The sequence below is a fragment of the Arsukibacterium perlucidum DSM 18276 genome, from assembly GCF_000382165.1.
GTDB lineage: Bacteria > Pseudomonadota > Gammaproteobacteria > Enterobacterales > Alteromonadaceae > Alishewanella > Alishewanella perlucidum.
The window spans coordinates 1-57,519 of the sequence record NZ_KB907718.1 but is presented as its reverse complement, the minus strand read 5'-3'; the positions used below and the strand labels follow the sequence as shown (position 1 = coordinate 57,519).

At 47.1% G+C, this 57,519-nt stretch carries 56 protein-coding genes, 1 tRNA gene and 1 riboswitch (1 of these 58 only partly in view); of the genes, 31 read left to right on the top strand and 26 right to left on the bottom strand.

The window, feature by feature from the left end; all coding sequences use genetic code 11:
• Together H141_RS0113255 and H141_RS0113250 are read right to left on the bottom strand one after the other, a co-directional pair.
• On the bottom strand, positions 1-955 hold the 5' portion of the coding sequence (locus H141_RS0113255) for a M28 family metallopeptidase (protein WP_019676763.1). Its footprint begins 743 nt before the window's first position; only the first 955 of its 1,698 coding nucleotides appear in the window; its start codon is at positions 953-955; the stop codon falls past the left edge of the window.
• Positions 956-1,006: 51 nt separating this feature from the next.
• Complete coding sequence (locus tag H141_RS0113250) at positions 1,007-1,603, bottom strand: hypothetical protein (protein WP_019676762.1); 597 nt, start codon at positions 1,601-1,603, stop codon at positions 1,007-1,009.
• A gap of 119 nt (positions 1,604-1,722) precedes the next feature.
• On the opposite strand from H141_RS0113250, the gene H141_RS0113245 reads away from it, so the two are divergent.
• A complete protein-coding gene (locus H141_RS0113245) occupies positions 1,723-1,995 on the top strand; it encodes a DUF3081 family protein (RefSeq protein WP_019676761.1) in 273 nt (90 codons plus the stop codon).
• A gap of 168 nt (positions 1,996-2,163) precedes the next feature.
• Positions 2,164-2,333: riboswitch (Lysine riboswitch) on the top strand.
• A 93-nt stretch (positions 2,334-2,426) separates the two neighbouring features.
• Positions 2,427-3,776 (top strand): lysine-sensitive aspartokinase 3, encoded by a 1,350-nt coding sequence (gene lysC, locus H141_RS0113240; RefSeq protein ID WP_019676760.1) that lies wholly within the window; start codon positions 2,427-2,429, stop codon positions 3,774-3,776.
• A 67-nt stretch (positions 3,777-3,843) separates the two neighbouring features.
• Here lysC and H141_RS0113235 read toward each other — a convergent pair whose 3' ends face one another.
• Positions 3,844-5,085, bottom strand: coding sequence for a dicarboxylate/amino acid:cation symporter (locus tag H141_RS0113235; protein WP_019676759.1), 1,242 nt, complete (start codon positions 5,083-5,085; stop codon positions 3,844-3,846).
• Between the two features lie 126 nt (positions 5,086-5,211).
• Positions 5,212-5,871 carry a 7-cyano-7-deazaguanine synthase QueC gene (gene queC / locus H141_RS0113230; RefSeq protein WP_240473128.1) on the bottom strand — a complete coding sequence of 220 codons (660 nt, stop codon included), beginning with the start codon at positions 5,869-5,871 and terminating at the stop codon, positions 5,212-5,214.
• Positions 5,872-5,964: 93 nt separating this feature from the next.
• Here queC and queE point away from each other — a divergent pair, with 93 nt between their 5' ends.
• On the top strand, positions 5,965-6,633 hold the full coding sequence (queE, locus tag H141_RS0113225) for a 7-carboxy-7-deazaguanine synthase QueE (RefSeq protein ID WP_019676757.1): 669 nt from the start codon (positions 5,965-5,967) through the stop codon (positions 6,631-6,633).
• A 39-nt stretch (positions 6,634-6,672) separates the two neighbouring features.
• Here queE and H141_RS0113220 read toward each other — a convergent pair whose 3' ends face one another.
• A complete protein-coding gene (locus H141_RS0113220) occupies positions 6,673-7,254 on the bottom strand; it encodes an LON peptidase substrate-binding domain-containing protein (RefSeq protein WP_019676756.1) in 582 nt (193 codons plus the stop codon).
• Positions 7,255-7,425: 171 nt separating this feature from the next.
• Between H141_RS0113220 and H141_RS0113215 the strand changes: the two genes are divergently transcribed.
• Positions 7,426-8,193: a substrate-binding periplasmic protein gene (locus H141_RS0113215; protein ID WP_157610918.1), complete on the top strand. Its 768-nt coding sequence runs from the start codon at positions 7,426-7,428 to the stop codon at positions 8,191-8,193.
• 12 nt (positions 8,194-8,205) lie between these two features.
• Here the strand turns inward: H141_RS0113215 and H141_RS0113210 are convergent, their stop codons facing one another.
• The 4 genes from H141_RS0113210 to bepA form a co-directional block, all read right to left on the bottom strand.
• Positions 8,206-8,646 (bottom strand): DUF2069 domain-containing protein, encoded by a 441-nt coding sequence (locus H141_RS0113210; protein WP_019676754.1) that lies wholly within the window; start codon positions 8,644-8,646, stop codon positions 8,206-8,208.
• Positions 8,643-9,230 (bottom strand): NAD(P)H:quinone oxidoreductase, encoded by a 588-nt coding sequence (wrbA, locus tag H141_RS0113205; protein WP_019676753.1) that lies wholly within the window; start codon positions 9,228-9,230, stop codon positions 8,643-8,645. Before wrbA ends, H141_RS0113210 begins: the two co-directional genes overlap by 4 nt.
• Positions 9,230-9,577, bottom strand: coding sequence for an arsenate reductase (glutaredoxin) (arsC, locus tag H141_RS0113200; RefSeq protein ID WP_019676752.1), 348 nt, complete (start codon positions 9,575-9,577; stop codon positions 9,230-9,232). Before arsC ends, wrbA begins: the two co-directional genes overlap by 1 nt.
• Before the next feature lie 77 nt (positions 9,578-9,654).
• On the bottom strand, positions 9,655-11,103 hold the full coding sequence (gene bepA / locus H141_RS0113195) for a beta-barrel assembly-enhancing protease (protein WP_019676751.1): 1,449 nt from the start codon (positions 11,101-11,103) through the stop codon (positions 9,655-9,657).
• Positions 11,104-11,383: 280 nt separating this feature from the next.
• Between bepA and H141_RS0113190 the strand changes: the two genes are divergently transcribed.
• Entirely contained in the window at positions 11,384-12,484 is a 1,101-nt protein-coding gene (locus H141_RS0113190; protein ID WP_019676750.1) for an AI-2E family transporter, read from the top strand.
• Between the two features lie 8 nt (positions 12,485-12,492).
• On the opposite strand, the gene H141_RS0113185 is transcribed toward H141_RS0113190, so the two are convergent.
• The 4 genes from H141_RS0113185 to H141_RS0113170 all read right to left on the bottom strand — a co-directional run bounded on the left by H141_RS0113185 (position 12,493) and on the right by H141_RS0113170 (position 16,810).
• Entirely contained in the window at positions 12,493-14,514 is a 2,022-nt protein-coding gene (locus tag H141_RS0113185) for a TonB-dependent receptor family protein (RefSeq protein WP_205620392.1), read from the bottom strand.
• A 14-nt stretch (positions 14,515-14,528) separates the two neighbouring features.
• On the bottom strand, positions 14,529-15,650 hold the full coding sequence (locus H141_RS0113180) for a PQQ-dependent sugar dehydrogenase (RefSeq protein ID WP_019676748.1): 1,122 nt from the start codon (positions 15,648-15,650) through the stop codon (positions 14,529-14,531).
• Positions 15,651-15,756: 106 nt separating this feature from the next.
• The gene (gene bcp / locus H141_RS0113175) at positions 15,757-16,227 is read right to left on the bottom strand and encodes a thioredoxin-dependent thiol peroxidase (protein WP_019676747.1); all 471 of its coding nucleotides are present in this window, start codon (positions 16,225-16,227) and stop codon (positions 15,757-15,759) included.
• A 61-nt stretch (positions 16,228-16,288) separates the two neighbouring features.
• Positions 16,289-16,810: a glycine cleavage system transcriptional repressor gene (locus H141_RS0113170; RefSeq protein ID WP_026349451.1), complete on the bottom strand. Its 522-nt coding sequence runs from the start codon at positions 16,808-16,810 to the stop codon at positions 16,289-16,291.
• Positions 16,811-16,990: 180 nt separating this feature from the next.
• Between H141_RS0113170 and dapA the strand changes: the two genes are divergently transcribed.
• The 15 genes from dapA (at position 16,991) to H141_RS0113095 (ending at position 32,354) form a co-directional block, all read left to right on the top strand.
• Positions 16,991-17,872, top strand: a complete 882-nt coding sequence (gene dapA, locus H141_RS0113165; protein ID WP_019676745.1) for a 4-hydroxy-tetrahydrodipicolinate synthase — start codon at positions 16,991-16,993, stop codon at positions 17,870-17,872.
• An 81-nt stretch (positions 17,873-17,953) separates the two neighbouring features.
• On the top strand, positions 17,954-19,018 hold the full coding sequence (gene bamC, locus H141_RS0113160) for an outer membrane protein assembly factor BamC (protein WP_033425535.1): 1,065 nt from the start codon (positions 17,954-17,956) through the stop codon (positions 19,016-19,018).
• An 83-nt stretch (positions 19,019-19,101) separates the two neighbouring features.
• Complete coding sequence (purC, locus tag H141_RS0113155; protein ID WP_276202894.1) at positions 19,102-19,821, top strand: phosphoribosylaminoimidazolesuccinocarboxamide synthase; 720 nt, start codon at positions 19,102-19,104, stop codon at positions 19,819-19,821.
• A gap of 83 nt (positions 19,822-19,904) precedes the next feature.
• Complete coding sequence (locus tag H141_RS20265; RefSeq protein WP_019676742.1) at positions 19,905-21,026, top strand: DUF2066 domain-containing protein; 1,122 nt, start codon at positions 19,905-19,907, stop codon at positions 21,024-21,026.
• Positions 21,027-21,722 carry a DnaA regulatory inactivator Hda gene (hda, locus tag H141_RS0113145; RefSeq protein WP_019676741.1) on the top strand — a complete coding sequence of 232 codons (696 nt, stop codon included), beginning with the start codon at positions 21,027-21,029 and terminating at the stop codon, positions 21,720-21,722.
• Between the two features lie 119 nt (positions 21,723-21,841).
• Positions 21,842-22,822: a phenylalanine--tRNA ligase subunit alpha gene (gene pheS, locus H141_RS0113140; protein ID WP_019676740.1), complete on the top strand. Its 981-nt coding sequence runs from the start codon at positions 21,842-21,844 to the stop codon at positions 22,820-22,822.
• Between the two features lie 16 nt (positions 22,823-22,838).
• Positions 22,839-25,226, top strand: coding sequence for a phenylalanine--tRNA ligase subunit beta (gene pheT / locus H141_RS0113135; RefSeq protein ID WP_019676739.1), 2,388 nt, complete (start codon positions 22,839-22,841; stop codon positions 25,224-25,226).
• A gap of 2 nt (positions 25,227-25,228) precedes the next feature.
• Positions 25,229-25,525 carry an integration host factor subunit alpha gene (gene ihfA / locus H141_RS0113130; protein WP_019676738.1) on the top strand — a complete coding sequence of 99 codons (297 nt, stop codon included), beginning with the start codon at positions 25,229-25,231 and terminating at the stop codon, positions 25,523-25,525.
• Positions 25,526-25,818: 293 nt separating this feature from the next.
• Positions 25,819-26,760, top strand: a complete 942-nt coding sequence (locus H141_RS0113125) for a YbgA family protein (protein ID WP_019676737.1) — start codon at positions 25,819-25,821, stop codon at positions 26,758-26,760.
• A 1-nt stretch (position 26,761) separates the two neighbouring features.
• The gene (phrB, locus tag H141_RS0113120; RefSeq protein WP_019676736.1) at positions 26,762-28,210 is read left to right on the top strand and encodes a deoxyribodipyrimidine photo-lyase; all 1,449 of its coding nucleotides are present in this window, start codon (positions 26,762-26,764) and stop codon (positions 28,208-28,210) included.
• Complete coding sequence (locus H141_RS0113115; protein WP_019676735.1) at positions 28,203-28,643, top strand: nuclear transport factor 2 family protein; 441 nt, start codon at positions 28,203-28,205, stop codon at positions 28,641-28,643. Before phrB ends, H141_RS0113115 begins: the two co-directional genes overlap by 8 nt.
• 14 nt (positions 28,644-28,657) lie before the next feature.
• Entirely contained in the window at positions 28,658-29,914 is a 1,257-nt protein-coding gene (locus tag H141_RS0113110; RefSeq protein WP_019676734.1) for an NAD(P)/FAD-dependent oxidoreductase, read from the top strand.
• The gene (locus tag H141_RS0113105; protein WP_019676733.1) at positions 29,914-30,666 is read left to right on the top strand and encodes a DUF1365 domain-containing protein; all 753 of its coding nucleotides are present in this window, start codon (positions 29,914-29,916) and stop codon (positions 30,664-30,666) included. The genes H141_RS0113110 and H141_RS0113105 overlap by 1 nt, the downstream gene beginning before the upstream one ends.
• A gap of 2 nt (positions 30,667-30,668) precedes the next feature.
• The gene (locus tag H141_RS0113100) at positions 30,669-31,913 is read left to right on the top strand and encodes an SAM-dependent methyltransferase (RefSeq protein WP_019676732.1); all 1,245 of its coding nucleotides are present in this window, start codon (positions 30,669-30,671) and stop codon (positions 31,911-31,913) included.
• A gap of 249 nt (positions 31,914-32,162) precedes the next feature.
• Entirely contained in the window at positions 32,163-32,354 is a 192-nt protein-coding gene (locus H141_RS0113095) for a CsbD family protein (protein ID WP_026349450.1), read from the top strand.
• A 42-nt stretch (positions 32,355-32,396) separates the two neighbouring features.
• Here H141_RS0113095 and H141_RS0113090 read toward each other — a convergent pair whose 3' ends face one another.
• A complete protein-coding gene (locus tag H141_RS0113090; RefSeq protein WP_019676730.1) occupies positions 32,397-33,491 on the bottom strand; it encodes a DUF5924 family protein in 1,095 nt (364 codons plus the stop codon).
• Positions 33,481-34,314 (bottom strand): CvfB family protein, encoded by an 834-nt coding sequence (locus H141_RS0113085; RefSeq protein ID WP_019676729.1) that lies wholly within the window; start codon positions 34,312-34,314, stop codon positions 33,481-33,483. The genes H141_RS0113090 and H141_RS0113085 overlap by 11 nt, the downstream gene beginning before the upstream one ends.
• Positions 34,315-34,490: 176 nt before the next feature.
• Here H141_RS0113085 and H141_RS0113075 point away from each other — a divergent pair, with 176 nt between their 5' ends.
• A complete protein-coding gene (locus H141_RS0113075; RefSeq protein ID WP_019676727.1) occupies positions 34,491-34,781 on the top strand; it encodes a hypothetical protein in 291 nt (96 codons plus the stop codon).
• A gap of 6 nt (positions 34,782-34,787) precedes the next feature.
• On the opposite strand, the gene H141_RS0113070 is transcribed toward H141_RS0113075, so the two are convergent.
• A complete protein-coding gene (locus tag H141_RS0113070; RefSeq protein ID WP_019676726.1) occupies positions 34,788-36,311 on the bottom strand; it encodes a DUF3413 domain-containing protein in 1,524 nt (507 codons plus the stop codon).
• 6 nt (positions 36,312-36,317) lie between these two features.
• Positions 36,318-36,542, bottom strand: a complete 225-nt coding sequence (locus H141_RS0113065) for a YejL family protein (protein WP_019676725.1) — start codon at positions 36,540-36,542, stop codon at positions 36,318-36,320.
• Positions 36,543-36,612: 70 nt separating this feature from the next.
• Between H141_RS0113065 and yejK the strand changes: the two genes are divergently transcribed.
• Positions 36,613-37,656, top strand: coding sequence for a nucleoid-associated protein YejK (yejK, locus tag H141_RS0113060; RefSeq protein WP_019676724.1), 1,044 nt, complete (start codon positions 36,613-36,615; stop codon positions 37,654-37,656).
• Here yejK and H141_RS0113055 read toward each other — a convergent pair.
• Genes H141_RS0113055 through H141_RS0113040 form a run of 4 tightly spaced genes read right to left on the bottom strand, consistent with a single transcriptional unit; the run spans position 37,610 to position 40,002 of the window.
• Positions 37,610-37,807, bottom strand: coding sequence for a DUF2897 family protein (locus H141_RS0113055; protein ID WP_026349449.1), 198 nt, complete (start codon positions 37,805-37,807; stop codon positions 37,610-37,612). The genes yejK and H141_RS0113055 overlap by 47 nt on opposite strands.
• On the bottom strand, positions 37,807-38,496 hold the full coding sequence (locus tag H141_RS0113050; protein ID WP_019676722.1) for a M15 family metallopeptidase: 690 nt from the start codon (positions 38,494-38,496) through the stop codon (positions 37,807-37,809). Before H141_RS0113050 ends, H141_RS0113055 begins: the two co-directional genes overlap by 1 nt.
• A complete protein-coding gene (gene dapE, locus H141_RS0113045; RefSeq protein ID WP_019676721.1) occupies positions 38,493-39,653 on the bottom strand; it encodes a succinyl-diaminopimelate desuccinylase in 1,161 nt (386 codons plus the stop codon). Before dapE ends, H141_RS0113050 begins: the two co-directional genes overlap by 4 nt.
• Before the next feature lies 1 nt (position 39,654).
• Positions 39,655-40,002 (bottom strand): ArsC family reductase, encoded by a 348-nt coding sequence (locus tag H141_RS0113040; RefSeq protein WP_026349448.1) that lies wholly within the window; start codon positions 40,000-40,002, stop codon positions 39,655-39,657.
• A gap of 541 nt (positions 40,003-40,543) precedes the next feature.
• Here H141_RS0113040 and yfbV point away from each other — a divergent pair.
• Entirely contained in the window at positions 40,544-40,984 is a 441-nt protein-coding gene (gene yfbV / locus H141_RS0113035; protein ID WP_019676719.1) for a terminus macrodomain insulation protein YfbV, read from the top strand.
• Between the two features lie 33 nt (positions 40,985-41,017).
• Here yfbV and xthA read toward each other — a convergent pair whose 3' ends face one another.
• Entirely contained in the window at positions 41,018-41,830 is an 813-nt protein-coding gene (gene xthA, locus H141_RS0113030) for an exodeoxyribonuclease III (RefSeq protein ID WP_019676718.1), read from the bottom strand.
• Between the two features lie 87 nt (positions 41,831-41,917).
• Here xthA and H141_RS0113025 point away from each other — a divergent pair, with 87 nt between their 5' ends.
• The 3 genes from H141_RS0113025 to deoC are packed head-to-tail and all read left to right on the top strand — an operon-like array spanning position 41,918 to position 43,620.
• Complete coding sequence (locus tag H141_RS0113025) at positions 41,918-42,634, top strand: M48 family metallopeptidase (protein WP_169337179.1); 717 nt, start codon at positions 41,918-41,920, stop codon at positions 42,632-42,634.
• Positions 42,627-42,920: a hypothetical protein gene (locus H141_RS0113020; protein ID WP_019676716.1), complete on the top strand. Its 294-nt coding sequence runs from the start codon at positions 42,627-42,629 to the stop codon at positions 42,918-42,920. The genes H141_RS0113025 and H141_RS0113020 overlap by 8 nt, the downstream gene beginning before the upstream one ends.
• Entirely contained in the window at positions 42,886-43,620 is a 735-nt protein-coding gene (gene deoC, locus H141_RS0113015; protein WP_019676715.1) for a deoxyribose-phosphate aldolase, read from the top strand. Before H141_RS0113020 ends, deoC begins: the two co-directional genes overlap by 35 nt.
• A 4-nt stretch (positions 43,621-43,624) precedes the next feature.
• Here the strand turns inward: deoC and H141_RS0113010 are convergent, their stop codons facing one another.
• Positions 43,625-45,259 (bottom strand): response regulator, encoded by a 1,635-nt coding sequence (locus H141_RS0113010; RefSeq protein WP_019676714.1) that lies wholly within the window; start codon positions 45,257-45,259, stop codon positions 43,625-43,627.
• A gap of 113 nt (positions 45,260-45,372) precedes the next feature.
• Positions 45,373-45,457: transfer RNA gene (locus H141_RS0113005), tRNA-Tyr, on the bottom strand.
• A 106-nt stretch (positions 45,458-45,563) separates the two neighbouring features.
• Between H141_RS0113005 and H141_RS0113000 the strand changes: the two genes are divergently transcribed.
• Positions 45,564-46,037, top strand: a complete 474-nt coding sequence (locus tag H141_RS0113000) for a VC2046/SO_2500 family protein (protein WP_019676713.1) — start codon at positions 45,564-45,566, stop codon at positions 46,035-46,037.
• Positions 46,038-46,039: 2 nt separating this feature from the next.
• On the opposite strand, the gene H141_RS0112995 is transcribed toward H141_RS0113000, so the two are convergent.
• On the bottom strand, positions 46,040-46,465 hold the full coding sequence (locus tag H141_RS0112995; RefSeq protein WP_240473127.1) for a YchJ family protein: 426 nt from the start codon (positions 46,463-46,465) through the stop codon (positions 46,040-46,042).
• A 165-nt stretch (positions 46,466-46,630) separates the two neighbouring features.
• Positions 46,631-47,104, bottom strand: a complete 474-nt coding sequence (locus tag H141_RS0112990) for a hypothetical protein (protein WP_019676711.1) — start codon at positions 47,102-47,104, stop codon at positions 46,631-46,633.
• Between the two features lie 225 nt (positions 47,105-47,329).
• On the opposite strand from H141_RS0112990, the gene H141_RS0112985 reads away from it, so the two are divergent.
• The 4 genes from H141_RS0112985 to recD all read left to right on the top strand — a co-directional run bounded on the left by H141_RS0112985 (position 47,330) and on the right by recD (position 57,266).
• Complete coding sequence (locus H141_RS0112985; protein WP_019676710.1) at positions 47,330-48,040, top strand: DUF3581 family protein; 711 nt, start codon at positions 47,330-47,332, stop codon at positions 48,038-48,040.
• Between the two features lie 64 nt (positions 48,041-48,104).
• The gene (gene recC / locus H141_RS0112980) at positions 48,105-51,602 is read left to right on the top strand and encodes an exodeoxyribonuclease V subunit gamma (protein ID WP_019676709.1); all 3,498 of its coding nucleotides are present in this window, start codon (positions 48,105-48,107) and stop codon (positions 51,600-51,602) included.
• Positions 51,599-55,294 (top strand): exodeoxyribonuclease V subunit beta, encoded by a 3,696-nt coding sequence (gene recB, locus H141_RS0112975; RefSeq protein ID WP_019676708.1) that lies wholly within the window; start codon positions 51,599-51,601, stop codon positions 55,292-55,294. The genes recC and recB overlap by 4 nt, the downstream gene beginning before the upstream one ends.
• Positions 55,284-57,266 carry an exodeoxyribonuclease V subunit alpha gene (recD, locus tag H141_RS0112970; RefSeq protein ID WP_019676707.1) on the top strand — a complete coding sequence of 661 codons (1,983 nt, stop codon included), beginning with the start codon at positions 55,284-55,286 and terminating at the stop codon, positions 57,264-57,266. The genes recB and recD overlap by 11 nt, the downstream gene beginning before the upstream one ends.
• The last annotated feature ends 253 nt before the right edge of the window (positions 57,267-57,519 follow it).

Below are 57,519 nucleotides of genomic sequence, written 5' to 3'. Positions count from 1 at the left end.
AGCCGATGACATTGCTGGAGGTCAGTTCACGCAGGTTGTTGTTTACGGTAACCGATGCTTTGGCATTCAGGGGTACCGGTTTAAAGTCTGGTTCCAGCGCTTTTTTATGCATGGTCGCCAAATCGGTGCCGGCGTTGGCAAACAGTTTTTCAGCTGACTCTGTCGTTAACCAGCCCTCAACTTTTGAGCGGCTCATGTTTTTATCTTCATTAACCAAATCAAATTTAATGGGTGAGCCGTGCGCAACCACGCCCCAGCCATAGCTTGCCGGTGCGGTTTCATGAATAACTAAAGCCATAGCTGCGCCTTGCCGGGCTGCTTCCTCAAATTTATAAGTCCAGCGGCCGTAGTAGGTCATAGCATTGCCATTAAACAGCTCCGGGTTTTGAGTGGCATAGCCCGGGTCATTCACAAACATCACCACGGTTTTGCCTTTTACATCGAGGCCTTCATAGTCGTTCCAGTTATATTCCGGGGCGACGATACCGTAACCAACGAATACCATCTCACTGTCTTCAACGCTAACCTGTTCCGTGACCTGCGTGGTCCAGGCGATCATTTCATCGCGGTATTTGAAACTCTCAGGCAGGTTCGCACCACTTAAACGCATATCCGATACTTGCTTCGGGTCAATTTGGACCAGCGATACCGGTTGCTGGTAGCTATCGCCATCTATCGGCTTTAAACCAATACGCTGGAAGTGTTGCTCCAGATAGGCAACGGTAAGCTCGTCGCCTTTAGTCGCTGGCGCCCGGCCCTGAAACTCGTTAGAAGACAGGGTTTTAATATACTCGGCTAAACGTGGGTTAAATTCGGTATCGACCAGTTCAGGTATTTGCTCAGCTTCAGGCTGATTGTCAGTAACGGGTATGGTGGGTTCTTTTGAGCAGGCACTGATGGTTAACGCGCCGGCTAAGATCATAAAAAGTGGTGAAAACTTCAATGACGTTTTCATAATGACTCCATTATATAAATTTTTGTTATTAATAGTTTTTATTTTAAAAAGTTAATCAGCGTAGCCCCAGGGGACTGGTGGTAAAGTCACTTCTGAAGTCAGATCAAAATCAACCCGGAACTCTCTGCCTTCACGGATTAACCGGTAGCTGAATTTTTCCGGATAGATAAACATTTGCCAGATATTAGTGTTCGATTGCGGAATACCACGAGCGGTAAACAACTCTTTAGAATACTGATCGGCATGAAAAGACTGGGCAGTTGGCCAGCCGGCATCAAGCGTCTGACCGCCATACATGGTTTGATCATCGTGGCTGCCATCAGCATTACGGTGATCATGTTTTAAGGTTAAACCAGAGCCGGTTTTGGTTATAATCCAGGTACGGGAATGGTTATCACCTACGTGAAAAGGAATTTGCAGCTGGCTGTCGGTACATTTTCTGACGTGCATTATTAATGCGCCTTCAAAACCCGGTGCAGGAGGGTTATCAACGACAATTTTTCCTGCGAAAGCTTTGCCACACAGGGCTTTTAAGTTATTAAAATAGGCGTCATGGCTATCGATAGAAACTAACGGCGCATCCTGAACAATATTGGCGTTGAGACTTAAGCTTAACAGCAAGGCGGAAGCAATAAGCGTCTTTTGCATTTTTTTCTCCTTTTAAGACAACCGTACTATACCCGCATTGCGTAAAGTCATCAAACCAATGGCTTTTAGCTGCTATGCTAAACGTCAGCCACGAGTTAACCTTAAAATACGGACTCACTATGCAAAATGAACTAGATGGTAAATTACTTTTAAATGTTTATGCCAAAGTAGAGAAACATGGCAAAGCGGTTGATACTGATCACGGTGCCGGCTTTACCCTGGATGGCCTGACGGTAAGCCAGGGTTTTGATGGCTATGAAGTGTATTTCGCTTCAGCCAAAGTACAGTTGACAATGGGGTTTCATCATAAGTGGCACAGTGACGCGCAGAATGAAAAAGACATGGATGCTTTTATTGAGCTGATTAAACATATTAACAACCATTACAATTAGTTGATCAAATACTTATATCACTAAGGCAGTATTCAGTTAATGCTGTTATCATGCGCCGCAAAATAACCGATTTAAATCGGTAGACGTGCGCTAAGCTGATAGACGGCTAAAAGGCTATTGCTATCTGGCGGCTGACGAGGTAAAGTGGCCGCCGTCAATCATATCTGATAGACCAGAAGAGGCGCGTTAACCAGGTAACCCGTGACAGAAGACTATACTTTGCAGCGCGGGCCAGGGGGATTAACGCCGAGAAAGTTCGCCTTATAGCAAGCGTACTTTCGGTTGGGCAGGCTGAATCCTGCCGACTGTCACCTGTTTGGTGGAGAGCTTCTGGCCTTTGTTATCGATAGCAACGGTCTGTAACTATTCCCGTTTTGCTGCAATTAGCAAAAGCCATGCTCTGCTTATTTTATTTGTAAGGAGAGACACCCTTGTCCAATCTTATTATTGCAAAATTCGGTGGCACCAGTGTCGCGGACTTTGATGCGATGTGCCGCTGTGCCGATATTATCCTGGCTAATGACGCAATACGGGTAATTGTGGTCAGTGCCAGCTCTGGCGTAACCAACCTGCTGGTAGAAATTACTAAAACCACTAATGTTACCGAGCGCTATGACGCTTATGCTGGTATTGAAGCTATTACTCTGGCGGTATTAAACCGTTTAAGCCAGCCTGAGCAGGTAGCAGCGGCTATTGAATTGTTGCTGGCAGAATTGAAAGCGCTGATTGAAAACGGCGGTGCTGTATACAGCAGTGCCCATAAAGACCTTATTCAGTCCTTCGGTGAACGCTTAAGTTCGGCGCTATTCAGCCAGGTGTTGAGTGAGCGGGGAACCAAAGCCCAGTGTTTTGATATTCGCCGGATAATGCGCACCGACAGCCGTTTTGGCCGGGCTGAGCCGCAGGTTAAGCAGATTGCTGAACTGGCTGAAATCCATTTAAAGCCAATGATTGCTGAACAACGGATTGTCACCCAGGGTTTTATCGGCCAGGACGACTTTGAACAAACCACTACGCTTGGCCGTGGTGGCTCTGATTACAGTGCAGCTTTGCTGGCAGAAGCCCTGCAGGCCGATACGGTGCAAATCTGGACCGATGTGGTAGGCATTTTTACTACCGATCCCAGGTTAACCGATCAGGCGCGCTGTATTGCTGAGATTAGTTTTGATGAAGCGGCAGAAATGGCAACGTTTGGCGCTAAGGTGCTGCATCCGGCCACCCTTATTCCGGCAATGCGTCGCAATATTGGGGTCTTTGTCGGATCCAGCCGTGAGCCTGAAGCCGGAGGCACCTGGATAGCCAGAGAAGTACAACAGCGGCCACCTTACCGTGCTATCGCTTTACGCAAATCGCAAACCTTGATTACGGTAAAAAGCCCTGACATGCTGCACGCGGCAGGGTTTTTAGCCCGGGTGTTTGATATTTTAAGCCGGCATCAGATCTCGGTCGACTTAGTCACTACCTCGGAAATCAGCGTCGCGCTGACCTTAGATGAAGGCGGCATGACCAGCGCGTTCAGCCATGCGGTAGAGCCGGCACTGCTGGAACTGCGGGGGTTTTGTGAAGTGGTGGTAGAGCAAGGCTTAAGCCTGGTTGCGGTTATTGGTAACCATTTGCACAGTAGCAAAGGCATTACCGGTGAGCTGTTCCAAACTCTTGAGCGGATTAATATGCGGCTTATCTGTCATGGTGCTTCTAAGCATAACTTATGCTTTTTAGTACAGGATGCCGACGCCCCGGCGGTGGTGAAGCAATTACATTCAAATTTATTCAGCGCCTGAACTGAATCAACAGCCCCAACTCGCTAGGCCAGAGCTGGGGCTGTATCAGGCAATAACAGATTAAACGCTAACTGTTAACCGCTGCGGCAGTAGCTGGCACCCCTTCTTCATTGACCAAACCCTCTGAGCGACCTACCACTAACGCCACCATGGTATCGCCGGTAACATTAGTGGCAGTGCGCATCATATCGATTATCCTGTCAACCGCCGCGATAAAAGCAATACCTTCCAGCGGTAAACCGACCACACTTAACGTGACTGTTAGCATTACCATGGCAGTACCTGGCACGCCAGCAGTGCCCAGCGAAGCCAGGGTAGCAGTGCCGGCAATCAGTACATAGTCCAGAGCATCCAGCGGTATGCCATAAATATGGGCAATAAAAATAGCCGCTATCGCCGGGAAAATACCGCCGCAGCCATCCATATTAATGGTGGCGCCCAGTGGTAACACAAAACTGGTATAGCTTTTTGATACTTTAAGATCTTCTGTTACTACCTTGTAGCTGACCGGCAGGGTACCATAGCTGCTGGCACTGCTGTAAGCGACTAACTGTGCAGGTAAAACTGCCTTAAAGAAAGCCCGTACACCGATACCACCAAACAGTTTTACCAGGCCGCCATACACCAGCACGATATGAATTAGACACGACAGATAAATAGCGCCAATAAACTTGGCTAAGGGCAGTAACGTCGCCAAACCAAAACTGCCTACGGCCCAGGCCATCAGGCCAAATACCCCCAGTGGCGTTAACTGCATTACCATCCTGGTGATCTGATACATAATCTCCGCGCCGGCATGCACCACTTTTTTCATCGGCTCGGCTTTTTCGCCCACCACATTGATGGCAATACCGACCAGGCTGGCAAAGACAATAATCTGCAGTACATTACCATTTACCAGCGCCGCAACCGGATTGGTTGGAATTAGCCCGGTAATCACATCAGCAACCGGTGGAATAGTACGATCCCGCACTTCACTGGCGGTAAGTTGCAAGGCATCGCCCCAATTCATTAAGCTGCCGATAGTTAAGCCAATTAAACTGGCAATAAAAGCCGTAAATAAAAACAGGCCAACGGTTTTTGCTGCCAACCGGCCCATTTTCTGGTTGTCAGCCAGCGAGGTAATGCTGGTAATAAGCGCAAATAATACTAACGGCACCACCAGCATCCTGATGGCATTGATAAACAGGGTGCCCAAAGGTTTTAAAGCGGTGGCGGTTTCACCCAGGACCAGGCCGGTTACCACGCCCAATACTAAGGCGCCCAGCACCCGTTGCCAGAAAGGAATTGCAAACCAGTACGTAAACATAAATTACCACCAGAAAATATAGTTACTGTGACGAGAAAAAGTCGCGCCATTATAGAGACGACAAAAGCGGCCACAAGGCCGCTTTTGTATATGCTATAACAACTGGGTCTGGATCAACCCGGCTAGTTATTCGTAGGGTAGTGGGTCGACGGCGTTATTAAGGTTAAACGCTTCTAATCGTTCCTGGCAGGAGCCGCATTTACCACAGGCTTTATCGCGGCCGTTGTAGCAGGTCCAGGTTTTGCTGTAATCGAGGCCCATCGCCAGGCCGTCAGACAGTATCTCAATTTTGGTCTGATACAGGTAGGGGCTGACAATATCAACTGGCTGGTAATTGGCAATCTGGCAAACGTCATTCATTTTCTGCACAAATTCAGGCCGGCAATCCGGGTAAATAAAGTGATCGCCAGAGTGCGCTCCATAATAAACGGCACGGGCGCCAATGGAGTCGGCATAGCCAACGGCCAGTGATAACAAAATCATATTGCGGTTTGGCACGACTGTCGATTTCATATTTTCGGCCGCATAATGGCCTTCCGGCACATCGATATCACTGGTTAATGACGAGCCACTGATCAGCTGGTTAATAGCCGAGATGTCAACAATTTTATGCTTTATATTCAGCTCTTTACAGACATCTGCTGCACATATCAGTTCTTTAACATGGCGTTGACCATAGTTAAACGACAGAGCATAAACATCATGACCGGCGGCGATTGCTTTATGCAAAATGGTAAATGAATCCATACCACCAGAATAAATAACCACAACTTTTTGGCTCATCATTGTCTCTCTCTGTATAATAGCGGGCAAATTGGCCGCGCATTGTACTTGAACATCGCTGTCAGATCACCTGCTTGTCATAAAGGAAACCGCGGCTTGTTGTATAAGGTTAACGAAATATTTGAAACCATCCAGGGCGAAGGCAGCTTTACCGGTGTACCGGCAATATTTGTCCGGCTGCAAGGTTGTCCGGTGGGGTGCGCCTGGTGTGACACTAAACATACCTGGCAGGTTAACCCTGAACTGGAGGTTAGCCGGGACCAGGTCATGGCGAAAACAGCAGATACTGAGCAGTGGACGGCAGTAACAGCTGAGCAACTACTGACCTTGTTTAAAGCGGAAGCTTATCAGGCGAAGCATGTGGTGATTACCGGCGGTGAGCCCTGCATGTATGATTTAAATCCGCTTTGTAACACTTTGCACGACGCCGGCTATCAAACTCAGATTGAAACCAGCGGTACCTTTGAGATATTGGTTCCGGGCCAGAGTTGGGTAACGGTTTCACCTAAAATCAATATGAAAGGTGGTTACAAGGTATTACAGAGTGCGTTGGACCGGGCTGATGAAATAAAACATCCGGTGGCGATGGACAAACATATCGAGCAACTTTTACAGCTGTTGCAGGAGACTGATATCAGCAATAAGTTGATTTATCTGCAACCTATCAGCCAGCAGGTCAAAGCGACAGCGCTGGCAATTGCATATTGCAAGAAGCATAACTGGCGGTTGAGTGTGCAGGTTCATAAATATCTGGGTATCGAATAATTGTTTAAACTAGCCTGAACGAGTTAGCTGAATTGCAGCTCATGAATTATGCTCAAGCCAGTTTTGTAAGCTTTCCAGACAGATCATTGGGTCATGTTCAGCCGACAGCTTTTGTTTTAAACCGGGCTGCATTGGCATTAGCTCCAGCCAACGCGCCGCCAGCCAGCTTGCGTTGTCAATTTCAGGTTCAGGGTAAAGCTGTTGCAGCTGAGGGTATTCTGCCAGCAGGTGCAATAACGAATCAGCAAGGTCTGTATAGCGCTGGCAGCGCATGATTGCAGGCCAGTTAGTTAACTCTGCAACCTCCGCTACATTCAGGCCATCTTCTTCTTGCCAGCGTTTGTTAATTTCTACCCGCTTTACGCCTCTGACAGTTATTCCTAATAAACCATCAGGTAATTGCTCAAAATCTTCAATGACGACTTCCGTTGCCAGCGGCAGGATCCGATCACGATGCTGCTGGGAAACAAACGGATTGAGCAAAGCCATGGCAAAACTGCGTTTGCCCAGACCGGCCTCTTTTACCAGCCTGATATAGCGCTTTTCAAATACCCGCAACCGCATTTTACCGTCAGGTAAAATAAAGCTGCTTAAAGGGAATAACGCTAATTGTTTACTCATACTGCATTTCACTGAAATTCGTTATCTGACAATGTAAACAATACGGCCATTGCAGTTTTTCAGATCGGCGCCAGTCAAATATTTCTGGCGCGCCAGCGCACTGGCTATTTTAACAAATCATGTTAGATTTAAAGGGTAAGCTATTGCTATGTGCATTACTCAGAGGTGTAAATGTTGTTCATCCTCCGCCAGTGTCTAAAGCTGTTATCGTTGGCAGTTGTAATGGGTTGGAATGCCGCTGCCAGCGAAAGAAATATATTGCGGGCTGTGGTGAGTGACAGTAATACTCCCCCTTACGCCATTTTTGATGATGCTGGCAAGTTGAGTGCCGGTTTAAGTAAAGATATTCTTGATGCGTTGGCACTGGTGAGCCAGCTTGATATTCAGTATCTTGATTTACCCAGAGCGCGTATTGAGAGCTGGCTGGAGACGGGACAAGCAGATATTGCCTGTTTTCTTAATCCTGATTGGGTAACCGAGCCAGGCCTGTATTTCTGGAGCCCACCTTTATTTGCTACTCAACAGTTATTTATTCGCCGGGCAGACAGCCCGCCCATAACTGCGCTACCTGATTTGGCTGGCAAACGGGTGGGTACAACCCGGGGCTTCACTTACCCCGAGCTGGAGCAGGTGTTTGCCTTGGGCGATGTGATCCGCGATGATGCGCATTCATTGCAAAATAATCTGAAACGGCTTGAGCAAGGGCGGCTTGATGTAGTGATGAGTGTTGACTTGTCCTACTATTTTTTTATGAACAACGGCGGTTTAGGGGACTTTGGTGCTGATCCGATCTGGTCAGAAGCACCCTCAGTGTATTGTGCTATCAGCCGTTATGATCCGTTGCTGGCAACCCGGTTGTTGAGAGGCCTTAATCTGCTGGTGGATAATAAGTTTATTGGCCGGCAACTCCGCCGCTATAAAGGCGAAGCTGCCGAATAGTGTGCTGGCTAACTAGCGACGGGGATCGTCTTTAAGCCTGGGTATTTTCAAACCCAGCTCCATGCCACGATGGCGGGCATAATAGGTGCAGCCAATAAACATGATTGATGCCAGAATTAACTCAATAAGTGCCAAAAATTGATACATGCCGGTGCTAACCCATAAATTAGTCAAACTGTGCAGAAAGTAAATCATCACAATAAAATTAGCCCAGGCGAAAGTGTAAGCCTTGCCTTTTATAATGCCATACATTGGCAACCATAACGGCAACCACAGCAGGCCAGCACTGATCAGTTTATTACCTGTTAACTGATTGGCGCCGCCATAGGTAGCAGGAGCTAACCATAATAACCATAACGGGATCAGTAGCCACAGCCCCCAATATCCGGTTCGGGCTAATCGGAGATACATTTTAGTGCGCGGCGCCATTGCCAGCTCAGCGTTGTCATTCATTGTTTATCAAAACCTGCAGATTTTAAGGACATACTTAGTTGAGCCAGTCGCTTGCCAAAGGCGACCGCCAACCGTTGTTCATCGACACTTAGTTTGGTATTACCCTGTAAACCACTAACGTGCGTAGGGCCATAGGGCGTGCCACCAGTCTGGGTATTATGTAATTCAGGTTCAGCGTAAGGAATACCCATTAACACCATGCCATGGTGCAGTGGTGGTAACATCATACTTAATAAATTTGCTTCATTACCGCCGTGCATGCTGCCTGACGATGTAAAAACACCAGCAGCTTTATTTATTAATTCACCTTTTAACCAGATACTGCTGGTATTGTCCCAGAATGCTTTCGCCTCGGCGGCCATGTTGCCGAACCGCACCGGGCTGCCAAACGCCAGGCCATCACATTGACTTAAATCGCTGTTTGCCACCAGCGGATGACGGCTGGGCTGGTCTGGGTCAAAGCTGGCGATGCTGCGGATAACAGCGTTGGCACCGGTTTGGGCAATACCAATTGCAATTTTTTCAGCAAGTGCAGCCACGCTGCCATGTTTTGAATAATAAAGTACCAGTACAGTAGTGCTCATCAGAGAATGGCACTTATGTTGCTAAGTGGCCTGCCAATAGCTGCACGCTCACCGTTGATGACTATTGGCCTCTCTATCAGCTTTGGATGTGCCACCATTGCGTCAACCAGCTGGCGGTCAGTCAGAGCCTGATTCTCCAGCTGCAGCTTGCTATATTCAGCTTCTGTGGTGCGGAGTAGTTGCCGGGCTGGGATCTTGAGTTTTGCCAGAATAGCGCTTAACTCATCAGCGGTAGGGGGGGACTTCAGATACTCAATAACATTTAAGGGCTGAGTGTCATGTTGCCGCAGCAGCGCAAGCGCGTCACGGCTTTTTGAGCAGCGTGGATTGTGGTAAATAGTAATCATAATTTTTCCGTTAACTTTTTAAACTTGCTGAAATTCTAAACGAAAATTGCCGTCTGATGCTGTTAAAAACATTCCGGCTACATTTTTTTAAGCCGGTCGAACTCGGCTTGCAGTTGTTGTTTCTTTGCTTCAACCCGTCTGTTTTCCAGCCTGGAATTGTCACCGATGTGATTTAGCGCTTCGTTTAGATCATCAATAGCTTTCGGGTAATTTGCCAGTTGGTAATACAAATCTGCCCTGGCTTCATAATACTTAGGGTAGTCTTCCAGTTGCTTATAAGCATCTGATAATAAATCGTAAGCGAGAATATTGTCGCTTTTGTAATAGAGTAAATTACGAAGCAGGTGGATAGCCAGTCGATAGCTACCTGCTTTTACCGCAGCGTTGGCGTAATTAAGAGTCACTACCTGATTATTGGGTCTGATCAGGTATTCTTGTTCCAGCATTTCCAGCGCTTTGGTAAATTGATTCTGGCCCAGTAAAATATCAGTATATGCATCTACGTAATATAAGTTGTGTGGATCTTGCTGCAGTAAGTTTTCGATAATTTGCTGTGCTTCAGTAAACAGGTTGTTATCCAGTTTAGCCAGGGCCAAACCGTAAAGGTTAGCCTTGGTATTGCCTCCCGGCTGACTTAATCGTTGTTGGAAGATAGCCACAGTTTCTTTTGTGGGGTAATGATAGCGCGCCAGCACTCTGGTTTTGCTTAATATATAGTCCTGACTGTCAGGGATATAACGTTTCGGAAATTGCTCAGCCCGCAGCCGGGTGTCGCTTACCCTGGCTTGTGACAACGGATGAGTTTGCAAAAATGCCAATTGTTGATTAACAAAACGGCTTTGCTGGGTAAGCTTGTAAAAAAATTCAGGAACCGCGTAGGGATCAAAGCCAGCATCAGCCAGCACTTTCATGCCTATCCGGTCAGCTTCCTGTTCATTACCACGAGTAAAGTTGATGGCACTTTGCTGAGCTGCACCCTGGGTCGCCATCATAGCGGCCATGCCGGCCTCAGGGTTTACGGTTGCCAGCACAATGGCGCCCAGGATGGCCGCTAACGACATAGGCGCACGTTGGTTTTGCGCTTCAACAAAGCGGGCTATATGACGTTGGGTGACATGAGCAATTTCATGAGCCATTACTGAAGCGAACTCACTCTCAGATTCTGACAGTGCAAGTGTGCCGGTATGAGAAGCAATATTACCGCCTAAGGTCGCAAAAGCGTTGATATGTTTGTTATTTACCCAGTAAAACCTAAATGGAAACTTAACATCACTGGCGCGGGCAACTAAGCGGTTGCCGAGATCGTTAATATACTCATCAAGCAAGGGGTCGTACACCATTGGCAAGCTGCCACGGGTCTGGCGCATCAGGACATCACCAAGCTGTTTTTCTTTTTCAGGAGTGATAGTAGAAAACGCATTGCCACCAATATCTGGCAAGCCTGACTGAGCTGTTACCTGGCTGGTTATCAGACTGAAACTGGCCAGGCAACCGATTAAAAACTGCTGTGCTGCTTTATACGACATACTGCCCCGGTGATTGTATCAATAATGTGTCTATAGTTGTGTCAGATGCTGGCATTAACTGGATTATTGGTCTGTTAATTAACGATTTAGTTCAGTAGCAAGCAAGGTATTACAGCAGTCATTTTATCTGGCAGTCAATCTGACGCAGCGCAATCGACAAATTTACCGATAATTTAGCATAATCCGCAGTCAGTCTGACATATAAGCCACAAAATTTGTTGTAACTTCGTTATACTGACGCACTTCGTTGTTATTGCAAGTACAGGGTTGGAGCTGCGTTATGCTTGACTGGTTAAAAAAGTGGTACACCAATAAGTTTTCAGACCCTCAGGTAGTGACCTTATTTCTAACGCTGCTGTTGGGATTTTTGGCGATATATTGGCTGAGCGGCATGCTTGGGCCGGTATTGGTGGCAATTGCATTTGCATATTTGCTGGAGTGGCCGGTAGCGCGCTTAACCAGGCTGGGGTGTAGTCGTACTATCAGTACTGCAGTTGTTGTTGTAAGTTTTATTACAGTGATTACCCTGATTGTAATGTCAATTATCCCGGCTGCCTGGGCTCAGGGGCGCAATCTGGCGAAGGATTTACCCAGCATGATCGAATCGGGCAAGACTTATTTACTTGAGTTGCCAGCGATGTTTCCCGGTTTGGTCAGCGCTGAACAAATATACCTGATGATCCAGACAGCAGATGAGCGCCTGATGACTTTCAGCAGGGAAATTCTGTCGCTGTCACTGGCCTCAATTTTTGATGTGGTAGCCGTACTGATTTATCTGGTACTGGTGCCGGTGATGGTGTTTTTTATGCTGAAGGACAAAGAGTCATTAAGTAGCAGTTTTGTTGGGTTGCTGCCAAGCGAACGCAAACTGATCAGTCAGGTTTGGCATGAAATGAACGGTCAGATCATGAATTACATCCGGGGTAAGATCCTGGAAATCCTGATTGTCGGTGCCGTAAGCTTTGTGGTATTCACGCTTTTTGGCCTGAATTACGCATTATTACTCGCTGTTTGTGTTGGCTTTTCGGTGCTGGTTCCTTATATCGGTGCCGCTCTGGCGACTTTGCCCATCGCCTTGGTTGCACTGTTTCAGTGGGGCTTTACCGCAGAGTTTGGTTATCTTATGCTGGCATATGGCATTATTCAGGCCTTAGACGGTAATGTGCTGGTACCTTTGTTGTTTTCGGAAGTTGTTGATCTGAATCCGGTATTTATTATTATCGCCGTGCTGTTTTTTGGTGGTCTGTTTGGGTTCTGGGGCATCTTCTTTGCCATCCCTCTGGCCTCTTTGGTCAAAGCAACCATTAAGGCCTGGTCGAGCAGGGTCTATCCACACTCTGAGGCTGTTGCTGACAGTGCTGTTGAGTCATCTGTTAAATAAGCCGTTGTTTACCAATAATAACTGGCGCTGAGCCCGGCCGCTACCTCGCGGCCGGCGGCGGGCTCAAATGATCTGCCGTTGGCTTGATTTACTACCACAGCACCAACATAGTGTTTGTCGGTTATATTATTCAGGCTCAGCCACTGGCTGAACTGCCATTGCTGATATCGTTGCTGACTATTAATACTGGCGCTGAAATGAACTGCAGCCGGTGCGGCGTCACTATTGTTATCATTGGTAAATACCTTACTACGGTAGTGACTTTGTAACGTAACATGTATTGGCACTGTTAATAGCGGGGTAAAATGCCACTGCCAGTTCACCTCACTTGCGGCAACGCCAGGTAACTGCTTACCTGCTGCGGGGCCATCGTCGAACTCTGCCTGTAAAATATGTCCGGATAGCTCAGAGCGCCACTGCGTTGATAGTTGATAATGCCATTGAAATTCCAGACCAACTCTGCTGGTTTTACTGGCGTTGGCAAAACTGGTGCGTCCGCCGTCACTGCGCTGGGCGATAATTTCATTGTCAGTAGCAATATTAAACAAGCTGAAACTGGCGCGCTGCTGACTATTTTGCCATTTAACGCCGGTTTCCCATTGCTGATTGGTACTTGCATCCAGTTGCAGGTTAATTCCACCACCAACAGCACTGTATGCAAGTTCAGCCAGGGTAGGGGTTTCAAAGCCTTTGCCTGCGCTGGCAAACCATGCAAAATGTGGAGTCAACTGCCAGTTAACACCAGCTGCAAAAGCCTGCTGATAGTAATTGCGTTGGCCACTATCGTCGGGGTTATCGCCCTGAATGAAATAATCGGTTATCTGGTAAGCTAAATCAGTGTAGCGCCAGCCACCATGCCAGTTTATAGCTGCACTGGCCTGATAATTCAGGCGAATAAAACCGTCCAGGTTGCTGGCCCTGTTGTCTTCATCCCGGCGCAGCGCGCCCCGCTGGCCAAAGTCATTAATAAAGCCAAAGCGACGATCATCAGTCTGAACTGCACTGCCACCGATCACTGCGCTTACCTTGTTATGCAGAGCCAGCTGATACTGACCTTTCAGACCATGATATTGACGGTTAAGTAGCACTTCGCCACCGGCCGAAGTAATGGCTGAGCCAGGAAAGGCCAGACGCTGATTAATAGCACGCTCGCCCTGCCACAAAGCAAGCTGCAATGGGTTGCTTCCGTCACCGGTTAAACTGATACTGGTTTGGTGTTGTTTTACTGTTTTCTCGGTATCAAATAAGTTTGCTGCGGCAATGGTCTGGCGTGGGTTTTCGCGCCACTGGGCCGGGCTTAAACTAAGTGGATCCTGTAAATATGGGTCGTATGCCCAGTCATACCGTAGGTTTAACTGCAGGTTGTCTGATAATTGCCGTTGCCAGTTAAGTTGCAGCTGGTCTTTTGCTGCCCGTGAGTGCGGCCGGTAGCCTTCTGTTTTAAACTGTTTTGCTGCTAACTGCAGGCTTTGTTTATCGCCTACCACGGCAAGCTTAAGCTGTTGTTGCTGATGTTGTTCACTCAGGGCAACGCTGGTTGTCAGCTCACTCTGATTATATTGGCGGCTGCGCAGTGAAATTACCGCGCCGGCGCCGTTGCCGTAGAGCACGGCTAAAGGCCCCCGCAATACTTCTATGCTTTGTACATTGTCAAGTAACACACTGGCCAGCTGGCCCTGACCATCAGGTGCGCTGAGCGGAATGCCATCTTGTTGCAGGTAGATACCTCTTATACCAAAAGGACTGCGACTGCCAAAACCCCGGACACTCAAGCGGGTGTCCTGCGCAAAATTAGCTCTGCTGTCTGCTTGTAAACCAGCGATACCTTGCAACAACTGGGCACTGTCGAACAGCAAACCTGATTGCTCAGGCCAGGATATATCGACACTGGCCGGACTTTGCAGCCAGTTTTGAGCACTGCTGGTGGCACTGATCACAATTATTTCTACAGGCTCTTCAGCTTTTAGGGCTGCAGCATTAAAAATCGCCACCAGCGAGCTGGCGGTAAGTAGCATCTTAAAACGAGGCAAAAGAAATTATCCTGCTAGTTTTTTGGCGTTAAACGCAAAATCTGACCATTTTTCTGATCTGTTAATAAATATACGGCACCATCAGGTCCCTGACGCACATCACGAATCCGCTGGCCAATCATTATCCGTTCTTCATGAGTCACTTTTTCGTCACTAAGTTCCAGCCGGACCAGCTGACCAAATTTCAGCGAGCCTACCAACAGGTTTTGCTGCCAGGGTTTAAAAAGATCACCGGTATAAAATGCCATACCGCTAGGTGCAATCGATGGTACCCAATAGTGCAGTGGTTGTTCCATACCTTGCTGGTTGGTTTTGCCAATTTTTCCACCACCATATTCTTCGCCATAGGTAATTTCCGGCCAGCCGTAATTGTGGTCAGCCCGGGCGATATTAATTTCATCGCCGCCCTGAGGCCCATGTTCATGGGTCCACAATAGCTGGGTTTGCGGATGCAACGCTGCACCCTGAATATTGCGATGGCCATAAGACCAGACATCAGCCAGGGCGTTATCCTGCTGCAAGTAAGGGTTAGTAGCTGACGGGCTACCATCGGTTTTAACTCTCACTACTTTACCATGGTGGGTGTCGAGGGTTTGCGCATCGTCACGGCGCTGACCGCGGTCACCAAGGGTGATAAACAAATCGCCGTTGTCGGCAAATACTAAGCGGCCACCAAAGTGATGCCGGCTGGCAAACTTTGGTTGGGCACTGAAAATAACCTGCAAGTTGGTAATGGCGTTATCGGTAAGGGTGGCTCTGGCTACTGCGGTGCTGCTGCCATCGTCACCAGGTTCGTTATAGCTGAAAAAAATCTGATTGTTCGTGGCAAATTGTGGATGGAGAATAATATCCAGCAATCCACCCTGGCCAGCAACGGTGATGTCTGGCAAGCCCGTTAAGGGTTCGCTCAGGCTGCCATCAGCATTGACATACCGCAACCGGCCAGCCCGCTCAGTTACCAGCATTTTGCCATCTGCTAAAAACGCCAGGCCCCAGGGATGCTCCAGACCTTCGCTGACAACGTCGAGTTGGATGGTCGCTTTTTCAGATTTAATCTCGGTAGTTTGTGCAGCCAAACCTGTGCACCAGCTTAGTAGTGCAATACTGCCTAACAATGTTTTAATCAGCTTATTCATAACATCTCCTGTAAGGTTTTGTTTATCCTAGCCGTTACGCCGGCATTTGACATACAGACAGGTCAGAATGGCCGGTTGGCACGACAAATGTCGTTTTACTACGACCTTAATTGTCTTGCAGGTAATCCAATACCACCTGATGATGGTCTTTTGTTTTAAATTTATCAAAAACATGGGCAATGCTACCGTCCTGATTTACCAGGAAGCTTAAGCGATGTAATCCATCGTAAACCTTGCCCATAAATTTCTTAGTACCCCACACCCCGAACTGGTCGGCAACCTGATGATCTTCATCACCCAGCAGGGTGAAATTTAGCTGGTCGCGCTCAGCAAACTTTGCCAGCCGGGCTGGGGAGTCAATACTGATACCTACTACTTTTACGCTATGTTCAGCAAGCTGAGCCTGACTGTCGCGCAAACCGCAGGCCTGAACAGTGCAACCCGGGGTCATGGCTTTCGGGTAAAAGTACAGCAGCACTCTGCTGTCTTTGAGTAAGTCGTTTAAGTTAACTGGCTGGTTGTGTTGATCTGGTAGGGTAAAGTCTGGCGCTTGCTGGCCCGGGGTTAATGTTTGCATGGTAGCTCCTTATTTTTGAAAATGTACTGGTTAACTGTCAGCCTGCCTTATTGCAACAGGTTTATCTGACACTGAAGGTGCCATTAAGGTTGAGTTCGCTTAGCAGTGTCATTACCTCAGATTCGATGGCTGCAGGTTTAACACCTTCAGGGATCTCCAGCGTCATCTGGCTATGCAACAGCACGTTATTGTTTTCATCTGAAGTGGTTGCTGATTGCAAAGAGCCAATATAAATATTGTGGCTCGCCATCAAGCCAGTAATTGCACCCAGGGTTCCAACCCGATCAGGACCTGAATACTCCAATACGTAATGAACAACGACCTGAGTACGGGGCCGGGCAGTTGTACGTTTAGTCATAGTAGTCAGATCAAGTTCCAGGCCGAGCGCAGGAATAAGATATTCAATCTTGCTAATGGCGGCCTGATCCCCCTGGATCAGCATGATAAAGGTAAACTCGTTGCCAAATACTGCCATTCGACTGTCGATAATATTGGCATTGTAATCGGTTACCAGCCGTGCCAGCTTACTGACGATACCTGTACGGTCGGCACCAATAGCGGTAATTACCAGTTGTTGAGACATATAACTCCAACCAAAACATTTCGAAATAAAAAGTGATTCTGAACAGGCTAATAAGCTTAACATAAGCAGGTTGGGCTAACTATTGGCATTATCAGTTTCGCGTCTTGTGTTTGTCTGCTGCACTCTTTAACATAGGCCGCCTTATTATTGCCCGAGTTTATGGTGAAGTTTGTGAGCGTGATGTTCAGTGGAAGTTTTGTTGCCTTAGTAACCCCTATGCTGCCGGATGGCACAATCGATTATAAAGGGCTGGAGCATCTGATTGGCTTTCATTTACAACAAGGTACTGATGGTCTGGTTATCATGGGTACCACTGCAGAAGCCGCGACCATTAGTTTTGCCGAACAGCTTGATGTGATGGCCCGGGTGGTAAGTCAGGTAAGTGGCCAGATCCCAGTGTTGGCAGGCAATGGTACTAATGCTACCAGCGAAGGGGTTAGTCGCACACGCGAGCTTGATAAGCTGGCGATAGACGGCTTTCTTACTGTCACGCCGTTCTACAATAAGCCAATGCAAAAGGGTATGTTGGCGCATTTTCAACAGGTAGCAGCAGCGACAACCAAGCCAGTGTTACTCTACAACGTGCCAGGCCGGACCGGGGTGGACTTGCTTCCCGAAACGGTTGCAGCACTGGCGTTAACAGATAATATTGTTGGCATAAAAGAAGCGACGGGCTCACTTAACCGACTTACTGAACTGCAACAGCGCTGTCCTGCCGATTTTGCGTTGTTAAGTGGCGATGATGCCACCAGTTTAGGGTTTATGCAGGCCGGTGGTCATGGAGTTATCTCGGTTACTGCCAACGTTGCTCCGGCTTTAATGGCCCGGCTCTGTAAGTTAGCCCTGGCAACGCAATATACAGAGGCTAAAGCGTTGGATGAGCAATTGCAGGCCTTACATCATCAGCTTTTTATAGAATCTAACCCTATTCCTACCAAATGGGCGCTGCAGCGAATGGGATTAATTAACTCAGATTTTATGCGTTTGCCACTGACCCAGCTGGAACCAATTCATCATGGGATAATCGAACAGGCATTGCAACAAGCTGGTTTGCTGGCTTAGTGTCTGGATTTTTTATTGAATAATTTAATCTGGTTGTTAAAGCCCGGATTTTATGGAAATACTTTCTCAGGAGTAGTACAGGTGCATTATTGGAAAAAGAGTTGTATCACTGTGTCGTTGGCAACCGTTTTATTGAGCGGTTGTTCATTATTTAAAGATGACCCCGACAGCCGTGCGCAACGTCAGCAAGTGAACCTGGACATTCCAGCCGACTTGGCAACGCCTCGTCAGCCGGGTAAATATGATATTCCGCAAAGTGAAAATTTGATTGCTGAGGTAGCAGATAAATCACCGGTACTCGTGCTGGCTACCGCATCCAGTAGCCGGATAACTGATGAAGCTGAAAAACTGGCCAGAGTGATGTTCGAAAGAAACGACTTAACCGGAGACTTAATTCCGTTCTTAACCACCCAAATTGCTAATTACTTTGCTGCTGAAAATATTGATATCAATGCAACTGGCAGTGACAACCTGAGTTTAGAATCAGGCTGGATTAAAAACTACCGCAGTGAAGGTTTCTGGTTTTGGAAGGATGAACAGCAGGTAGACGAAGCCCGTTATGCTATTAATATTGAACCGCGACCACATGGCCGCACGGCAACAGTTACAGTCACGTTGCTGGAGCATAGGTATTTTGATAAGCAAGCTCAGTTAAACAAGGCCGCGGCTCGAGATAGCGAAGTGGCATTACTCAATGGTTTAATTAATCAGGTGGCAATAGCTGAAATTGAGACCGCCATCGCCAATCGGGACCGGATACCGGAGGTAGGATTTGAGCCTGGTCTTAACAGTGAGGGCGAGCCGGCGTTTATTACCCAGCAATCAATAGATGTTACCTGGTCGCAGTTAGAGCCAGTATTTGAACAACTTAACTTTACCGTTAATGATATTAACCGTTCAGCGTTTACTTACTATGTCAGTTATAGCAAACCTGGCCGTGGTATGTGGTCAACCCTGCTGGGGCAGGAACCGCCGCCGGTATTACCTATCGCAGACAGTGACTATCAAATTGTTCTGCAGCGCAGTGCTGCAGGTACCGTAATAAACCTGTTAAACAAAGACGGTAAGCCGTTAGCTGCTGATACTATAGTTGCGGCCTATCAGCCATTCGTGGCGGCAATCCGTGCTGCTAAAGTGGAACTTTAGGTACTACACCGAAAAAGTGATTTGCTAACAGCATAAAGATCTTTATACTTTCGCCTGATTTTTTCGCCAGGCGATCGGAGTGAATAATGGTTCAAAAAACAACAGAATTGTACCGCGGTAAGGCAAAGACAGTTTATAACACGTCTGATGAAAACTTACTTGTGCTTCACTTTCGCAATGACACCTCAGCGTTTGACGGCGAGCGTATTGAACAACTTGATCGCAAAGGCATGATAAACAATAAGTTTAATTTTTTTATCATGCAGAAACTTGAGCAGGCAGGGATTCCTACTCAAGTTGAAGCCTTGCTGGCTGACGATGAAGTACTGGTGAAAAAGCTGGCGATGATTCCGGTAGAGTGTGTAGTGCGCAACTATGCTGCCGGCTCACTGGTTCGCCGGTTGGGGGTAACTGAAGGAATTGCACTTAGCCCGGCAACATTTGAGTTATTTCTGAAAAACGACGCCTTGCATGATCCTATGGTAAACGAATCTTTAGCTGAGTCGTTTGGCTGGGCTACTGCTGAGCAATTAGCTGAAATGAAACGTTTAACCTTTAAAGCAAACGACGTATTACAGGCACTGTTTGATGATGCCGGTATGTTGCTAGTGGATTTCAAGCTGGAATTTGGGTTGTTTAATGGCCAGGTTGTGCTTGGAGATGAGTTCTCTCCGGACGGTTGCCGGCTGTGGGATAAGGCAACCCGCAAGAAACTTGACAAAGATCGCTTCCGGCAGGGACTTGGCGGGGTTGTTGAGGCCTACGAAGAAGTCGCCAACCGGCTTGGTGTAAAGTTAGACTAAGTCTGCATTAAAGCCACCGAAAGGTGGCTTTGTTGTGTTATACAACAATCATATTCTGTTACAACGATAAGTGAGGAGTTCAGATGGCGCAACAGATGCAATCCTTTAAGCTGTTGCTGGCAGCCTTGCTGGTCCTGTTCAGCAATCTGGTGAGCGCTATTGAGGTTGATAACTTATATGTTGCCGATGTTAGTGCTGATCAAAGCCAGCGCCAATGGCAAAGTAATGCCCTTGCTCAGGTTATTACCCGATTGACGGGGATTACCGACCTCTCCGAATACCCTGCTATTGCCCGTGAGCTTGATAAAGCCAGTAAATATGTTAAGCAATTTGAATCATTTCGCCGCAATGGTTCAAGCCGTTTAAAAGTGTTACTTGATGCCAGTTTGATTAACGTTGTATTACAACAGCAGGGTATTGCTATCTGGGGTGCTCACCGTCCTGAAATATTAGTATGGATTGTCCGGCAACAGGCATCTGAACGCCTTTTTCTGCGCCAGCCAGACAATGAACTGGTGCAGATGCTGTTGCTGAGTCTGAGTGAAAATGGTATTCCGGTAACCCTGCCACTTTATGATATTGATGATTTATTGCAACTTTCAGAAACAGATGTCTGGGCCGGTTTCTGGCAACCCATTACCCAGGCAAGTGCCCGTTACCGGCCTGATATGATCATGACCGTAGCATTTGATGAGATTACTCAGGATGGCGAAAGGCTGTTGCGTTTGACCTGGCAGCGGCAGAGTCCGGTGCCAGGTACTAATCAGAACAGAATCATTCGCAACGAAGTTACCGCGGCAGATATGCCAAAACTGGTAGCGGCATTCAGTGCGTCATTGACCCGTGATCTGGCGTCAGAGCAGGCTGTGCTGCTAAACCCAGAGCAGATAACGTATCAGCTGGCAGTTGAAAATCTGCAGAGCCTGGCTGATGTGGTGGCCGTAGAGCGGCTATTAAATCGTGTGCTTGGAGTAGCCGCGGTAACACTAAGCGAATTTTCAGAGAATGAAGCGCGTTTTGCTGTAGATTTACAAATAGAACTTGCTCAGCTGAACCGCATTTTGCAGTGGGAGCCCGCATTAACCCTGGCTGATAACGGACTAAGTACAAAAACCGCTGTTGCAATTAGCGATCGGCTTGAACCTGCTGTTCAGCTGCATCCGGTATCGCTGGCCGATGCCAGATACATGTTTCTCAGACGTTAAATGCAACCACTGCAATATACGTTGGCGGTAACGCTGCCAGAGGATGAAACACTTGATAGCTTTTATGCTGCAGGTCAGACCGAAGCTGTTAGTGTGGTAAAGCACTACCTGCAAAATCCTGCTGGCCAGCCACCGCTGTATTTATTTGGTGCCAGTGGCAGTGGTAAGTCGCATTTGCTGTACGCATCGTGTATTTATGCGCAGGAACATGGTTTAACCAGCCAGCTGTTGGCTCTGCAGGATTATCAGCAGCTAAGCCCGCGTTTGCTGGATGATCTGGAACAACTGGATGTTGTTTGTCTGGACAATATTCAGGCAATAGCTGTTGATTTGAGCTGGCAAATAGCGGTGTTTGATTTATACAACCGGATGGTTGAACAGGGTAAAGCTTTAATTATCGTTGCTAATCAGACGCCGTCGCAACTGGGCTTTAAGTTAGCCGATATGGTGTCCAGGCTGCATGCCTGCCAAAGTTTGCAACTACGATTATTAACAGATGACGATAAACAGAAACTATTACAACAAAAAGCGTATCAGCGGGGCATGGAATTGGGTGATGATGTTGCCCGTTTTTTGCTAAACCGCTATGAACGTGACATCCGCTCGCTGGTCGCAATTTTAGACCAGCTCGATAAAGCCTCAATTATCCATCAACGTAAGTTAACCATTCCTTTTATTAAATCTATTCTTGTTTAGCCACTTATCGGTGTTTTTTGCCGAAAAAAGCCGGTCAGCTACTGCGTTTTAACCGCTATTTTGGTGTATCATTAGCGGTTTTAATCTGACTGACTATCTTGGCTGCTTTGAGGACAAAGATGAATCTGACTGCGATATTAGACAATGCACTGCAAGCTGTTACCGCTGCACCAGACATAGCGGCACTGGAAGAGGTTAGGGTAACCTTTATGGGGAAAAAAGGCAGTATAACTGATCTGCTGAAATCATTAGGGGCTATGGATCCTGAGCAGCGCAAAATTGCTGGCCAGCAAATCAATGAACTAAAGCAGCAAGTTCAGGACGCGCTGAATCAAAAGCGGGATCAACTGCAACAGGCTCAGTTGGCTGCTAAATTGGCGCAGGAGCAGATTGATGTGACCTTGCCAGGCCGTAAATTGGATGACGGTGGCCTGCATCCGGTTACCCGCACCATTGCCCGGATTGAGAGTTTTTTTACCGAATTAGGTTTTGCTGTTAAACACGGCCCGGAAATCGAAGATGATTTTCACAACTTTGATGCGTTAAATATTCCTGAGCATCACCCGGCGCGGGCTGATCATGATACTTTTTATTTTAACCCTAAGCTGATGTTGCGCACCCAGACTTCGGGTGTGCAAATCCGCACCATGGAGCAACAACAACCGCCACTGCGGATTATTTCGCCAGGGCGGGTATACCGCAACGACTACGATCAGACCCATACCCCGATGTTTCATCAGGTAGAGGGGTTAATGGTTGATAAAAATGTCAGTTTTACTGAGCTCAAAGGTATTTTGCATGACTTTTTGCAGAATTTCTTTGAAGAGGACTTGCAGGTAAGGTTCAGACCGTCCTTCTTTCCATTTACTGAGCCTTCGGCAGAGGTCGATGTGATGGGTAAAAACGGTAAATGGCTGGAAGTGTTGGGTTGTGGCATGGTGCATCCAAACGTGCTGCGCTCAGTCGGGATTGATCCTGAGGTGTACAGTGGTTTTGCTTTTGGTATGGGTGTGGAACGGCTGACAATGCTGCGCTACGGCGTGACCGATCTCAGATCCTTTTTCGAAAACGATTTACGCTTTTTAAAGCAGTTCAGGTAAGCGGAGTATTCCAAATATGAAATTTAGTGAAGCATGGTTACGGCAGTGGGTTAATCCGGCTATTGATACTGCAACCTTATCTGAACAACTGTCGATGGCGGGTCTGGAAGTTGATGGTATTGAGCCGGTTGCCGGCGTATTTAGCGGCGTGGTAGTCGGTGAAGTTGTGGCCTGTGGCCCTCATCCTGATGCCGATAAACTACAGGTTACCCAGGTAAATGTCGGTCAGCCGGAATTACTGGATATTGTCTGTGGTGCTAAGAACTGCCGCCTGGGTTTAAAAGTAGCAGTGGCCAAAGTTGGCGCAGTGCTGCCAGGTGATTTTGTAATTAAAAAGGCTAAGCTACGGGGCCAGCCGTCAAATGGCATGTTGTGTTCATTTTCTGAGCTTGGTATGGCAGATGACTCTGACGGTATTCTGGAGCTGCCAGCTGATGCACCGTTAGGCGCTGATCTGCGCGATTATCTGCAACTGGACGACAGCACTATTGAAGTTGACCTTACACCAAACCGGGCCGACTGCCTGGGGATCAAAGGTTTGGCCCGCGAAGTAGGGGTGTTAAACAAACTTAGTGTTTGTCAGCCAGAAATTGCCGCTGTTACACCAACAATTACCGAACAAAAAGCGATTAAATTGTCAGCCGCAGCAGCCTGTCCCCGCTATCTGGGCCGGGTGATTAAAGATGTTGATCTTAGCCGGAGCAGCCCGTTATGGTTAACCGAGAAATTGCGCCGCTGCGGTGTGCGCAGTATCGATCCAGTGGTAGACGTGACTAACTACGTGTTACTGGAATTAGGGCATCCGATGCATGCCTTCGATTTAGAGGAGCTGGCAGGTGATATTGATGTGCGTTTTGCCCGTGACGGCGAAAAGTTAGTGTTGCTGGATGAATCGGAAGTTGAATTAAAAGCCAATACCTTACTGATTGCCGATAGTGAAAAAGCGCTGGCAATGGCGGGTATCTTTGGTGGTTTACAAAGTGGCGTTACTGGCAAAACCAAGCATATCTTTTTAGAAAGTGCTTTTTTCTCACCACTGGCAATTGCCGGTAAAGCGCGCCAATATGGGCTGCATACTGATGCCTCACACCGGTATGAACGCGGAGTTGACCCAGAGTTGCAACGCACTGCCATCGAGCGAGCCACAGCACTGTTGCTGCAAATCGTAGGCGGTAACGCCGGGCCTGTAGTAGAGGCCGTCGCAGCGGAGCATTTGCCAAAATCAGCTGAAATCAGCTTATCTGAAGCAAAATTATTACGTTTGCTGGGCCATCCGATAGCTAAAGCGGACGTGAGCGATATTTTGACCCGCTTAGGTTTAGCGGTGACAGACACCGCTGATGGCTGGGCTGTAACGGTACCAGGTTACCGGTTCGATATTCAGATCAGTGAAGATCTGATTGAAGAGATTGCCAGGGTTTACGGTTACAACAACATACCGAATGTTGCACCCCAGGCAGCACTGAGTATGCGTAAATTCAGCGAAGCGGCGTTAAGTGTGCAGCGGATGCGTGAGCTGTTAGTAGACCGTGGCTACCAGGAGGCTATCACCTACAGCTTTGTTGACCCCAAAGTACAGCAGATATTGTTTCCCGGCCAGCAAGCACTGGTATTACCTAATCCGATCTCGGCAGATATGTCGGCGATGCGCCTCAATTTATGGCCTGGTTTGCTTCAGGCTGCACAACATAACCAGAACCGGCAACAGTCAAGACTGCGTTTTTTCGAATATGGCCTTAAATTTATTCCAGATAGCGCAGCAGAGGGTGGTGTGCGCCAGGTTGAAGTGATTGGTGGGCTGGTAGTTGGCTCGTTAAGCAACGAACATTGGGCAATTGCTGAGCGGGCCGCTGATTTTTATGATGTAAAAGGTGATGTTGAGGCGTTACTGAGTCTTACGTCGGCAACTGCAGAATTTACCTTCCGCCATGCTGAACATAGTGCCTTGCATCCGGGGCAAACCGCACAAGTTATCCGTGCTGATAAAGTTGTCGGTTATCTTGGAGCACTGCACCCTGAAGCCGAGCGGAAATTAGGGATTAAAGGAAAAGCATATTTATTTGAACTGGAACTGGCAGCGCTTGGACAGCGTGCTATTGTTGAAGCAGAAGATTTGTCAAAGTATCCTGCCAACCGCCGGGATCTGGCTGTTGTAGTAAAATCGGATGTGCGTTTTGCCGATATTACTGCTAGTATAAAAAAAGTTGGCGTAAATCAATTGGTTGACCTAAAATTGTTTGATGTATATACCGGACAGGGTGTGGCAGACGGTTACAAGTCACTTGCTATTGCTCTGACCTTGCAGGATAAAACACGTACTCTTGAGGATAAAGATATCCAAGTTGTTGTAAATCAAGTGGTTAACGTGCTTAAAGACGAATTCGACGCAACGTTGAGGGATTAAGAATGGCGCTTACCAAAGCTGATTTAGCAGAACGGTTGTTTACCAAGTTTGGCGTTAGTAAACGTGATGCTAAATTGATCGTAGAAGCTTTTTTTGAAGAAATTCGTACCGCGCTGGAAGCGGGTGAACAAGTAAAGTTATCTGGCTTTGGTAACTTTGACTTACGGGTTAAGAACGAACGACCCGGTCGAAACCCGAAAACAGGGGAGGATATTCCAATATCAGCCCGTTGCGTGGTTACTTTCCGGCCAGGTCAGAAGTTAAAATCCCGGGTTGAAACCGGCACCAGTAAAGTCTGATTATTGTTAACAGACTTGCCTGCGGTACAGCTGGTTTTTTGTGCATATTCATACCGGCACTGTGGTTCTGGTAATTGAATGTCTGACCAATCCAAGCTTTTGAAAAACGATAGTTACCTTTCAGGTAATTGTCGTTTTTTTTTGTCCTATTTTTAATCGCAAATATTCAGCATCAAACTGATCTGTACACTGGTATTCACTGTAAAGAAAAGAGTTCAGCACCGTTGTAAAGTAATAGTCGCGTTGCAACAATAATTCAGGTTTATGTATTACATGTTCAGAGCTTACCGCGTATGACAATTAAAATTGGGATCAGTGCCTGCGTACTTGGCGAGCCAGTGCGTTTTGATGGCGGACACAAAGCGTCAACTTTTTGTCTGCAACAGTTAAAGCCATTAGTGAAATTTATAGCTGTATGTCCGGAGCAAGCCATTGGTCTTGGTGTTCCAAGGCCTGCCATACGTCTGCAACGCGATAGCCAGCATAATATCAGCTTAGTACAAAGCCGGGATCCGGCTATTGATCACACGTCAGCGATGTTAGCGTACACTGAAAAACTGTTGCCTGAGCTGGCGTCACTTAGTGGCTATGTGGTGTGCGCCAAATCACCCAGTTGTGGTATGGAGCGCGTCAGATTATACGACGAAGCCGGTCAACAACTCGGCAAAATCGGTGTAGGAATTTATACAAGGCAGTTAATGCAGCGCTATCCCTGGTTGCCGGTTGAAGAAGATGGTCGTTTACTTGATCCCGCTTTGCGTGAAAATTTTATTACCCGAATTTATGCCTGCCATGACTATCAACAGCAGATGCAGGATGGTTTCAGCGTAGCCAGGCTGGTTAATTTTCATAGCCGTTATAAGTTTCTGGTGATGGCTCACAGTCCGGTTGCCTACCGTGAATTAGGCAGGCTGGTAGCCAGTGCAAAATTATTTGATGCTGCAGAGCTTTCACTCCGTTACCTGACCGATTTAATGCAAGCGCTGAAGAATATCGCCAGTCGAAAACAACATGCAAATGTGTTACAGCATCTGCAGGGGTTTTTGAAGAAGTCTCTAACGACAGCTGAAAAGCACGAACTCAGTGACTTAATTCACCGTTATCGGCAGGGTTTTTTACCGTTAATGTCTCCACTTACCTTGCTGGCACATTATTTACGCCAGCACCCCAATCAATATGTTGCGGCGCAAAGATACTTTAGCCCCTATCCGGAACAATTAGGATTACGAGCCTGACATGGCAAATAGTACGTCACTTCATGTAGTCTGGTTACGTAATGATTTACGTTCATACGATAATGCAGCGCTTTATTATGCAGCAGCGGCAGCCGGTAAAGATCCGGCAAGCGCGGTAATCGCGATTTTTATTGCTACGCCGGGCACCTGGCAACAGCATCACATGGCGCCAATAAAACAAGACTTTATCCGGCGCCGGATCAAGCAAATGCAAACTGAGCTTAATGAGCAAAACATTGCATTGCTGACAGTAGAAGCCGGCAACTATAAAGATTGTGTACCAATTTTCACTAAGTTGGCAGATGCTGGCATGGTAGCCTTGTATGGCCAGACCGAATATGAACAACGCGAGCAGCAGCGGGATAAACTGATAAGTCAGCGATTGCTGCAAGCCGGTATTGCAGTTAATTGGTATGACCGGCTCTGCATTATGCCACCGGGCAGTATTGTTACGCAGAGTGGCGATACCTACAAAGTATTTAGCCCTTTTAAACGTAATTGGTTAGCGCGGTTGCGTGAGCAGGACATTAGCTGCTTCCCGAAAGCGAAGAGCGCTGCATTATATGATGCTGATAACCTGGTGCAGCAACTTGGTTATGCCCGGATGGCAAATGGTGATGATAGTTCAGCAAACTATCCGGTGGCAGAGCAACAGATTTTAGAAAACATGCGTCAGTTTTGTCAGCAACAGGTTGCTGATTATAACGATACCCGGGATTTTCCGGCCCTGAATGGCACCTCAGGTTTATCCGTTTATCTGGCGTGCGGTGTGCTATCGGTTCAGCAATGTGTCAATCGTTTACAGATGGAAGCCGGGCCTACTCTGGAACAAGAAAAGAGCGGCGCCAGTGTCTGGTTATCAGAGCTGATCTGGCGGGAGTTTTATAAGCATATTCTGGTGGCTTATCCTGAACTGATCAAACACCGGCCTTTTCAGGCAGATACAGCCGCTATCCGATGGCACAACAATAAATCGATGTTTAATGCCTGGTGCGAAGGTAAAACAGGTTATCCCATTGTTGATGCAGCGATGCGCCAGTTAAATCAGACGGGTTGGATGCATAACCGGCTCCGCATGATTACCGCCAGTTTTTTAGTTAAGGACTTACATATCGACTGGCGCTGGGGCGAGCGATATTTTATGACGAAGTTGATAGACGGCGAATTTGCTGCAAACAATGGTGGCTGGCAATGGGCTGCGTCAACCGGAACTGATGCGGCGCCATATTTCCGGATTTTTAATCCGGTAACCCAAAGTGAACGGTTTGACCCTGAGGGAAAATTTATCCGGCAGTTTATACCGGAATTAGCCCAATTTAATAATAAAGAAATTCACTGGCCTCATAAAAAAACAACGCCGTCAACTTACTGGCCGGCGATTATCGATCATGCTGAGGCCCGTAAAATTACCCTTGCGTTGTTTACTGAGGTAAAAAAGTCCGATGAATAAATGTGCTGAAAGTAAATTAGCAGATTTTTTGCAATTCTATAATTCGTTATCACATGATGGCTTAAGCCGACTTGCCGATATCTATAGTGAAGACATTACTTTTATTGATCCGGTGCACCAGATAAATGGCCGGCAGCAACTCACCGCCTATTTTTCTCATGCATATCAGCGCCTGACTTATTGTAAATTCGAGCCAGTGAGCCAGTCTGATAATGAAAATCTTAGCTTTATCAGCTGGATAATGACGTTGTCTCATCCTGCTATTGGCAAGGGCAAAGCAATTGAAGTTCATGGCTGTACCGAGCTTCGTTGGCGGGGCCAGCACATATACTATCACCGGGATTTTTACGATCTGACTGAGCTGGTTTATCAGCACCTGCCCATACTCGGTTGGGCGACTACTCAAGTAAAACACAGAATGGCAAAAACCTGATTAAGGAAGCGTGAATGCGTATAGCAGTAATTGGCGGGGGCATTTCAGGCATGCTCAGCTGGTATTTATTACAGCAGGAACATGAAGTAACCCTGTTCGAAGCAAATGATTATCTGGGCGGGCACACTGCTACTATTGATGTTGAAGTGGCAGGCGTGACGTACGCGATCGATACCGGTTTTATTGTGTTCAATAACTGGACTTATCCGGTATTTAATAAGTTTATTGCTGATTTGGCAGTGGAAAAACTGGATACAGAGATGAGTTTTTCGGTGAAAAACTCACAGCAGGATCTGGAATATAACGGCAATACCTTTGCCAGTTTATTTGCTCAGAAACGTAATATCCTGCGACCTTCATTCTGGCGAATGTTAGCTGATATCGTTCGTTTCAATAAATTAGGCAAACAATTAGTCGCTGCAGAACACCCTGATCTGGATTTAAAATTGGGTGAGTTTTTACGCAAGTATAAGTTTGGTAATGGCATGCGTGACAACTATTTATTACCGATGGGGGCGGCTATCTGGTCTGCCGGTCTAACTGAGATGCCATCTTTCCCCGTCCGTTTTTTCCTGCGCTTTTTTAATAACCACGGCCTGCTTAATATAGCAGACAGGCCACAGTGGGCTGTAATAAAAGGCGGTTCTAAGCGCTATGTTGACGCGCTTTTAAACAAACTTGGCACCGCTAACCTCAGATTGTCGCAAAACATCTTGTCAGTCAGCCGTGATGAGCAGGGGGTTACGCTGCATTTCGCGAATGGTGAGAGTGAGCAATTTGATAAAGTTATATTTGCCTGTCATAGCGATCAGGCATTAGCTTTGCTCGGTCACAACGCAACAGCTGATGAGCAGTCGGTACTGGGGGCTATTGCTTACCAACAGAATGAAGTAGTGTTGCATACTGACACCGGATTGCTGCCTAAACGTCGTGCTGCCTGGGCATCATGGAATTACAATCTGGATGCGACGGAGCGCAGTCGCGCCACCTTAACCTACAATATGAATATATTACAGCGGCTGGATGCTCCTGTTACCTTTTGTGTTACTTTAAATAATACGGCTGCCATTACCAAAGAGAAAATTCTTGGAACATATCAATATGCCCATCCGGTGTACAACATGATGACGATGGCTGCTCAGCAAAAACGTAGTGTTATAAACGGACATAATCATACTTATTTCTGTGGTGCCTACTGGTATAATGGTTTTCATGAAGACGGTGCCAGAAGTGCCGTGGATATTGCGGCAATGTTTGGGATCAATTATTAATGCAAGGCGGACATGCGGTATATTGCGGTGAAGTAGGCCATAAACGTTTTGTACCAAAACAGCATGGTTTTGATTACTCATTGAATGCTTATTGGCTTGATTGTGAGGCATTAACACCAGCAAGTTTATCGTTGGTTGGAATTAAGCACGAGACGTTTGGTGCCCTGAGCTATCGGCGCCGTGACTACCTGGCGGGCAATGAGCAATTATTACAGGCTGTAAAAGATAAAGTGTGTGAGTTGGGTGGTGACAAAGCTGTTGCTAAGGTTTACCTGCTGACGCCTCTGGCAAATTGGGGTTATTATTTTAGCCCGATTACACTTTACTACTGTTATGACCTAAACGCCGATTTTTGTTATTTATTGGCGGAAGTCAGCAATACACCATGGAATGAGCGCCATTACTACTTACAGACAATTAATGCTGATAATGACCAACCAGGTTTTTATCAGCACGATAAAGCATTCCATGTGTCGCCATTTAACCCGATAGAAATGGAGTATCGCTGGCAAATACCAGCTCCGGCGCAAGAACTCTTCTGCAGTATAACTAACTTTAAAGATCAACAGGCCGTATTCAGTGCCTGGATCAGACTAAAACGGTTCAGCCTGACCAGGGCTAACCGGCGGCGGATCCTGATCCGCCATCCATGGCAAAACGTACAGGTAATGTGGCGCATTTACTGGCAGGCATTAAAACTTTATTTAAAGGGTGTGCCGCTGCATCAACATCCAAAATCCAGGGAACAGTAGTTATGACTTTATCGCTTACCGATCAGGCGGTTTTTGCTAATTTGGGTTGGTTTGACCGGCTTTGCCGGAAATTTACCCTGACATTTTTAGGGCAACTTAAACAGGGAGATATCACCCTGATTGAAGGGGAACAACGATTCCAGTTGGGAGAGGCGGGTAGTGATTTAAAAGTTACCCTTACCGTGCTAGATCCCGGTTTTTATCAAAAACTGGTGCTGGCCGGGTCTGTCGGTGGCGGTGAAGCTTACATCGAAGGTTATTGGCGCTGTGACAACTTAACTGCTTTGGTACGCATTTTTGGTCGCAATTTACCGCTGCTCGATAAAATGGACTCAACCTGGGCCAGGCTTAGCAGGCCATTTCTGAAAGCGTTGAACTGGCGTAACAGTAATTCCAAAGCTCAGGCTAAAAAGAATATCGCCGCTCACTACGATCTTGGCAACGAAATGTACCAACTGTTTTTAGACGACAGTATGATGTACTCCAGTGCGGTATTTCCATCTGAAACAGCTGATTTGGCAGCAGCACAACAACATAAGCTGAAGCAAATCTGTGACAAATTGCAGCTAAAACCCGGTGATCACCTGGTTGAGATTGGCACTGGCTGGGGAGGGATGGCAATTTATGCCGCTCAGAATTATGGTTGTAAAGTAACGACTACCACTATTTCAGCTGAACAGCTGGCTTATGCTAAAGCAAAAGTAGAAGCTTTAGGCCTGCAGGACCATATAACATTGTTGTTTGAAGACTACCGTGATTTAACCGGTCAGTACGATAAATTAGTCTCTATTGAGATGATAGAAGCGGTTGGCGATAATTATCTTGATGAATATTTTCAAAAATGCGCCAATTTACTAAAGCCTGATGGCCTGATGGTTCTACAGGCAATTACAATAGTTGACCAACGTTATCAGCAATATGTGCGGGAAGTTGATTTTATCAAGCGTTATGTCTTCCCGGGTGGTTGTTTACCTTCAATCAGCAGGATGGCAACGGCTGTCAGCCGCAAAACAGATTTGGTGATCCGTCAGGTGCAGGATATTGGTTTTGATTACGCTAAAACTCTGAAGTTATGGTGTGATAACTTTATGCATCAGCGTGACGCAGTTCATCAGTTGGGTTATGACGATAATTTTATCCGGCTATGGCATTTTTACTTATGTTATTGCGAGGGGGGCTTTATGGAGCGGGCAACCAGTGCGGTTCATATGGTACTTTCTAAACCAGATAATCGTAATGTTTATTAGCTAATATTATAGCGGCGGGTACAAACGTGCATTTTTTTCATACTGGTCGGTAAAATATTCTGCATTTTGTTAAATATGAGTTAATGCCGCGCAATGCGGCTCATCTTTTTTCTAAATAAGTCAAAAGGTTAGAGTTTCATAGTCATTTGGTATAGCCATTGCAACGATTATTAAGTTGTTGCCGCTGTTCAGACGTTAGCGCTGCAACTGTGGCAAGTCTTTTATTAACTAATGCAACGGAGAATGATTATGAATAGTGATATTGCAGAAGGCAAATGGCGTCAGATGAAAGGCTCTGTTAAAGAAAAATGGGGCAAGTTAACTGATGATGACATCCAACAGGTGGACGGCAGTTTCGAAAAGTTCTGCGGTAAAATGCAGGAACGTTATGGTATGAGCCGCGAAAAGGCTGAGCAGGAATTTAATCGACTACAGGATTAATATTTTGATTTATAGGGCCGTAAGGCCCTTTTCTATTTTATCCTATTTACTTATCTCACTACTTTTACTTATCTCACTACTTTTACTTATCTCACTACTTCGGGTTACTTTAAAGCGTGTCAGCCCAATTAAACGGCCGGATTCTGTTACTACCTGAAGTTGCCAGTTGCCAGCAGGATAGGGTGGAAAAATCAGTTTGTGACTCCATGCCCGGTAGCCCGCTTCGCGGCCACCACGAATATCCAGCACAATACGGTCAACTTCCTTGCCATTAAGTAGCCACACATGATGAATTTGTTCTCTAAGGCCCCTTGGTGCCCGGACTGCCGTCCAGGCGTAGAGTCCCTGTTGCAAATCCGCCACATTAAGTTCAGTAATGTTGGTGCCAGCGCTACGTTGTTCAATATCAACCTGATAAGAGATTGCAATATCAGTAAGCCTGATGCCCGCAGGGGGCACCCAGCTTCGTAATTGCCACAAAGTAAATGCCATAAGACAGAGCATTCCTACCAACATAGGCAAGCGCCACCAGTGACCCGGAGGTAACACCCGAACCATACTTGGCAAGCTGAATACCAGAGCAGCGGCAATTGCTGCGATTAGGCTTTGTTGGGTAGTCAGTTGCAGCAACAGTGGCAACACCACCAGCATTACAACAAACAATGCCAGGGTATGAAATGCTACAAAGAGGGCGTAGCGGGTAGCCAGATGCTTGTAATAAAGTGGGTCGATAATCGAGACTAACGCACAAACCAACAACAGACTGGTAAATAAGGCCTGACCGTGGTCCCAGCTGGTAACGGCCAGAAAAAATGGTAAAGCAAAAAATAAACTTTCCTGATGCACCAGCTGTGTCAGAAACCGAATAACTATAGGCGATACGTTCCAGCCAAGCCTGCGTTCCAGACTGGCTCTTAACCAATTATCCGCGACCAGTAACACCCAGCTGACCAACATAAAGGCTGCAATAAACTGGGCTATTGATTCTTTACGATCAACAAGTACATAACTGGCAATACCAGACACAAATGCCAAAACAGCCATCAAGCCGGAGTGGCGTTGAAATACGTCGAGCAGCCAGTTAATAGCGGGCTGTATTCTGGACAACCTGTCGCTGGTAGGGAGTTTAGCTGCCAACTAACATGATGCCTGCGTCTAAGATGACGATTTTTTTATCTTTATAAAGGGTACCAATGGCTTGTTTGTAAGCCTTTTTGCTTACCCCGAATGCTTCATAGATGAGTTCAGGGGAGCTTTTATCGGTTAATGCCAGCTTACCGCCATTTTGCTTTAATTTAGTTAAGACCTGCTCGGTAAGTTCTAGCGCCTGTTTATAGGTAGCGGCCGTTAAGCGCAGATCTATTTTACCGTCATCCCGTACTTTAACAATGTAAGCGCTGAGCTTGTCACCACGACGTAAGGGTTTGAATACTTCATTCTTGTAAAGTACACCCCAGTGCTCATGGTTTACCACGGCCTTATAACCAATGTCAGTTTGCTCGCTGATGATAATATCTACCTTATCTCCAGTGTTGTAGCGCGGCTCTGTTTTATGCAGGTGACGGTCTAATTTCGTTGAAGCGACGATCCGGTTGCTTAGGTCAACATAACAATGAACCAGATATCTCTGGCCTTCTTTTAACGGGATTTGTTGCTCACTAAAGGGTACCAGTAAATCTTTTTTCAAGCCCCAGTTTAAAAAGGCACCAACTTTTGTTACCGCAACTACCGGTAACATTGCCACCTGGCTTACCATTATCGCCGGTTTTTCAGTGGTCGCAATAAGTTGATCTTCTGAATCGAGATAAAGAAAAACCTGCAGTTCCTGACCAATTTCCAGACCTGCCGGCGCCACGTTATTGGGCAACAATATTTCTCCCCAACTTAATCCGTCGAGGTAAAAACCAAATTTAACCTGCTTTTTTACGGTTAAGGTATTCAGGGTGCCCAGTGCAATCATTACTATTCCAACTTTATTGCTGTTAATGGCGTATTGTAACTGCTTTTACGCCAGGCTGCAGAGCTTATTTACCATAGCCTGCATGCGCTATACTATCAGTCAGAACCAGTTTACCGGTTGTGACGTAAATAATAAGATAGCAATAAGTAACCCCAACTCTTAAGGTCGTTAAATAGATGGATTGTCGGCAGTGGCTGGATATTAAACAGTATGAGTTTTTACTTAACTGGTATATGCGTAAGCAGCGAGAGGTAGGTTTGGCAGAACTGGATGAGCCATATTCATATGATGGCTACAGCCAGTACGACCAGCTTTATCAGCAGTTAGTTAAGGATGCGCAAATTGCCTTTCTTGAGCGCTTTAATGAGCCGGTGCCGCCAATTGTTTATACCAATCTCTTTCATCTGGCAGAACTGGAACTTGCAGGAAAAAGGCCAAAGCTTAGAGTCACTAAGACCCTGCAGTAGGGCGTACTATTGCTCTGCAGGTTCCAGCCTTTTCAGGGCATCTGTCAGCATAGGCGTATCAAGCTTTTCGTTCAGAGGTACTAAGGTACCCGCCGACCAAACCCCAAAGCTACCATCCTGGCGCAGCACCACCATTTTATCTTTACGAATACTAACAATATCCTGCTGGCTGATACTAAGTTTGGGAAGCGTGTGATGTTGCAGCAGATTATCGCCAAGCCAGCTACTTTCGGGATTACACCCGACAGAACTGAGTAAAGTAGGCAGTAGATCGAGATGCATTGAGTTCTGTTGTTTCAGGCGCTCTGTCAGTTCTGGCCAGCGAACCATTGCGTTAACAGGAGCTAATACAAACTTTGGTTGCATGCTGGTAAGAGGCAATAACACAATACGATTATATTGTTGATAATCGGGCCAGTTAGCGCTGGGGTCATCATCAAAAATGATGTTTATCGTTGGCTTCGCTGCCCGTTGACTGCCATCCAGCCAGGGCAGTTTGCTTGTAATAGCGTTTGTCCGGCTACTGATTTGCATGGTATTTAGCGGTAGCTGCTCGATAAAAGCGGGTGGCTGCAGCAACTGATGCTGACTGTCGTCAGTCAACAAAAACTGGCCATATAATAATTGCAACAGAGCCTCGGTGTCGTTGTTAGGCGCAAAATGCTGATCGTGCTGGCGCAAACCCTGCTGGCGCATAAACTCACTGATCTGCTTTGTTAATGTTGCAGAAATTATTATCAACACGGGTTCAGCAGGAGTTTTTGCACATTGCAGCTGGCGTAAATTAAGTTCAGGATTTGAAATGCTGAGCCGGTCTGCCTGTCGTTGTGCCCGCTGCGCCAGATCTACCATTTGATACCGGGCAAGAAACGTTTTAGCGGTAGCAGGGTAGGAAAAAGGTAAAACGTTATCCAGTTTGGTGACATCCCACTTTAAGCGGGCATCGGCATAGATGTGAATAATATGGCTAAGTACAAAGCTGCCGATAAAAATAGCTAAAAGCGGCCGGCTGATCCGGCTTTGTTTAAGTCTGGCAATTTTCTTCCAGCAGTAATTACCTATGGTCAGCTCAACCGCAATTAGGATCGCAGCAACGCAGCTTACAATTAGCACAAAGTTACGCAAGTTTGTGACAACTTGTTGACGCAGCAGTGCGACTGTCTGATCCCAGGATGTACTGCCAATGTGGTAACCCAGATTGGTATAGACGTAGGCATCGAAGATCAGTACTACCATACCAAAAGTAGCTAAAAATGCAGCCAGGCCCCGCAAATGCTTTTGATAGGGGAAAACCAATGAAAGCGGAAATATAGTTATTATAAAGAACATAAAACAAAGAAAAGCGGTATGGCCCAGCCAGTAGCAAATCAGGTATAGCCAACCCAGAACTGTTTCTGGTGCAGGTTCAGATAACCAATAAACACTGGTAATCGCTAATGCCAGTAAAATATTAAAAAAGCTGAACCAATGCCCCCAGCTGAGCAGCCGATTGACTTTTTTTACCAGGGATAAGTTTTGTTCAATTACCATTCGGGATTAGTTGCTTTTATGATTGACTGCGTCAGTTAATGCCTGACTAAAATGGCTGGCAACAGCGGCGCGTTGTGCTGCCGGCACGCTGCTGTTAATCACGTGACTTACCGCATTTCCTAAACACATCAAGCTAAGTTCAGTGGTGGCATTGTTAGCGTGAAAGGTATCCAGTAACTGATTTACCAGATTTTCAATTTGTGCGGTTGAATACTTTGATACAATGGGCATGTGTCACTCAGATTTAGATGATTTTCAAACTAAAGAATAGTATCAGATTTCAGTTAAAACAGGAAAAATTATGTCCGTGGATGTACTGCATTTAGCTATTAACTATATCGACCTTTCAACAAGTGGCGAACATAGCGCTCACTACCGGGAGCAATTAATTGGCTCTGACGGGTCAGTAGGGCCTCTACTGGAGCAGTTGCACCTGGCGTACAATGGTAAGCCGGCAAAAGGCTATGCCAGCTTTACTGATAATAAAGAACCCACGGTGCCGCAGGCATTAGCCAGCTGGCACGCTGGTGACACAGACTATCTTGGTTTTGCCAAAGCGATGACCGACGCGTTGATTACCCAGTTAAGCACTCACCAGCTACCAGAAACGGGGTATTTGTTGCTGGGGCATTATCGTTATCTGGCCAGCGAGTTTTTGTTAGTTTGTCTGCTTGGCAGTAAAGATCACTTTGCTCTGACTGAGCAGCTCGATTTATCAACCTCACGCCATCTCGATATCGCCAGAATGCAATTGGCAGCCCGCTTAGATCTCACTGAGTATAAAGTTAATGCTGATGCTGGTAATTACATCAGTTTTATCCGGGGCAGAGCAGGTAGAAAAGTGGCTGATTTTTTCCTGGATTTTCTTGGTTGTGCCGAAGGTACAGACGCCCGTCAGAACAGTAAAAAAGTATTGTCATCGGTTGAAGAATATTTCGCTGCGGCAGAGTTTGAGCAAGCTGAAAAAACCTCTGCCCGGCGCCAGGTATTTGATTATTGTGAAGAACGAGCTAAGGCCGGTCAGGATGTGGTATTAGCTGAACTTTCTGCAGTAGTTGACCCTGAACAGGAAAATGGCTTTTTGCATTATTGTGCTGAACAACAGCTAGAAGTGGCAGATCAATTTCCTGTTGAAGTAAAAGAGCTGAAAAAAATGGTGAAATTCAATGGCGCCGGAGCAGGTTTATCGCTAAGTTTCGACGAAAAACTACTGGGTGAGCGGGTGCAGTACGATGTTGGCACCGATACGTTGATTATTAAAGGCACACCACCAAACTTGCGTGATCAGTTGCAACGCTTTATTCAGGGTTATTCGGCTTTTCAGCGTCAAAGCGATGACGAGTAACATTGTCGTTGTTGCCGGCCGGCCTGGGATGTGTTTCTTTCGCATCTTTCAGGCTGGGCATTTTAATTTTGGCAGAATGTTTTACCAGCATGATATTGCCGATAATCATCCCAAAGCCAAACAGTAATGCCCAGAATAGTGGCCAGTTCATCAGGTGTCCTCACAAATATTTAATACGTAAGTCTGATACAGTTGCGCTAAATTAGCCAGCACACTTTCTTGCTCAGCAACCGGGTGGCGTTGCAGGCAATATCTTAAGGTGTCGAGAGTCAAAGCCCGCAGGTAAGGTTTGGCAATCGGGGCATAGCTCAAATGCCAGGGTTCAGCTGCGACGCCGCCACGGTATTGGTTATAGGGTCTGAAGAAGCCGAACTTACCGGCCTCCGTACTGAGCCAATGGTTTAATTTTACAAAAGGGCCATCATCCTGATATTCCGCCTGCAGGAGTTGTGGCTGGTAGTTTTCTGCCACCGCTGCGCCATCATACACATCCAGTTCGGTGCCCCAGTGATGTCTGCTTGCCCCTGGTAAGGCTGAATACAACAAAATAGCCTCCAGTTTGGCCAGGCCGCTTAACGATGTAATAGTCACCTGCTGCTGCGCCAGGTTATAAACCGGGCGCAAACCGTCACATTTTGCCTGCCAGATAGCTGCCTGGCGCTGAAAACTTCTGAACGCCGAAACAATTTTTATTTCTATACCATCAGCAGCAGCTGCATGTTGCAGCAATTGCCATGCTCTGTGCATCTCGCTGTGGATCAAGTGACCGTCAGCCAATGTTGTCAGATGAGCTTGACTGCACCCGGTTAGCATGTCGGCGCTGGGAAGTGTCACTGTCATACCGTCAGTTTTTGCTGTAATTGTTGTAATAAAGCCTGATAAATATCAGCCAGAACTGTCAGGTCATGGATTGACACACATTCATTTACTTTATGAATAGTCGCGTTGCATGGACCCAGTTCCACAACCTGCGCTCCGGTTGGTGCAATAAAACGACCATCCGAGGTGCCACCGGTCGTTTCGAGCCGAGGAGTAAAACCCTGTACTTGTTCTACAGCTGCCACGACAGCTTCAACTAAATTGCCGCTGTCAGTAAGAAAGGGTAAGCCATTTAAAATCCAGTCCAACTGATAATTCAGGCCATACTTGTCCAGCATGGCATAAACCCTTTGTTGTAATTGCTCAGCCGTGACTTCAGTGCTGTAGCGAAAATTAAACATGACCTTTAGTTCGCCCGGTACGATATTTGACGCCCCAGTGCCGGCATTGATATTAGCAATCTGAAAGCTGGTTGCGGGGAAAAAAGCGTTGCCATTATCCCATTGTTCACTGGCCAGTTCGGCCAGCGCCGGAGCAGCTTTGTGCACCGGATTGTCAGCTAAGTGGGGATAGGCCACATGACCCTGAATACCTTTTACAGTTAGATGTCCGGTTAGCGAGCCGCGACGGCCGTTTTTGATAACATCTGCCAGTTTCTGACCACTTGATGGCTCACCTACTAAACACCATTTTATTTTTTCGCTTCTGGCTTCCAGCGTTTCAATTACCCGCACTGTGCCATTAATAAATGGTCCTTCTTCATCACTGGTGATTAAGTAAGCAATATTAAAAGCAGGATCAGGGCATTGTGCCAGAAAGCGTTCAGTTGCCACTACCATCGCTGCCAGACTACCTTTCATATCTGCCGCGCCACGGCCAAACAAATTGTCACCAATAATAGTTGGCTTAAAAGGCGGAGTATGCCACTGGGTTAAAGGCCCCGTTGGTACAACATCAGTATGGCCGGCAAAGCAAAACAATGGTTTGCCAGTGCCATGTCTGGCCCACATATTTAGCGTGTCTGCAAATTCCAGCATTTCGATGTTAAAACCAATGGCCGCTAATCGTTCAGCCAGCAAAGGCTGACAACCTGCATCAGCAGGGGTAACCGACTCGCGGGAGATTAAGTCTATCGCCAGGGATAGTACCGGGTTTTGTTTAGGATCAAGCCAGTTCATCTTAGTCTTCCAGCAGTTTTTGATAAGTGTCAGTATTAAAGCCAAGAATGTAAGTATCGTTTAGTTGCAGCAGCGGCCGCTTGATCATGGCGGGCTGTTGCAGCATCAGCTCAAGCGCAGCTTGTTCAGTCAGATTGGCTTTTGTCTCCGCCTCCAGTGCCCGGTAAGTCGTACCCCGGGTATTCAGCAGGTTCTGCCATCCCAGTTGCTGGCTGAATGTTGTCAGGAGTTGAGCGCTCAGGCCGTCTTGCCGGTAATCAACAAACTGATAATCAATCTGGTGTTGTTCCAGCCATTTTCTGGCTTTTTTAATGGTGTCACAGTTTTTAATACCGTACATTTTTATCATAGCAAAGCATTCCATTATCCGGAGATAGCCATCGGGCTTGTTGGCTGTCTGCAAAAAACTGCCAGCAATACTAGCGTAATATGAAAATGTTTTCTGCTGTTAGTTGCAGCTAATTAGCTAAATACAAGGAAGTAAGGCGGAACTTTACTGCTAAACATGACAAAACGATGACTTAATAATTAAATTTTAGCGAAACAGTACTTTTAGTTGATAAAAATGCTGACAGCAGTCGTTATCGCGGCCTTTGCGCGTTGAAACTTGTCCACAGTTTCTGTGGGTAAGATTGTTGGTAACAGCAAGGTTTCATTTTAAGTATCTGATTATATTTTGAATATTATTTGGCCTGAAAATTGCTTTAATCCTGCATGGCTTAATTTGCTGCTATTTAAGTCAAAATGAATAGTTAATCAAAAGCTGCGACAAACTCGATTGTCGGTTTTACTGATGTTTGTTGTTGCAGTGATACAACTAAGCCTGCGCATCGTATAGTAACTATGCTACATTTAAGTATGGCCGTTGTAACGATTTAGGGGCTACCTCAATGAAATTATTTGCGCTATTGCAAGAAGGGCGTCAGTACAGCCTGATATGGCCGGTTAAGCCTGAGCTTAACTCGCTGTTTCCGGAAAATAAAGTTATTCAATTAACCAGTCTTGGTTTTCGTTACCTGCCGGGCCTCGCCGTATTGACGGCTTTTTTTCAATTAACATTATTAGGTAGTGGTTTTACAGGACAAATCCTGGCGATGATGTTGTTCATTTTGTCATTACCACTTCAGGGTTGGTACTGGTTGGGGGTCCGCTCGTCATCCCGCTTGCCGCCCGCCCTGGTAAGCTGGTGCAGGCAAATCCGCCAGCAAATGCAGGAACAAGGAGTGGAAACGCAAGCCGTTAAGGAACCGCGCAATTACGTAGATTTAGCCAATACGTTGGCCATAGCTTATAAACAGCTGGATAAAACCTTTATGCGACCTTGGCTGTAGACCGCATAAAGTAGCAGGTAGTGTTAACTGTCATTATTCAAGATTAAATACAGACCATACCGGCGCATGATCTGATGGCCGTTCAATACCACGCAGTTCATAATCTATGCCGGCTTCAGTGCAGCGTTCAGCCAGTGGTTGGGTAGCCATTACAACATCTATACGCAGCCCCCTGTTGTCATCAAACCCTTTAGAACGATAATCAAACCAGCTGAAACGGCTGATATCTTCAGGGTACAGCTGGCGGTAGGTATCAATTAACCCCCAATCTTTCAGGCGTTGCAGCCATGCCCGTTCCTCAGGCAGAAAGGAAGTTTTGCCTTCGCGTAACCAGCGTTTGGCATTGGCTTCGCCGATCCCAATATCGAAATCCAGAGGTGAGATATTAATATCGCCAATAACGGTCAAAAAATCGTCCACGCTATGATTTTGTTCTATATAGTTTTGTAAATCTGCATAAAACTTTTCTTTAGCTGGAAATTTTGTCGGATGGCTTCGATTCTCCCCCTGTGGAAAGTAGCCGTTGAGAACTGTCAGGGATTTGCCATTGGCCAACGCATATTGGCCAATCAACATTCTGCGCTGAGCATCTTCTGCATCACCCGGGAAACCATACTGCATGTGGGTCGCAGCTTGTTTACTTAAAATAGCTACGCCATAATGGCCTTTCTGGCCAAAGTGATACACGTGGTATCCCATCGCCATCACCTGGGTCATCGGAAATTCATCATCGTGTACTTTGATTTCCTGCAAGCCAATAATATCGGGTTGATGTTTGTCAATCAGGGCTTGCAATTGGTGTAGTCTTGCGCGAATGCCATTAATATTAAAAGAGATAATTTTCATGTTGCTCTATATGCCTCAACCTGGAACAAGCTGGCATCATAACATGCGAAACTGTCAGGCGGTAAGTCTGCAAGGTTCACGATGTTGATGGCCCAACTACCAGACTTACAAACAACTGAACAGCCATTACCTGACTATCACATTGTATTCAGCCGTCGCAGAACCCTGGCAATTGTGGTAAGGCAGGGCAGGGTAACTGTCCGGGCGCCGGTTGGTTGTAATACTAAGCAGATCCAGCAACTTATAGTCGCTAAGCAACTCTGGATAAGACGGCACTTGTTAAAGCAGCAGGCGCAGATGCCAGTATTGAGCTGGCAACAATCCGCACAAATATTGTTCGAAGGAAAGCTACTACAGGTTGTGTTTTGCAGAGCGGGCAAAAGTGAGGTTTTGCTCGATAATGATAATGTGATCATTGCGGTCAGTGCACGTGTCGCCACTGCTAAGCTGGCTGCCTGGCACGATAAATTGCTACATAGCTGGTTAAAAGCGCAGGCAGAGGCCAGGTTCCCGACGCGTTTGTCATTCTGGGCTGATTTTATGAAGGTTAATTATCGTGAGCTGAAACTTGGTATGTGGCAGCGTCGCTGGGGTTATTGTGATAGTTTTGGCGTGATAGGTCTGAATTGGCGGCTAATAATGGCCCCAAACTGGGTTAGTGACTATGTGATGGTTCATGAACTGGCCCATCTGCGGGTTATGGACCACTCTGTACGTTTCTGGCAAACAGTTAGCCAATACTTACCGGATTATCCGCAGGCCCAAGCCTGGTTGAGTTATAACCAACGGCAATTAGTTGAGTAAAAAAGTCCAAAAAAAGCGCCGGTTAAAAACCGGCGATAAAATAAGGACAACTGAAATTTCAGGGAGAGAAGTAAACACAACATTACAACTAATAACTCTGACTGGCCTGAACTTAAAAAATTCCATAAAAAATTATTTTTTTTCACTTTTTTGCATTTTTGTTGAGTTCTGGTTTACTCTGCCTGACAATTCTGGCTGGGCTGATATAGCGATAATCGCCGCGCCAGCTACTGACCAACGGAAATTTAACTATGACCAACCGATTGCGCTTATTGCAGCTGAGTAAACTGCTTGATGTTACCCGATTAAATGACCAGGACGATGCTCTGCAGATGGCTGACTGGTTACAACAGCTACCGCAACTGCCTGTACCTATCGCAGCATACTGCGTTTATCCGGATTATCTGCCACAGCTCAGGCAAGTTATCGCTGACGCCAGGCAACCGTGCGCCTTAGCTACGGTGGTTAACTTTCCTGCTGGTGAATTACCGCTTACTGTGGTTTGTCAGCAAATTAGTGATGCCCTTGCAGCAGGTGCCACTGAGATTGATTGTGTTATGCCATATCAGGCACTATTGCGTGGCGATCATCAACACGTTAGCCAGTTTTTAACGGAAGTTCGCCGATGTTGTGGTGCTAGTTGCCTGAAAGTAATTATTGAGTCAGGCGAACTGATTACGGCTCAGCAGGTTGCCAGAGCGACAGAGATAGCAATTGACTGTGGTGCAGACTTCGTTAAGTCATCAACTGGTAAAGTTGCAGTAGGCATCACAGACGAAGCTGCCCGGATTATGCTGACGATAATTGCGGCTGCCGATCGGCCTGTGGGCTTCAAAGCATCAGGTGGCGTTCGCACTATCGCTCAGGCTTTACAATTAATCGATTTATATGAGCACATAACCGGTATTACTGCGACCAGTTCAACTATGCGAATTGGTGCGAGCGCGTTGGTTTCTGAATTAGCAGAGCAGCTGGCTGTTGACTAGCGAATTATCTGCGTCGTTTATCTGGTTTTAATTGAGCAAACTGGCTCAGTAGTTCCTGATAGCGTTTACGATGATGCTCCGGCAATGGCATGTTATCTACAATTCTAAAAGCCTTTTTACAGCGCTCAAGCAGGTTAGCTCCGGGCTTGTGGTTTTGCGTTTTAAGTAACTGCAGGCTACTTTGAATAACGTTTAACGCACAACCAGTATTCATTGGCGCCAGTTCCAGCGCTTGCTCAAATAAGGCAAGTGCGACCTTGTGCTGACCTTCTTTATACTGGCGGATGCCATCTTTATTTAATTGGGCGAAATGTAGTTGTTGTGACTGGTTCTGACGTTGCTGCTCGGATAACAGACGTTGCAGAACCGGATCTGCCCGAAGCTCAGGGTCAATGCCACAGGCCAGCTTATCTGCCTGTTCAAATTCTCCAATCTGATTAAGCAATAATACGATGTCAGGTAGTACTTGTTGCTGTGTTTCAGCGTGTTCAGCAACTGCTGCGTAGGTTTTTTTCGCCTGAAACTGCTGGCCATTTAACGAATCAAGCCTGGCCTGACATAAAATTTCAAACAAATCAAAATCAATATCCCGGATCAAACTGTCATCCCGTCGTGCCCGCTGTAAGGCGATAGCTACTTCCTGCGAATAACGGTTTCGCTGCTGTGGCTCCTGACTCAGAGTTGCCGCGGCTATAATGCTGCGAATATAATTTAGTAAATGAACAACATCCTGCCGGATTGATCTACGGGTAATTTCATACAACTGTTTACTTGCTAACACCTTGGCGTTGGTATCTTCCAGAGCGTGGGCGATATCCATATACAAATATTGACGCTGCATAGAAAAAGGGGCTATTTCGGTAGCAGCCTGAATACAACTGAACGCCTGTTCAGGATCGTTTTCAGCCAGATAGCTGCGCGCTTTAATATCATAGGCTTCAGCAAATAAGCGATTATCCGCTAACGCTTCATCGCACAGCGCCTGACTTTCTGAAAACTGTTGCTGATCAAAGCATACCCTTGCCATCAATAATAGCGCCCAGCCATTACGTCTTTGCTCCAGACAACTATGTAAAACCTGCTTTGCCTCAGCAAAACGTTGTAACTTTATTAAATTTTCGGCAAGTACCCGTTTGCAGAATTGCTGATACCGACCAGCTTCACTGATCTCCTGCTGACAAAACTCTATTACCTGTTCAGAATTATTGTCAAAAAGCGCCTGAAACAGTTCTGCTAACTGGGCTTTCTTGTTTTGAATCCGAATTATCCTGCTGCGCAAGACACTTTGTGAAAATGGCTTTACAAGATAATCATCAGGTTCAAGTTCAACAGCGCTCACTACTACCGGCACAGAGTTCTCTCCGGTAATCAGCATAAAAATACTGTGAGGTTTCAGCAGTTTCTTTTCGCGTAAATCTTCAAGCAACTGTTTACCATTTTTACCAATGCCAAGATGATAATCGACAAACAGAATGTCATAATCAATATTGCTGCATTTTGCCAGCGCCTGCTCACCAGTCGGCGCAAACGCCACGTTGGTTGCGCCCATTGAATAAAGCACACCTTTAAACATTAATTGGAATGCGCGTTGGTCATCAACGATCAACACCCGTTGATTTTCCAAAGTCTTATTTTGCATTTGCGCCTTAACCGTAATCTGAATAGGTTAAGTGTCGGAAATATGGTTAAGTTTAGCAAGCAAATTAATTTTAGAAGGACGATTTGGATAAGTAGACGGGGGGCAAATAAAAATGGTGGAGGGGGAAGGATTCGAACCTTCGAAGGCAGTGCCGGCAGATTTACAGTCTGATCCCTTTGGCCACTCGGGAACCCCTCCACGAGTGGGCGCATATTACCAAACTGTCTTTTGATGTAAAGCATTTTACTTAACTTTTTTGGACGACAGCCGATAAACCAAACAACTCTTGTTTAATTAAGCTGCTATGACAACCATCATTAACGAATGGCAACTCGATTGCCGGCTCAACAAGGCCATAAATCATCAGCACAGGGCAGATTTTGCACTGTGGCTGGCGTTTTTGTCACCCGCCGTTAATGAAATGGCAGAGTTCCAGACGCCTCAAACAGAGTCAGCATCACAAAAAACAGATTTATACGCCAGATTTTCGCTGATGCAGCCAAGAGGTTATGGTTGGCAAGAACATGATCTTGCTAAATTAACCAGGCATAGTCAGGCTCTTCACTCCGGTGGCTTACGCCAACTTAAATTACAACAGTATTTAATGGATGGGCCGCTAGTGTTGACAGACAATAAAGCTCAACTGGCACCTGAAGTGCTGCAAAACTTAGATGTTCACAGCAAGCGTCGGCGTGGTGGTGTAGAGCTTAACCGGTCGGAGGCTGATCCAACTGCACTGTATGAAATCTTGCAACAAATGACGCATAGGGCAGCCTGATATTAACGTCGCTGCTGTTGCTCTGCAGCAGCCAGGGCACCGGAGATGACGTGTTGGCTACATTGCTTAAATTTTTTGCCACTGCCACATGGGCAACGATCATTACGGCCAATATTCAGCGCTGCTGAAGCAGTAATCTCACCATCGAAGTAATACCATTGACCACTGAATATAAAACGCGAGTTCTCAGACAGCGTCTCCAACTTATTATTGTTAATATAGCTGGCAACAAAGCTCACAGAGCCGCTATTACCAGAAAGTGCAGCCAGGCTTTGCGACCAGTCAGAAACAGTCAAACCAACAAAATGTACTGAATTGGCAAATTCTGCAATTTGATCTTTTGAATTAGCTTCGCGTTGCCCGGGATGATAGGTTTGAAAAATATACTCAATATTTTTACAACAGTAAGCGCTATATCGCGAACGCATTAGCTGCAGACAGCTATCTGCAGTGGCAACACCTTCAAGCAATGGTTGACAACATTTACTGAAAAGCAGGCCGGAACAACAATAGCAGTTCAAAATAACCTCTGACAGCAGACGCAAATGGTAATGCCGGCACTATACCTTAATACCGGCTCATACGCAGCCCTGCTAATGAGTCTGCGTTGCCAAGTGATTAAGTTGGTAAAACCAGCGCTGCTGACTGGCGGCACATTGACTTAGCTGCAAAGTGAGCTCGTCTGACATGAGCTGACTAAAATTAATAATCACCCTGCAACTGCTGGTATGTAATAACTGATGCAAGGTTTTTGCAGGATTTTTTATCGTATCAGGATGAATAACCAGTATTTTTCCTACAGGTAGTTGTAAATAGTTAGCCAGAGCCTTTGACGGCAGTTGCTTTGGTGCTACTAGTACAATCCAACCTGTTTCGCTGCAATGCCGTTGTAACAATTTAATCAGTAATTGCTCTGCGCTGGCAGCTGAAGCCGTGGTGAGTTCCTGATAAAACGGTTTGGCAGATGCCACGGTTGTGGCTAATCGCTGTAAGCGTCCAGTGCCTCTCTTAGCAGTCAAGCCCGTGGCATCTGAAATGTGATGAGGTAAAAGTGCAGTTGCTAACATACTTTGCTCCAGCTGTTTATTTGTACAGTGTATGGATATACAGTAGTCACTGTTTAAAATAAACGCAAGTATTTTTTATTATGATTTGGTTGGCGGGTACTCTTTGCCTGCTCTGCCTCGTCTTTAGCAATAAGTTAATAATGCTTATTTATCACTGGCTAGACCATTTATCAGCTAATTTAGGTTAGAATTGCCGGCCAAAGTAAAAAAATGAGTGCCTGATTGATGTTGTTAGACGATTTTGTCACCCGTTCTGCCGAAGGTTTTAGTTTCAGCCGGTTGCAGTCCTGCAGTTTTGCCAAACAGATAGCGACTGATTTTAATCCCATTCACGATGTGGACGCTAAAAGGTTTTGCGTACCGGGTGATTTACTGTTTGCTTATTTACTCAGTCACTATGGTCTTAGCAAAGAGCTCAGCTGCACCTTTGCCGGCATGGTAAGTGCTGATGTCCTGTTACATTGTGAGCAACATGGTGAAGAACTGAGGATATGTGACGCGCAGGGTAAGGTCTATTTGTCTTTGCAACAACAGGGGGAGGCAAGTCATGATTTGTCAGTGATAGAACCTTTAATTCGAGACTATGTGCAGTTTTCCGGGCAAAACTTCCCGCATATCCTGCAACCGCTGATGCAGCAGCATAATGTCATGATCCACCCCGGACGGCCCTTAGTTATCTATGAGAGTATGGCCTTATCTTTTGACACTTTACCCACTGCGACAGTGGAACTGAGCCTTGCGGCCTCTTCTTTGCAAGTTGAAGGTAAACGCGGCAATGTTCTGCTGCAGTTTGTTCTGACCCAGAACGGCCAGCAAATTGGTCGTGGCGAGAAGCGAATGATTTTAAGTAATTTGCAAGCCTATGATGAAGAGCATATGCAACAGATGATCGCTGAGTACGATCGCCGTAAAAACCTTAGCAGGGCACAGTACTAAGCCACTTTTAATAGATACATAAAATCAGCTATAGTGGCAGCTTATTGTCCGTAAAGGCTTTTTTATGTTGCAGGCTTGCTCATTACAACCTGGTTTTCTGGTGGTGCATGCCAATGCACCAGAGCAATTGCGTGCGCTAGTGGTAAATTGGTTGCAACGCTATCCACTTATGCCACTCGAATCAGAACAAATTCTGGTACAAAGTAATGGCATTGCTCAGTGGCTTAAACTGGCACTGGCCAATGAACCTGACGCCGCGGAACCTGGCTGCGGTATTGCCTCAGCTATCGACGTGCAATTGCCTGCCCGTTTTATCTGGCAACTTTACCGTAAGGTACTGGGCCAGAATGAAATCAATGAACGCTCTGCGTATAGCAGGGAACTGCTGCGTTGGCATTTACTGAGTTTACTGCCCGAATTACCCGATAATCAATGCTTTGAGCCGCTACGGCATTTTTATGCCGACGACCCGACGTTGCTTAAAACCTATCAGCTGGCAGAGCAACTGGCCGCACTGTACGATCAGTATCAGGTGTACCGGGCAGACTGGCTTAACCTTTGGCAACAAGGCCAGGATCAACTGGTTACTGCCCGTGGTCAGTTGAGCGCACTTAAACCGGAACAACTATGGCAAAGCGCATTATGGCGCATCTTGCACTGCAAGATCAGTGAGCAACAGCTTGGTGACAGCCGGGCAGAAGTACATCAGCGTTTTATCGATAAATTAGCGGCCTTGCCGGCAGCTGAAGCAGCCAGCTTAATTCCCCGACGATTAATCATTTTCGGTATTTCGGCGATGCCGCAGCAAAGTTTACAAGTACTGGCGGCAATAGCGCCTTTTTGCCAGGTCCTGCTGGCGGTACATAATCCCTGCCAGCATTACTGGGCAGATATAATAAGTGAAAAAGAACTGTTAAGGGCAGAGCGTCATCGCCAGCCTTATAAAGCTGGGATGCCTACTGATATCAGCGAAGAGCAATTGCATGTGCATGCTCAGCCGTTGTTAGCGTCCTGGGGAAGGCAGGGCCGTGATTACATCAGATTACTGGATGAGTTTGATGAAACAGCGCAATACAAAAAACTGTTCGTTAATCAGCGGATTGACTTGTTTCAGCCACCTGCCAGCCGTCATTTACTGGGGATGTTGCAACACGATATTTATGATTTAAGACCTGTTCAGGACAGTCAGCAACATTGGCCGGCAATATCAGATACCGATCAATCCATTCAGTTTCATCTGGCACACAGTGCGATGCGTGAAGTAGAGATCTTGCATGACCAGTTGTTAGCTGCGTTTGAACAGGATCACAGTCTGAGACCGCGCGATATTATGGTAATGGTACCTGATATCGCCGGTTATGCACCGCTGATCCAGGCAGTATTTGCCTCTTTAAAACCAGAAGACCCGCGCTACATTCCTTTTACTATTGCTGATTTACCTCCCGGAACAGAGCAGCCGATGTTTAAAGCGGTTAAGCAGCTAATGGAGTTGGCACAAAGCCGTTTTCAATTGAGTGATATTCTGGATTTGCTTGAAGTCCCTGCAATACGTCATCGTTTTGCCATTGAGGAGTCCGCTTTACCGTTATTGCATCAATGGCTGCAGGGGGCTGGAGCCCGCTGGGGGCTGGACGCGACTCAGCGCCAAAGCCTGGATTTACCTGGCGGCTTGCATCAGTTCAGCTGGCAGTTTGCACTGGACAGGATGTTACTGGGTTTTGCCACCGGACCACTGTCAGACACAGAGCAGAGCACAGAGGGCTGGCATGGCATTGAGCCATATACAGAGATCAGTGGCTTGGAGGCAGCACTGATAGGCCCTCTGTATCAGTTACTGGCAAAATTAAAGCACTACTGGCAGTTGTTACAGCAACCGCACAGTCCCGGGCAGTGGCAGCAATTGTTAAACGCAATGCTGCAAGATTTTTTACAGCCTCAGCTCAGCGATGAGCAGGCTTTGCTGGCGCAGTTAAATGAAGCATTAGATGAGTGGTACAGCCATTGCCAGCAAGCGGGGCTTGCCACATTGCTGCCTGCACCTATTGTGGCTGAAAGCTGGTTAAGTTTAGTATCGCAACCAGGGGTGCAGCAACGGTTTTTATCCGGCGGAGTGACATTTGCCACTTTGCTGCCGATGCGGGCGATACCATTCCGGCATATCTGTTTACTTGGGATGAATGATGGTGCATTTCCGCGCCAACAGCCACGGCAGGATTTTGACTTAATGCAAACAGATATGCGGCCCGGGGATCGTTCGCGCCGCGAGGACGACCGCTATCTGTTGCTCGAAGCGTTATTATCAGCGCGCGACCGGCTGTACATCAGTTGGGTAGGTCGCAGTGTTCATGATAACAGTGAGCGGGCTCCGTCAATGTTGATTGGCCAGTTACGCGATCATCTTGCGCAGTGCTGGCGGCCTGTCGGCGAGCATTCTGTTACCGATGCCGGAAAACAGCTTTTAGCGCAGTTGACGATTGTGCATCCGTTGCAACCTTTTAGTCCGCGTTATTTTAGTCAGCAAGAGCCGGGTTTATTCAGTTATCAGCATGAATGGCTTGCTAAAAGCATTCCGGTGGTTACTGACAAAAAACTTAGCGACTGGCAACCGGGCGAGCCAGTCAGCTTGCGTCAGCTAAGCGATTTTATGCGCGACCCGGTGAAGAGCTTTTTTACCCAACGGCTGGCAATTTGGCTGGGCCAACCTGATCTTGCCGGCGAAAATGACGAGGCTTTTGCTTTAGATGGCCTCAGCCGCTGGCAGTTACAGCAGCAGTTACTAGCCCGTGTGCAACAAGCCCTGGCTGATAACCAGTCATTAGAAACAGCGGTCAGCAATTGTCTGGAGCAAATGAAGCGGCGCGGAGAGCTAGGGGTTGGAGCCGCAACCAGTATGCATGCCGGGCAATTAGCAGAGCCCGTATTGGCCCTGGCCGGGCGACTTGCACAATTGCAGCAGACGTATCCCATTTGCCACAAAGCGCGGGCAGTGCAATGGCATCATCAGGCAATTGAATTACAAGACTGGTTAAGTCAGTTAAGACAAAATGCCAGTGGCCAGCAATGTCAGCTGTTATTAAGTGCCAGTGCAATTATTAAACAACGCAAGTATCAATGGCGGCATCTGGTGTTGCCCTGGCTTAGTCATTTACTGGCTAATACGCTGGGGCCTTGTCAGACGATAGTGTTAAGTCAGGCCGGCGAAATAACTTTTGCAGAGCTGACAGTCACCACTGCAACCGAGCAGCTTAGCGAGGTATTGAGTTGTTACCTGCAGGCGCATCAGGCGCCCTGGCCGTTAGAGCTAGAGTGTGCCATGTTGTACCTGCAGCAGAGTGAAGCTGGCAAACTTAGCACTGAGCAAATTCTGCAACAATGTGAAAAGCGTTATTTGGGTGATAGCTTTAATCCGGGTATTGTTCAGCTTAACCCTTATTTGCAACGGTTGTTCCCTGATTTCCGGCGGCTTGCCGGAAGCGGCGACTTTATGCGATTTGCTGAACAACTGTACCAGCCGTTGCTAAATGCAGTATCACCGGCCGGTAAACTTGAGGAGACGGAATGAAGCAGCCTGAAGCGCTCGATCTGTTGACCCTGCCACTTAAAGGTAACCGCTTAATTGAAGCCAGTGCCGGCACCGGTAAAACTTTTACAATCGCTGCGCTATATTTACGTCTGATACTGGGCCATGGTAAAGCACAAGCTTATCAGAGGCCCTTAACGCCACCAGAAATTCTGGTTGTAACTTTTACCGAGGCGGCAACTCAGGAGTTACGCGACCGCATTCGGTTACGCCTAACCGAGGCGGCGCAAGCATTTCGTCATGGTGAGAGCACAGATGGTGTGCTTGCTGCTTTACTGGCTGATTATTCAGAAGCTGAATTTGCTTTTTGTGCCAGGCGTCTTGAGTTAGCAGCACAATGGATGGACGAAGCGGCAATTTCAACCATTCATGGCTGGTGTAACCGGATGTTAGCAGAACATGCTTTTGCCAGCGGTAGTTTGTTTAGCCAGCAACTGAGTACCGACCTGACTGCCATGAAGTTACAGGCAGCTCGCGATTACTGGCGTAGCTTTTATTATGACTTGCCTGAGCATGCGCTGAGTGAATGCCTGAGCTACTGGCAAACGCCAGAGCAGTTATGGCAAAGCGTCGCTAAACTTAGCAGTTACTATCAGGAACGGCTGGCAACTGAAAACTTTAGTTACGCGGAACCCAAAACGGCTATTGCCCAATGCCAGGCAGAACGTCAGGCTCAGCTGCAACAGCTTACAGAACAGTGGCGGCAGTGGTTACCGGAAATAACTGAATTACTTAACCAGGCTATTACTGAAAAAGTTGTAAATGGCAGACAATTGCAGCAACGTTATCTGGATAACTGGCTGCAAAAGTTGGCTGCCTGGCTGCAGGCACCCGACACAAGCCTTGATTTAGGTACCGGTTGGCATCGATTATCGCCACAGGGAATAGCAGAGTGCTGGAAGCAGCCGCCGGTGCCTGATCATCCGGCATTTGCCGGTATTGTCCATTTACAAGCAGCGCTTCAGGGGCTGGCACAACCACGCCAGTTATTAATGCAGCATGCTGCCAACTGGCTTGCACAACGCATACAGAGCGAGCTCAGCCAGCAGGCGTTAATGGGCTTTGACGACATGTTGCTCAGACTGCACAGGGCACTACATGGTGCGCAGGGCCGCGATTTAGCGGCGCTGGTCCGTAGTCAGTATCCGGTTGCATTAATAGATGAGTTTCAGGATACCGACCCCATTCAGTACCAGATATTTTCAGCAATCTATCTGGAACATCCTGCTACATCCAATGCCGGGTCAGGAGCTGAAGACCAGTATGCCCTGCTGCTGATTGGTGACCCTAAACAAGCTATATATGCGTTTCGGGGCGCCGATATTTATACCTATCTGCAAGCTAAGCTTGCTACAACGGGGCGGCACTACACCTTGGATACGAACTTCCGCTCAGACGTCAGGCTGGTGAGCGCGGTAAATTATATCTTTGGTGAGGCGGAGGCGCGTGCCGGCGGAGCATTTTTGTTTCGGCAGGGCAATGACGTCGATAACCAGGATCCACTGCCATTTAATCCGGTTAATGCCAGGGGGAGCAGCTGGCAGCTGCATATCGGACAACAATCTGCGCCAGCACTGACCGGCTGGTTGCCGGATTTCAAAACCGATAAAGCGCTTAGCCGTCAGGCTTATCTGGATTTATATGCCAGTGGCTGCGCCAGTTATGTCACAGACATCTTGCAACAAGCCGCCAGTGGTGCCACTTATCTTATTAACGATGATGGCCAAATGCGACAGCTTAAGCCATCAGATATCGCTGTTTTGGTAAACAATCAGAATGAAGCTCAGGCAATCAGAGACCAGCTGGCTCAACGTCAGATCCGCAGCGTATATTTATCTGACCGGGAATCGGTATTCAGCTCTGCCACTGCAGCTGATTTACAACTAATCCTTTGTGCCTGCGCTGAACCCGAACAGGACAGCTTACTTCGCTCAGCAATTGGTTGTCGGACTATTGGTCTAAGCCTGAATGAGCTTGATCAGTTGCAACAACACGAACTTAAGTGGGAGCAACTGTGTCTGCAGTTTAAAAGCTATCAGCAGCAATGGCGCCGTTACGGAGTGCTGCCGATGTTGCGCAGCCTGCTATTTGATTTTGCAATACCGGCTCGCCTGCGGCAGAGTGCGGACGGTGAAAGGGCACTTACTGATTTATTGCATCTGGCCGAGCTGTTACAACAGGCCGCCCAGCAACTGGATGGCGAGCAGGCATTGTTGCGCTTTTTAGCTGAACATATTCAGCAGCAAGCCAGTGGCGATAGTGAGCAACAGAAAGTCCGGCTGGAAAGTGACGCTGAGTTGGTACAGGTTATTACTATTCACAAATCAAAAGGTCTGGAGTACCCGTTGGTCTTTCTGCCATTTATTTGTGCCGCCCGGCCGGTTAATGCCAGGCAATTACCAGTAACTTATCGCGATGCGCAGGGCGGTCAGTGTTTTAGCTATCAGCCCGATGAACAGGTACTGGCGGCGGCAGAGCAGGAGCGGTTAGCTGAGGATATTCGTAAATGCTATGTCGCGGTTACCCGGGCTAAGTATGCTTGCTGGCTGGGTTTAGCGCCGCTGGCAGAAACAAGTGCTATCAGTTATTTACTTGCGACCTCAACAATTGAGCCTGCTGCTTTTTCGGCACAGGTGCACGCTGTCTGGGCAGGTTGTCCGGCTATCAGGCTGGAAAGTCTGCCAGCGGCTAGCCAAGATGTGTACCAAGCTGGCGGGCCATGCAACCAAACAGCAGTTGCCCGACAAATGAAGCATACCTTCCGCCAGACATGGTGGATTGCCAGTTACAGCGCCTTAACCAGGCAACTGGGAGAGAACAGTAGTCTGGCGCTAAGCGGTCCAGAGCGGGCCAGTGATAAATTATTGCCGGAGCTTTTTAACGAACATATTGCTGAGCCAACAGCAGAGCAGTATCAGGAACCTGGCATCCAGTACCAGTTTGTTGCCGGGCCGCAAGCCGGTACTTTTTTACACGGTATGCTGGAATGGATGGGAAAGCAGGGCTTTGCAATTTTCGGCCAGCAGCCGGAGTTACTTACAATTGAGCTTACTAAGCGCTGTCAGCTGAGAGGCTGGCAAACTGACGGCACTGCATTGCAGCAATGGTTAATACAGCTGCTACATTGCAGTTTTACGCTGCCCGGTGCAACCAACGTGGCTCCGCTAGCCCTGGCCGGGCTTGCCAGCTATCAGGTAGAGCTGGAATTTTGGTTACCGTGTCAGCAAATTGATATCCAACGTTTAGATCAACTATTGCAGCAACATATCTGGCCCGGACAACCGCGACCGGCGTTATTGGCCGGGCAGCTTAATGGCATGTTAAAAGGCTTTATCGATTTGGTATTTTGTCAACAGCAGCGCTACGTGGTGTGTGATTACAAATCTAACAGGGCAGGACAGTGTGCCAGCGCCTATAACGATGAAGCACTGCAACAGATCATGTTACAAAAGCGCTACGATTTACAGGCGGTGCTGTATTGTCTGGCGCTGCATCGGTTATTGCGCAGCCGGGTAGCAGATTATGATTATGAGCGGGATACAGGTGGTGCTATGCATTGGTTTATCAGAGGTGTGGCAGCGCCACAGCGTGGTATGGTCTGGCTGAAACCATCACTTGAGTTAATTAATGTACTCGATCAACTGTTCCGCGCGGAGGCCATTGATGCAAGCTGAGCGCATGCTGGAGCAATGGCAAACACAGGGGTGGTTGCGTCCGCTGGATCTGGCTTTTGCCAGCTTTATTGCCCGCTATGAGCCGGCGCAGCCATTAGTCTGGCTAGCCGCAGCGCTTTGCAGTTATCAGTTAAAACAGGGTCATGTTTGTCTGGATCTGGCAAAACTGCAAGCTGATCCGTTGTTAACTCTGGGTCTTGGTGCAGAGCTGGCGCCTAATCTGCAGCATGCCTTGCAACAACAGCTTGCTGCAGCCGATGTCGCACAGTGGCACTCAGCTCTTAGTCAGTCTGCCGTGGTGGATAGCGGGACGGGTACTAATCCACTGGTATTAACCGGTAACCGCTTATATCTGCGTCGCTACTGGCAATATGAGCAGGATATCGCGGCGCAGATTAATCAACGCCTGGCGCAAAATGAACAGTTAACAGCCCAGTTGCCGGCGGAGGTGTTGTTGCCTTTAATCAGACAGCTGTTTCAGCAGAGCGCTCCGCAACAAAGCTTGCTGCAACCCGACTGGCAGCAACTGGCCTGTGCTTTGGCATGTCGCAGCGCTTTTACCGTAATTACCGGAGGCCCGGGTACCGGTAAAACGACTACCGTAGTACGTTTGCTGGTGTTGTTGCAATTGTTACAGCTTAGCCGGCAACAGCCGCTACTTGAAATTCGGCTGGCTGCCCCTACTGGGAAGGCAGCTGCCCGACTAAAGGACAGCATCAGTGGTGCTATAAGCCGGCTGGCAGCAATTAACATCGCTGGTTTCAGCCAGATTCAGCAGGCTATCCCGGTAAACGTCGTTACTATTCACCGTTTATTAGGCGTACGCCCGGGCAGCAAGAGCTTGCGGTTTAATCGTTATCAACCACTGCCGTTGGATATTCTGGTGCTGGATGAAGCTTCGATGGTTGATGTTGAACTGATGGCGTCACTGTTACAGGCATTACCGGTAACCGCCCGGATTATTTTACTGGGTGATAAAGATCAGCTGTCCTCGGTGGAGGCCGGTGCTTTATTAGCTGAGCTTTGTAAAAAGGCCAGTGCCGGGGACTATCGTCCGGCAACAGTTTCCTGGTTAGCCGCGCAAACCGGCCAGCACATTCCCGATGAGCTTATCAGTAAAGATGGCAGTTTATTGTCACAGCATATTGTAATGCTACGTCATAGCCATCGTTTTGGCCAGGACAGTGGTATTGGTCAGTTGGCGGCAATGGTGAATAAGGGGCAACTTGACTCTGCTATCTGGCAAGAGTTTCCCGCCGAATTAATGTTACTAAAAGAAGCCGGTACTACCAGTGCTGATTTTCATCAATTAGTGTTAGATGGTGGTAAGGTAGCTCAAGGCTATGGCTACCAGCATTACTTATCTTTAATCATTGACGATCCGTTGCAACCTGAACAACAGGATAGCTGGGCCCAACAAATCTTGTGTGCTTATAGCTGCTTTCAGGTATTGGCTGCCACGCGCAAAGGTGAGTTGGGGGTCGAGCTACTAAATCAGCAAATTCAGCAGATTCTGGCAAGGGCTGGCTTAATTGCGCCAGAGCATCAGTGGTTTGCCGGAAGACCGGTGATGGTTACCCGCAATGACTATCAATTAGGGTTGATGAATGGCGATATTGGTATTTGTTTGCCAAAATTAATAGTGCAGGAAGATGGTAGTGTTGCCAGCACCCTGCGAGTGGCGTTCGCTGTGGCCGATGGCATTAAATGGGTTATCCCGGCCCGGTTGAATGCCGTTGAAACAGTTTTTGCGATGACGGTGCACAAATCACAAGGCTCAGAATTTCGCCATACAGTACTTGCGGTTGCGGCAAATGATGACGGCATGCTAAATCGGGAATTGCTTTATACCGCTATTACCCGTGCATCTGCTCGTTTTAGCCTGATTTGTGCTGAACCCAGGCAATTGGAGAACGCAGTCCGACGCCAGACCTTGCGTGCAGGTGGTTTGTCATTAGCACTGGCAGATTAGTTTCTGAGGAGCCTGGTTGTTTTTTAGGCAAACGATTTAGTTTCGTTAAAAAGCGCTTGCAGAGTATTTTAAACTCCCTATAATGCGCATCCACAGACGGAGCAGCGGCAGCGCAGCAAACGACTGAGAAAGATTACTGAGAATGGCGCAAGCGGTTCTCGCTTCACTCTCCCAAGGGACGAGTTTGAAGCACGCTCTTTAACAATTAGCAATCAATTATCTGTGTGGGCACTTATGATGATGTTCGTGTAAA

Excerpts from the sequence above, each read along its gene's own strand:
- H141_RS0113250 (WP_019676762.1), bottom strand. The coding sequence starts at position 1,603 with ATGCAAAAGACGCTTATTGCTTCCGCCTTGCTGTTAAGCTTAAGTCTC.
- H141_RS0113245 (WP_019676761.1), top strand. The coding sequence starts at position 1,723 with ATGCAAAATGAACTAGATGGTAAATTACTTTTAAATGTTTATGCCAAA.
- H141_RS0113235 (WP_019676759.1), bottom strand. The coding sequence starts at position 5,085 with ATGTTTACGTACTGGTTTGCAATTCCTTTCTGGCAACGGGTGCTGGGC.
- queC (WP_240473128.1), bottom strand. The coding sequence starts at position 5,871 with ATGATGAGCCAAAAAGTTGTGGTTATTTATTCTGGTGGTATGGATTCA.
- H141_RS0113220 (WP_019676756.1), bottom strand. The coding sequence starts at position 7,254 with ATGAGTAAACAATTAGCGTTATTCCCTTTAAGCAGCTTTATTTTACCT.
- H141_RS0113215 (WP_157610918.1), top strand. The coding sequence starts at position 7,426 with ATGTTGTTCATCCTCCGCCAGTGTCTAAAGCTGTTATCGTTGGCAGTT.
- H141_RS0113210 (WP_019676754.1), bottom strand. The coding sequence starts at position 8,646 with ATGAATGACAACGCTGAGCTGGCAATGGCGCCGCGCACTAAAATGTAT.
- wrbA (WP_019676753.1), bottom strand. The coding sequence starts at position 9,230 with ATGAGCACTACTGTACTGGTACTTTATTATTCAAAACATGGCAGCGTG.
- arsC (WP_019676752.1), bottom strand. The coding sequence starts at position 9,577 with ATGATTACTATTTACCACAATCCACGCTGCTCAAAAAGCCGTGACGCG.
- bepA (WP_019676751.1), bottom strand. The coding sequence starts at position 11,103 with ATGTCGTATAAAGCAGCACAGCAGTTTTTAATCGGTTGCCTGGCCAGT.
- H141_RS0113190 (WP_019676750.1), top strand. The coding sequence starts at position 11,384 with ATGCTTGACTGGTTAAAAAAGTGGTACACCAATAAGTTTTCAGACCCT.
- H141_RS0113180 (WP_019676748.1), bottom strand. The coding sequence starts at position 15,650 with ATGAATAAGCTGATTAAAACATTGTTAGGCAGTATTGCACTACTAAGC.
- bcp (WP_019676747.1), bottom strand. The coding sequence starts at position 16,227 with ATGCAAACATTAACCCCGGGCCAGCAAGCGCCAGACTTTACCCTACCA.
- H141_RS0113170 (WP_026349451.1), bottom strand. The coding sequence starts at position 16,810 with ATGTCTCAACAACTGGTAATTACCGCTATTGGTGCCGACCGTACAGGT.
- dapA (WP_019676745.1), top strand. The coding sequence starts at position 16,991 with ATGTTCAGTGGAAGTTTTGTTGCCTTAGTAACCCCTATGCTGCCGGAT.
- H141_RS20265 (WP_019676742.1), top strand. The coding sequence starts at position 19,905 with ATGGCGCAACAGATGCAATCCTTTAAGCTGTTGCTGGCAGCCTTGCTG.
- hda (WP_019676741.1), top strand. The coding sequence starts at position 21,027 with ATGCAACCACTGCAATATACGTTGGCGGTAACGCTGCCAGAGGATGAA.
- pheS (WP_019676740.1), top strand. The coding sequence starts at position 21,842 with ATGAATCTGACTGCGATATTAGACAATGCACTGCAAGCTGTTACCGCT.
- pheT (WP_019676739.1), top strand. The coding sequence starts at position 22,839 with ATGAAATTTAGTGAAGCATGGTTACGGCAGTGGGTTAATCCGGCTATT.
- ihfA (WP_019676738.1), top strand. The coding sequence starts at position 25,229 with ATGGCGCTTACCAAAGCTGATTTAGCAGAACGGTTGTTTACCAAGTTT.
- H141_RS0113125 (WP_019676737.1), top strand. The coding sequence starts at position 25,819 with ATGACAATTAAAATTGGGATCAGTGCCTGCGTACTTGGCGAGCCAGTG.
- phrB (WP_019676736.1), top strand. The coding sequence starts at position 26,762 with ATGGCAAATAGTACGTCACTTCATGTAGTCTGGTTACGTAATGATTTA.
- H141_RS0113115 (WP_019676735.1), top strand. The coding sequence starts at position 28,203 with ATGAATAAATGTGCTGAAAGTAAATTAGCAGATTTTTTGCAATTCTAT.
- H141_RS0113110 (WP_019676734.1), top strand. The coding sequence starts at position 28,658 with ATGCGTATAGCAGTAATTGGCGGGGGCATTTCAGGCATGCTCAGCTGG.
- H141_RS0113105 (WP_019676733.1), top strand. The coding sequence starts at position 29,914 with ATGCAAGGCGGACATGCGGTATATTGCGGTGAAGTAGGCCATAAACGT.
- H141_RS0113100 (WP_019676732.1), top strand. The coding sequence starts at position 30,669 with ATGACTTTATCGCTTACCGATCAGGCGGTTTTTGCTAATTTGGGTTGG.
- H141_RS0113095 (WP_026349450.1), top strand. The coding sequence starts at position 32,163 with ATGAATAGTGATATTGCAGAAGGCAAATGGCGTCAGATGAAAGGCTCT.
- H141_RS0113085 (WP_019676729.1), bottom strand. The coding sequence starts at position 34,314 with ATGATTGCACTGGGCACCCTGAATACCTTAACCGTAAAAAAGCAGGTT.
- H141_RS0113075 (WP_019676727.1), top strand. The coding sequence starts at position 34,491 with ATGGATTGTCGGCAGTGGCTGGATATTAAACAGTATGAGTTTTTACTT.
- H141_RS0113070 (WP_019676726.1), bottom strand. The coding sequence starts at position 36,311 with ATGGTAATTGAACAAAACTTATCCCTGGTAAAAAAAGTCAATCGGCTG.
- H141_RS0113065 (WP_019676725.1), bottom strand. The coding sequence starts at position 36,542 with ATGCCCATTGTATCAAAGTATTCAACCGCACAAATTGAAAATCTGGTA.
- yejK (WP_019676724.1), top strand. The coding sequence starts at position 36,613 with ATGTCCGTGGATGTACTGCATTTAGCTATTAACTATATCGACCTTTCA.
- H141_RS0113055 (WP_026349449.1), bottom strand. The coding sequence starts at position 37,807 with ATGAACTGGCCACTATTCTGGGCATTACTGTTTGGCTTTGGGATGATT.
- H141_RS0113050 (WP_019676722.1), bottom strand. The coding sequence starts at position 38,496 with ATGACAGTGACACTTCCCAGCGCCGACATGCTAACCGGGTGCAGTCAA.
- dapE (WP_019676721.1), bottom strand. The coding sequence starts at position 39,653 with ATGAACTGGCTTGATCCTAAACAAAACCCGGTACTATCCCTGGCGATA.
- H141_RS0113040 (WP_026349448.1), bottom strand. The coding sequence starts at position 40,002 with ATGATAAAAATGTACGGTATTAAAAACTGTGACACCATTAAAAAAGCC.
- yfbV (WP_019676719.1), top strand. The coding sequence starts at position 40,544 with ATGAAATTATTTGCGCTATTGCAAGAAGGGCGTCAGTACAGCCTGATA.
- xthA (WP_019676718.1), bottom strand. The coding sequence starts at position 41,830 with ATGAAAATTATCTCTTTTAATATTAATGGCATTCGCGCAAGACTACAC.
- H141_RS0113025 (WP_169337179.1), top strand. The coding sequence starts at position 41,918 with ATGGCCCAACTACCAGACTTACAAACAACTGAACAGCCATTACCTGAC.
- deoC (WP_019676715.1), top strand. The coding sequence starts at position 42,886 with ATGACCAACCGATTGCGCTTATTGCAGCTGAGTAAACTGCTTGATGTT.
- H141_RS0113010 (WP_019676714.1), bottom strand. The coding sequence starts at position 45,259 with ATGCAAAATAAGACTTTGGAAAATCAACGGGTGTTGATCGTTGATGAC.
- H141_RS0113000 (WP_019676713.1), top strand. The coding sequence starts at position 45,564 with ATGACAACCATCATTAACGAATGGCAACTCGATTGCCGGCTCAACAAG.
- H141_RS0112995 (WP_240473127.1), bottom strand. The coding sequence starts at position 46,465 with ATGCGTTCGCGATATAGCGCTTACTGTTGTAAAAATATTGAGTATATT.
- H141_RS0112990 (WP_019676711.1), bottom strand. The coding sequence starts at position 47,104 with ATGTTAGCAACTGCACTTTTACCTCATCACATTTCAGATGCCACGGGC.
- H141_RS0112985 (WP_019676710.1), top strand. The coding sequence starts at position 47,330 with ATGTTGTTAGACGATTTTGTCACCCGTTCTGCCGAAGGTTTTAGTTTC.
- recC (WP_019676709.1), top strand. The coding sequence starts at position 48,105 with ATGTTGCAGGCTTGCTCATTACAACCTGGTTTTCTGGTGGTGCATGCC.
- recB (WP_019676708.1), top strand. The coding sequence starts at position 51,599 with ATGAAGCAGCCTGAAGCGCTCGATCTGTTGACCCTGCCACTTAAAGGT.
- recD (WP_019676707.1), top strand. The coding sequence starts at position 55,284 with ATGCAAGCTGAGCGCATGCTGGAGCAATGGCAAACACAGGGGTGGTTG.